The sequence below is a fragment of the Hyphomonas sp. J20-32 genome, assembly GCF_055808555.1.
Genome location: NZ_CM147873.1, coordinates 2355293 through 2412825, shown reverse-complemented (window position 1 = coordinate 2412825; position 57533 = coordinate 2355293). Strand labels below are relative to the sequence as shown.

The window sequence follows — 57533 nt, the reverse complement described above, 5'->3', positions numbered from 1 at the left end:
CCGACATTGATGGAAACATTCGCGTCGTGCTGTCGGAAGATGCAAAAGGCGTCGAGGTCACGATTGAGGATAACGGCCCCGGCTTCCCGGAAGATGTACGAGATCGCCTGCTGGAACCCTATGTCACCACGCGAGAGAAGGGCACGGGCCTTGGTTTGGCGATTGTTCATCGAATCATTGCAGATCACGGTGGGTCGATTTCACTGCAGAACCGCCTGGATGGCCTGAGCGGCGCGCGAGTGCGCGTTTGGCTACCAGCGAGAGGCCCTGATGCGGGTGACGAAGAAACCAAATTGGGCAACAGTCGTTCATCAAATTCCCCCCTAGTAGATCGTGTAGAGGAACCGGCACCATGGCGTTAGACATTCTGGTTGTTGATGACGAACCCGATATCCGCGAACTCGTCTCCGGCGTGCTCAGCGATGAAGGGTACTCTGTTCGAACGGCCGACACGGCAGAACATGCACTCGAAGAAGTGCGTACACGGACGCCTCGTCTTGTCGTGTTGGACGTCTGGCTCCAGGGCAGCCAGATGGACGGTCTCTCGCTGCTCAAGTATTTGAAATCGATTGATCCGTTCCTTCCGGTCATTGTGATCAGCGGCCACGGCAACATCGAAACGGCCGTCGCGGCGATTCGGCGCGGTGCTTATGACTTTATCGAGAAGCCGTTCAAAACTGACAGGCTATTGCACCTCATTGAGCGCGCAATTGAGTCTGCTGCGCTGAAGTATGAAAATGCGGCTTTGAGAAACCGGGCGGGGGAAGACGAACATTGGATCGGCAACAGCCAGGCGGCTGCCAATCTGAGAGCATCGATTGACAAGGTCGCCCCCACTAACTCTCGCGTCATGATCAATGGACCTGCCGGTGTCGGAAAAGAGCTTGCTGCCCGGCTCATTCATCGCAACTCTCTTCGCGAGACGGGCCCGTTTGTTGTTGTGAACGCTGCGAGCATTGCGCCTGACCAAATGGAAAGCGCCCTCTTTGGAGAAGAAGATGAGCAAGGCCGCACCGTACGTGTCGGTTTGTTCGAGAAAGCGCACAATGGGACGCTGCTGCTCGATGAAGTCGCTGACATGCCCCTGGGCACTCAGAACAAGATTTTACGAGTGCTGACCGAACAGCGGTTTCAGCGTGTCGGCGGGCGTTCAGATGTCAGCGTGGACGTGCGCGTGATGTCGGCAACGACCAAAGATCTTCGAATCGAGATCGAGGAAGGAAACTTCAGGGAAGACCTATTTTACCGCCTCAGTGTCGTTCCACTCAGAGTGCCATCATTGGCAGAGCGGCGCGATGATATCGCCGATCTCGTCAGCTATTTCACAGATAGGATTTCAGATTCCTCCGGTCTTACTCCCCGCGCGTTTTCTGCTGAAGCCATGGCGGTCCTGCAATCCATGGATTGGCCCGGTAATATTCGGCAGCTTAGGAATGTCGTGGAACGCATCCTCATACTTTCTCCGTCGGACGCCAGTCGGCCGGTGAGCGTCGACGAATTGCCGCGCGATACCGCCTCCGGTACGATGCAGAACGCTAAAGGAGGTTCAGCCGAGCTCGTCGGGCTTTCCCTGCGTGACGCCCGTGAACAATTCGAACGCGAGTATCTTGCACTTCAGATCACCCGATTTAACGGAAACATCTCCAGGACTGCCGAGTTCATTGGAATGGAGCGCTCTGCTTTGCACAGAAAATTAAAGGCTTTGGGCGTAGCTTCCGGCCTTTCTCGTCAGGACGGCTGAATGACCGTCGAAAGGCATTAAGAGATGCGCGTTCTTATTTGCGGCGCGGGCCGCGTCGGGCACGGGATCGCCCGGCGGCTGGCGCGGGAAAAGCACGATATTACCATCATTGATGAAGACCCCGACCTTGTGGACCAGGTATCGACGGATCTCGACGTCCGGGGCGTAACTGGTCATGCAGCGCATCCGGACGTTCTCAAACGCTCCGGCGCGGCAGACTGCGAAATGATCATCGCCGTCACGCATTTCGATGAAATCAATATGGTGATCTGCCAGATTGCCCACACGCTGTTTTCTGTTCCCTACAAGATCGCGCGGGTCCGGGACCAGTCCTACATAGACCCGGCCTGGAAGAACATCTTTTCGCGCGAAGGGCTGCCGATCGATATGGTCATTTCGCCCGAGGTTGAAGTTGGCGAAGCGATCCTACAACGATTTCGCACCCCAGGGGCCGTGATGAGCGCGACCTTCGGCAAGGGAAAGGTCAAGCTTCTTGGCCTGGAAATTGACGCCAAGAGCCCACTTCTCGATACGCCAGTCGACCAGATTCGGGGGCTTTTTCCGGATCTCTCCGCCCGCATCGTCGGAATTGGGCGCAACGATGTTGTGCGCGCACCCCGGTCTAATGACGTTCTGAAACCCGAAGATCGCGCCTACATTGCCGTACTCGACAGTCACGCCGACCGACTTACGTCGATTTTCAATCGCGATAACGAGCGCCTCGACCATGTCGTCATTGTGGGAGGCGGAAACGTCGGACTGTATGTGGCCCAAGCACTTGAGCGCGAGAGTAACATCCGTATCCGTCTCGTGGAATCAAGCGTCAAACGTGCCGACGCGGCCGTGGCAGAACTCAAAAGGACGATCGTGATCCAGGGGGACGGGCTGAGCCCCGAAATCCTTGCCGAAGCAGGCGCTCCCAAAGCCGACTTTGTCATTGCAATCACCAATGACGACAAAACGAACCTGCTGATTTGCAATCTCGCCAAGCGAGCAGGGGCCAAACGCGCACTTGCGCTGGTGAATGCATCAGAACTGGCAGGCCTCGCTCGCGACATGCGCGTGGACGCCGTTCTCGATCCGCGTGCCCTCACCGTTTCCCAAATTTTGCTACGCATGCGCAGGGGCCGCATCTTGGGGCTTCAATCGATCGAGGATGGACTTGCAGAAGTGGCCGAGGGGATCACGCTCGAGTCGTCATCGCTGATTGGGAAAACGCTCGGCTACGACGATCTGCCCGATGGCGTTACCGCTGCGGCCGTGATCCGGGACGGAACCGTCATTATCGCCGGTCCCGACTTAGTCGTTCAAGCCGAAGACCATCTGATAATCTTCTACGAAGAAAGCATGGTTCGAAAGGTCGAGAAATACTTCCGGGTCAGTCCGGACTTCTTCTGACGCCATGAATTATGCGTCCATCGTTCGGGTTCTTGCGTTGATCATGCTGATTCTGGCAGGAAGCGCGCTTCTGCCAACGCTGGTTGGGGCGGTCGCGGGGGAGACGGACCAGGTTATTGCCTTAGTGGTCATGGCGATAAGCATCACTGTCCTGGCCAGCAGCGTTTTGCTCCTCACCCCCAAGCCGAAGCGAAAGGCCCGCCCGTCAGACGCATTGGCCGTCGTGATAATCTGGTGGTTTGTGGCTCCGGTCGCCGCAGCCCTGCCTTTTGTGTTCGGAGTGGCCGACCGATCTTTGCTGCACGCCATTCACGAGGCCGCTTCGTGTCTCACGACAACCGGCCACACTGTCGTGCTGACGGAAGGGAATTCATGGCCAGCCAGCCTCGTCACCTGGCGCGGAGTTTTACACATCGTTGGCGGACTCGCCTCGATCACGACGGCCGCAACCGTTCTGGCTGCTATCAACCTCGGCGGCCCCGGTATTCACCGGACGGTTTTGTTCACCGTGCCTGAAACCAGCTTTTTTGACGCCGTGCCCCGCGTGGCGCGGTCGGTTTTTGTGATGATGGTGATTTGTATAGTCGTGCTGTTGGGACTTCTCATCATGTCAGGCATTCCGTTTCCCCGCGCCCTGGGAGATTCGGTTAGTGCCATTACGACGGGTCTGGTTGACCCCTATGCGTTGGGCCGGCACGCGCTGCCGCCATTTCCCAATCTGATCCTCGGAGCAGGACTGATCATCGGAGCTCTCGGCCTTGCAGTCTGGCTGCCCCTGAAGGACCGAAAGCCTCGTGCCGCACTCATGGATCCAGAAACCATTATGTTTCTGTTCCTGATCGTCATGTTCGCCGCGCTGGTTCTGCCCATCGGCGTGTCGCTGGGCGACGGCGTTGCGTGGGCCTTGTCCGATCTGTCCACCTCGGGGCTGACATTCACCAACTCGCCGGTCCGGGAGACAATCCCGCTTCCTATCCTTGTTCTTCCGTCCCTAATCGGAGGATCGGCTTTGTCAGCTGCCGGCGGCGTTAAGATTGCGAGGTTGATCGTCTTGGGGCGACGCGCCGGTCAGGAATTTCGTCAGCTTGGCTATCGGCGCTCGGTTCTGGGGTTTCGTTTCAGGGATAGGAATCTCGACGAGCGGAGTGTCATCGGTGTGTGGGTTTACCTGATTGCATACATTCTCGCAGTGTTCGTCATAATGATCGGTTTTAGCTTCCTGAACCTGCCTTTTGAAGACACGATCCGGCTCGCGATTGGAGGCCTCACCAACTCTGGGGCGCTCCTGCTCGGCCATACCGATCAATTAGACGGTGGCGCGACAAGTCTGCTCATTTTTTCGATGTTACTGGGCAGATTGGAGATTTTGGCAGTAATTCCGGCCCTTTCGCCGAGTTTTTGGCGCGGATAAGCAGTGTTCGCACTTGCACAATCGCGCCAATCCATTTAGCTCGCGACACATAACAAGAACAATTGCAGGAATGGCCGTCTCCCATGTCTTCCGAGAAAAAACAAAACTTGCAGGATACATTCCTGAACGCTGTCAGAAAATCACGGACGCCGCTGACGGTTTTTTTGGTGAATGGCGTAAAGCTCCAGGGCGTGGTCACTTGGTTTGATAACTTCTGTGTCCTGCTCCGTGGTGATGGTCGTCCGCCCCAGCTCGTCTACAAGCATGCAATTTCTACCATTGCCCCTAGTGCACCAGTCCAATTGTTCGATGAAGAGTTGGAGGGGCAATAGGTCCCCTTGAACGACAAGCTCATTGATCGCTTGCCAGAACCGGAGATCGCCGGAGCGGTCATTCCTTGGTTTTCACCCGTAAATCGTCCGACGGAAGACCGATTGCAGGAAACGGCTGGCCTGGTTGAGGCGCTCGGGTGCGAGTTAGCGTTCCTTCATGCGGACCACGTTCGAAAGGTGAATTCATCTGTGCTCTTTTCCGGCGGATTGCTGGATCGATTTGCAGACGACCTCAAGGAACACAATTGCACGATTGCGGTCGTTGATGGTGCACTTACACCGGTACAGCAAAGAAACCTGGAGACACGTCTGGGTGTCAAAGTCATTGACCGGACTGGCTTGATTCTGGAAATTTTCGGGCTTCGGGCCCGGACAAAAGAAGGCAGGCTCCAAGTGGAGCTTGCGAGGCTCTTGTATGAGCGCTCGAGACTTGTACGCACATGGACGCACCTCGAAAGACAACGAGGTGGCGGTGGGTTTCTTTCTGGTCCGGGTGAAAGCCAACTCGAATCCGATCGCCGGATGCTGGATGAAAAGATCGTCCGCTTGCGCCGTGATCTTGATGATGTCCGGCGTACGCGCGCCGTGCAGCGTGCCGGAAGGAAGCGGGGCGGCAAGCCGGTAATTGCGCTCGTTGGATATACGAACTCAGGCAAGTCCACCCTGTTCAACAGGCTCTCGGGTGCAAAAGTCTTTGCCAAGGACATGCCGTTCGCAACTCTCGACCCCACCATCCGGCGCATCGACCTGCCTACGTTGGGAGAGGCGGCGCTCATCGACACGGTCGGGTTTATCACGGACCTTCCCACTCACCTTATCGACAGCTTCAAAGCGACTCTAGAAGAAGCGATGCAGGCAGATCTGCTGGTTCATGTAAGGGATCGTTCCAGTGCCGCCGACATGGAACAAACAAAAGACGTGGAAATCGTGCTTGAGCGACTGGAGAAGGAGACAGGTCTCCAGCTCCCGACCATGATTGAGGCCTGGAACAAGTCTGATGCCCTGCCGCCTGAGCGATTGGAGGCCCTCGAAATCGCCGCGAAAGGCGATACCGACACACCCGCGGTGCTCGTTTCGGCCCTGCAAGGGCAGGGGATGGATTCGCTGCTTCATGAGATCGAACATGCCTTGCTTCGCGGGGCGCGTGACGTGGCAATTACCCTGGCCCCTCAAGATGGACGCGCCCGCGCATGGCTTCATCGTCACGGAGACGTCAACGCGGAAACCAATCTTAACGATGGACGCGTCGCCCTGAGTGTTCGTCTTCCGATCGAACGCGTCGGCCAGTTCCGGTCCGAGTTTCCCGATATCATGATTGAAGACTAACTCGTGGCCTTCTCGACGCGTTTGACCCGCTGCCAGTAAGCTTCCTGTTCGTCGAGCGGCAAATCCGAAAATATGACACCGTCAGCCAAGGCTTCTGCTTCCATGGCCCGAAACCGCCTTTCAAATTTTGCGTTTGCCCGGCGTAGAGCCAACTCAGGATCAACATCCAGACGTCGGCTTAGATTGGCCGCGGCGAAAAGAAGGTCGCCGAGTTCGTCCTCTATATCGTCCCTGATTCCCGATTTAATGGCATCGCGGACTTCCTGCGTTTCCTCAGCCAGTTTATCGAAAATTGGTTCGGCTTCTGTCCAGTCAAATCCTACGCGTGCTGCGCGGCTCTGGAGTTTCTCGGCCCGCAGCAAGGCGGGAAGCGATAGTGCGACACCATCAAGTGCGCTCGGATTCACGTCGCTTGCCTTGCTCGCACGTTCCTCGGCCTTGATGCGCTCCCAGGCGCGCGTTTGTTCTGTGGCTGAACGATCATCCGGGGACTCAAAAACATGAGGGTGTCGCCGGACCATTTTGTCGGCGATGCCATTCGTGACATCGGCGATGTCGAAAGCGCCGTCTTCAGCAGCCATCTGGCTGTGGAAGACAACCTGGAAGAGCAAATCGCCCAGCTCTTCCTTCAGATCAGCCATGTCGCCGCGCTCTATTGCATCGGCCACTTCATAGGCCTCTTCGATCGTGTAAGGCGCTATCGTCGAATAATTCTGCTCGATATCCCATGGGCACCCTGTTTCGGGGGTGCGCAGCTTGGACATAATGTCGATCAGCTTGATAAAAGCTCGGGCGGAAGAGGGCGTATCGATGAATTCTGTCATCGTTGTCTCCTAGCGCAGGTGTTCGAAGCCGCAAAGGCGCGAGCGGCCCGCTCATCATGGACAGCGATTCGATCGGAATTTTGCGCGCTGCCCAGTCACTTCATGTATTGTCGGTACCTCGTTGTGCGTCGTATGGCCCTTGATGCATTTGTCGCCGCCGTGGAAGAATGAGCAGCGGACCAAGCCATTCCGGGCGGTCGGTTCGGATTCGCGTTCTTCATAGGATTCCTTAGCCGATGCGTTACCCTAGATTACTGAATGAGCCTCTGCTGGTGCCACCATGTTGATCACACCCGAATGTGTGGCGCCAACAGGATGCGCCTTGGGGGAAGGTCCGCTTTGGAGCCCGTCGGAAGGTTTCTTGTGGTGGGTTGATACCAAGCGGGCCAAGCTGCACCGTTACAATCCAAAGACAGGGAATACACGGCGCTACGACCTGCCGATCCGCGCCAGTGCTATCGCACTGCATGACGGATGTCTTTTGATGGCCGGTGATCAGGAAATCGGTTTGTATGATCCAGCCACAGAGGCTTACGAGCGCTGGTGCAAGCTTGATGCGGAGCCTGAAACAAACCGCACAAACGACGGAGGCATTGCGCCGGACGGCTCGTTCTGGTTCGGCACCATGGATGACCGAGAAAAAGACGCGCAAGGCAGCTATTTCCGGCTGTCGGCCGATCGCCAGATTAGCCGGTTGCGCCTGCCGTCCGTCATGATCACGAACACGATGCAGTTTTCACCGGATGGCCGGACATTCTACACGTGCGACAGCGCCGAACAGGAGATTCTGGCATTCGACCATGACCCGGGCACGAGCAAGCTGACGGGGCGCCGCGTGTTTGCGTCGACATATGAATTCGGCGGCTACCCGGATGGCTCAACGATCGATTCTGAAGGGTGTCTTTGGACTTGCCTTTGGGATGCGTCACGTGTCGTGAGATACCGGCCCGATGGCAGCGTGGACCAGGTGATAACCCTGGCGGCGCCCCGGCCGACATCCTGCACTTTTGGCGGAGATGACTTGAAAACCCTGTTTATCACGACTGCTCGCGTTGGGATGAGTTTCCCGGCGCTCGATTCCCGCCCCCTGTCAGGCAGCCTGTTCGCGATTACAGTTGATGTTCCAGGATTGCCGGCGCGGCGGTTTGGCGTCGCCAGCTAGGCGCTATGGATTGCCGCGGGGCCTCGAAGTGTTTGCGCTGGGATGAAACGCCCTTGCATACGCCGGTTTTCGGCCTCACATGGCTTCACAAATGAGCTTATGCACTTTAACCGTGGACGAGGCGGACCAAAACCGCTAACCCCCCGCCTTTCAAGAAAGTGTCGAAATGGCCGACAAGGACAAGAAAAAACGCGTAGGACCGGTAACTTTCGTGCGTCAGGTGCGCGCAGAGGGAAACAAGGTCACATGGACGACTCGCCCTGAAACGATTCAGGCGTCGATATTCGTGGTGATCATGTCGGTCCTGATTGCATTGTTCCTGTTTGCTGCCGACACCGTCATCAGCATGGCCGTCAAGGCGATCACCGGCCTGTAATGCAGACCGAGCAACACGTATTCAAGGAGCGCGCAGGCCCGATGGCTGAAGCCAAATGGTATATCGTCCACGCTTATTCGAACTTCGAAAAGAAGGTCGCCGCCTCGATTCTCGAGCAGGCGGAGCGCAAGGGGCTGTCCGAACTCATCGAAGACATTCAGGTGCCGACCGAGGAAGTCGTCGAAGTTGCGCGCGGCAAGAAGAAGACTGTCGAGCGGCGCTATTTCCCCGGTTATGTGCTCATGAAAGCGCAAATGACTGACGACGTGTACCACTTGGTAAAAGACACGCCGAAAGTGTCCGGTTTCCTTGGTTCGGACGGCGGCAAGAAGCCGCTCCCGGTTCGCCAGCGCGAAGTAGACCGCATCCTGGGCACGTCGACTGATTCGGCTGAGGAGCGTCCACGGCCCAAGGTATCCTTCGAGATCGGGGAGCAGGTTCAGGTCAATGACGGTCCATTCCAGGGCTTCGAAGGCGCTGTTGAGGAAATCGACGAAGCGAACGGGCGCCTGAAGGTCACCGTATCCATATTCGGTCGGGGAACACCGGTTGACCTTGAATTTGATCAGGTTGCAAAGATCTGATACGAGGGGATAGCAGTTTCCCGTGTCCTTGCGCTTGAATCGTCGGGAATAGGGCTGTATCTCCCAGCAATAGGCCGCCTTAGCTCAGTTGGTTAGAGCGCTGGTTTGTGGAACCAGAGGTCCTCCGTTCAAACCGGAGAGGCGGTACCATTTCCTGCTCCGGGCAGGACACTTCGTGAATTTTCCGACAGGGTTTGACGAAACAAGAACAATCTGTTGCAATTGGGTCGCGCTGGTTGAAAAATACCGCGCAATTAGGTGTTTGAGTGTTTGAAACCACTCGCAGTGCCTAACAAAAAAGTTTAACAGGAAACATGCGCAACAATGCGCGTATGCACCTGCGGTCGAGGACAATCCCGTCCTTCGGCACAAGAAGGGGATCGAGTATGAAAAAAGCTCTTATGTGCGCGACAGCCGCAGCCGCGTTTGCGTCTGCTGGAATGGTCGCTCAAGCTGAGGAAGGCTGGTACGGCCGGGCCGACGCAACTTACGCGTTTGATGGTCGACTCGACCATGATCCAGCTATTCAGGACGTTGTCGGCTCGCTGGGCAGCAGCTCTGACCTTGATGAAGCATGGGGCGGTGACCTTGGCTTGGGCTATGGCCTGGACAATGGCTTCCGCATCGAAGGCGTTCTCGGTTACAGCAGCGGCGACCTGAGCGTTCCTTCGAACGTCAACGGTACGGTGGCGGGTGCAATCTCAAATCCGAACGGTTATCTCCAGTCAGCCGACCTGATGCTGAACGGCATCTATGATTTCAACCGCGAAGGCGCATTCCAGCCCTACGTCGGTCTCGGCATCGGTGCTATTCGCGCCAAGGCCAAAGCCAGCAATATTGCATTGGCAACGGGAACGGACCTGTCTGCGACGAATGGATTTTCCTCTACGGATACGAGCCTGGCTTACCAGGGTCTGCTCGGCTTCGGCTACAAGCTGAGCGAAAAGCTCACCATGGATGTCGGCTACAAGTATTTTGTGGCTGAGGACATGGACCTCGACGGCATTCACAGTGGCGTCGGTTATGACGGCGATCTCACCAAGCATTCCGCTACGGTTGGCCTTCGTTATGCGTTCGGCGTAACACCGCCACCGCCGCCACCACCGCCTCCGCCGCCACCACCACCGCCTCCGCCACCACCACCACCGCCTCCGCCACCACCGCCGCCACCACCGACGACGGAAACGGTTGCTCCGGAAGTCGTGTGTTCGGGTCTGAGCCAGAATTTTGTCGTCTACTTCGAGTGGGACAAAGCTGACCTGACGAGCCAGGCCGCTGCGGTTATCGACCAGGCGGTCGCCAACATCACGGCCGGTGCAGGGTGCGCTCCAAGTGCTGTTTCGATTGCTGGCCACACCGATACGTCGGGTGCCAGCGCATACAATGCGAGACTTTCGCAGCGTCGCGCCGACATCGTGTCCTCAGCGCTCGTGTCACGCGGCGTCGATGCAGCAATCATCACGGGTACGGCCAAGGGCGAAACAGAACTCGCCAAGGCAACGCGTGATGGTGTTCGCGAGCCTCTGAACCGTCGTTCGGAAGTCGTGATCACCGTTCAATAGTTGAACGTCTTTTGACAACAGAACGGCCCGGCTTCTTGCCGGGCCGTTTTTGTTTGTACTGCTACACCATCACCCACTTGCCCCGCATCGTTACCTATGAAACCAAGTAGCCATGACCGAACTTTCGAGACTGACAAAAGATGACGAAGCGGCGCGCGAGCGCATTGATTCGGCTGCAGCTGACATGCTGGCCCGAACCTGCGCCTGGTCCGATATCAATACTGGCAGTTGGAACATTGACGGACTGAAGTCCTTTTCCGGTGTGCTTGCCAATGCCTTTTCCGAATTGGATGCGGATATTCGGCTACAGGATGCACCTGGATTTGAGACTGTCGATTCTTCAGGCAAGGTACAGACAATACATACCGCGCCGATATTGCGGGCGTCCGCGCGCACGAGTGCCCCGGTCCAGGTCGTCCTCACCGGGCACTATGATACCGTATTTCCAAAAGGCACTTTTGAAGGTGTGAAGGATCTTGGTGACGGTTGCTTCAACGGTCCTGGACTTGCCGACATGAAGGGCGGCCTATGCGTCATGCTTGAAGCCCTGAAGGCATTTGAGGCCGGACCATTGCGTGACCGTCTCGGCTATCAAATCGTCCTCACGCCTGACGAGGAAATAGGCAATCACGCCAGCGCGGCAGCCCTGACGGAAGCGGCGCGGTCTGGCGCTCACATCGGCATGACTTATGAGCCAGCAATGGACACCGGCGCGATGGCTGGCGGGCGCAAGGGCTCAGCCGTGTTCGACATAGTACTTCATGGAAAAGCCGCCCACGCGGGCAGGGCCAAGGAAGAGGGGCGAAGCGCGATCGAAGCGGCTGCTGAACTGGTCGTCAGCCTGGAAGGCCTCAACGGCAAAAGAGATGGCGTGACGTTTAATGTCGGCGCCATTGAAGGCGGTAGCGCTGTCAATATCGTTCCAGACTTGGCGGTCGTGCGATTCGGCGCACGCGCACCCGATGCCGAAGCCGCAGCCTGGGCAACCAGCTCGGTCGACCGGCTGTTTGCCCACGCTACTTCGCGACCGGGCATTTCAGGCCACCTGCATGGCGGGTTCTATCGTCCGCCAAAACCGCGGAATGCAGCGCAACAAGCCATTTTCACCGCCGTCCACGCAACCGGTCAGGCAATCGGGCTGGACCTCGAGTTTATAGACACAGGCGGCGTCTGCGAGGGAAACAACATATTTGCTGCCGGAGTGCCCAATGTTGATACGCTCGGCGTGAGAGGCGGCCGGATTCATTCACACGACGAATTTGTCGTGACCGAGAGTTTTGCTGAGCGGGCGACCCTGTCTGCGCTGCTCCTGAACCGTCTGGCCGATGGACGCATGGATGGGCCGCGCATCAAGGCGATGATGGAGAACTGACATGTCCAGCGCCTATGTCATGCGTCCGTCGCGGCTTGACGATTTTGATGCGCTGATGGACCTCGCCCGTCAGTCGGGCCCCGGGTTTACGAGTTTACCCGTCGATGAATCGATCTTGCGCGAGCGACTGGAGAAGTCCGAGCGGGCGTTCAAAGGCCTGCAGAAGCGTATAGAGTACGGCAAATACCTGCTCATGATGGAGGAGGTCTCCACTGGCGAAGTCGTCGGCTGCTCCGCGGTCAAAGCGGGCACCGGAATAGACCAGCCATTTTTCAATTACCGGGTCATTACGCTCGCCCAGGCGAGCCATGCTGCCGGCAACCTGCGCTTCGACATGGACGCCCTGATCCTCACCAACGAATATGTCGGCTACACCGAGGTAGGCACGCTGTTCCTGAAACCCGAGCATCGCGGTGGCGGCGCTGGAAGGCTCGCCGCGCAATCGCGATACTTGCTCATGGCGGCCGCGCCCGAAAGGTTCAGCGAACACGTCCTTGCTGAACTGCGCGGCGTTGTGGACGATGACGGACGATCGCCGTTCTGGGAGTGCCTGGGCCGTCATTTCTTCCGCATGGATTTCACCGAGGCTGACCGTCTTTCGGCAACCACCGACAACCAGTTCATTCTCGACCTCATGCCGAAATATCCGATCTACGTAGACCTCCTGCCACCGGAGGCGCGCGAGGTCATCGGTCGGTGTCATTCCGAAGGGGTCGGAGCCTATAAACTGTTGCACTGGGAAGGATTTCAGTTCGACCGGACCGTCGACATTTTCGACGGCGGGCCATTGGTGGCGGCGCAGCGCAGGCACCTTAGAACCATTCAGGAAAGCAGGATCGTGACGCTCAGGGCAGGAGACGTCACAGGCCAGGCCGATGCCCGGCAGGGACTTGTGTCGAGCAATATGCTCCCCAATTTCCGCGTATCTCTCGCCACAATGGTGGTCGGCGACGATGACGTCGCGACCCTGTCACCCTCTATCATCGAAGCCCTTCAATTGAAGCCGGGCGCCGAAGCGCGCATCTGGCTACGGAGCAAGTAATGGTATCAGGCGTCTACATTGACGGTAATTGGTCCGAGGGCAGCGGGGCCCGTTTCGAAAACACTTGCCCTGCAACCGGCGAGATTACGTGGGAAGGCAACTCTGCTGGCCCCAACGACGTGACCGCCGCTGTCGAGGCGGCCCGAAAAGCCTTCGCTCATTGGTCTAGATTGCCACAGGGCGATCGAACGTCAGTCCTGGAACGGTATGCCGAGGAAATCGCGAAACGCGCGGACGCCATCGCGACCACGATCAGTCGCGACATGGGAAAGGTGCTCTGGGAAACGAAGGCAGAAGCTGCAACAATGAAGGCGAAGGTCGCTGTCTCCATCGCCGCGCAAAATGAGCGGGCAGGTACGAAATTCGAAACTGCGGCATTCGGGTCTTCCCATCTGACACATCGTGCCCATGGGGTGATGGCCGCATTTGGACCATTCAACTTTCCGGGTCACCTGCCAAACGGTCATATCGTGCCGGCCCTTCTTGCGGGCAACACATGCGTTTTCAAACCGTCCGAACTCGCACCGGGCGTTGCTGCGCACATGGCTGAAGCATTTGCGGCCGCGGGTCTGCCCGAAGGTTGCCTGAATATTGTCCACGGCACCCGCGACACCGGCGGCGCTCTGCTCAACGCCGACATCAATGGACTGCTGTTCACTGGATCGGCAAACACTGGCGTCTTCTTCCACAAGCATTTTGCGGGGCGGCCGGATGTAATTCTTGCGCTTGAAATGGGCGGCAACAATCCGCTCATCATTTGGGATCCCGCAAGCGTCGAAGCTGCAGCAGACATTGCCGCTCAATCGAGCTTCCTTACGACCGGACAGCGCTGCTCCTGTGCGCGCAGGATTATCCTGCCAGAAGGCAAATTCGGTGACGACGTCATCGAAGCGATTGTTGCGCGCGCCAAGGCGCTCAAGATCGGGTCATGGCAAGAGGATGGCGTGTTCATGGGACCGCTCGTGTCCGAAGCTGCCGCTCAGGCAGCGACTGATTTCCAGATGATGCTGTCAAAGGCAGGCGGTAAACCGCTTCGGCGCCTGAAGCGCATGGACCGGGGCGGTGGATTCGTAACCGCTGGCGTCATGGACGTAACTGAAGCACACCATATTCCGGACGAAGAGCTGTTTGGCCCGCTTATGCAGGTTGTCAGGGTCAAGACGTTCGACGAGGCGATACAGCGTGCCAACGCGACTCGCTACGGGCTCTCTGGTGGGTTGATAAGCGATAATGACGCCCTTTGGGTCAAGGCGCACCAGGAGATGCGGGCCGGCATCCTCAATCGCAACCGCCCGACGGCCGGCGCCAGCGGCGCAATGCCCTTTGGGGGACCAGGGCTGTCGGGCAACTTCAGGCCAGGTGCTTATTACGCCGCAGACTATTGTGCATGGCCTCAGGCGAGCCAGGTCGCTGACAGGGCTGAGCGCATGGGAGCGCAGGGTTTCCCGAAATGACAGCGTTTGAAGTCAATTTCGATGGCCTGATCGGCCCGTCGCACAATTATGGCGGCCTGTCGGATGGCAACCTTGCGAGCGCCACGCACGCAGGGGCCGTATCCAATCCTCGCGAAGCTGCCCTTCAGGGTCTCGAAAAGATGCGGATGATGTTGCGCTCGGGTCTCGTCCAGGGCGTGTTGCCACCCTTGCCTCGTCCAAATTTCGACTTCCTTGTCTCAGCAGGCTTTCGTGGTACCGACGCACAGATCATTGAGGGAGCTGCTCGTCTCGCACCGCATTTGTTAAAGGCAGCATATTCCGCGAGCAACATGTGGACAGCGAATGCCGCCACGGTGTCCCCGTCTTCAGACACGTCCGATGGGCGCCTGCACTTCACCACGGCCAACCTTTCGACGATGCTTCACCGTAGTATCGAACATCCAGACACGACGGCGACGCTGATCTCTCTTTTCGATAGCGAAGACCACTTTGCTGTACATTCTGCGCTGCCGATGCACCCGGACTTTGCCGATGAGGGGGCTGCGAACCATGTCCGTCTTTGTGCCAAGCACGAGTTTGCCGGTGTTGAACTGTTTGTATTCGGCAGGTTGGCGGGTGAAAGCACGGTCGGGTTTCCGGCACGTCAAAGTCGACTGGCAAGTGAATCTATTGTGCGGGGACACGGGCTCCATTCAAATCGCTCGGTACTTGTGCGCCAATCGCTCAAAGCAATCGAAGCGGGAGCGTTTCACAATGACGTGGTCTGTGTGGGCGCGCTGGATACGTTGTTTTTCCATGAGCTCGCCTTCGACGATACAAAAGCGACACTCGCTGCCATCCGGCAAGCGGCTGACGGCCTGTTCGAATTGAAACCAGTCATGGTGCCTGTTACGGACGTGCCGATTTCAGATGCGATCCGTTCCTATTTGTTCAATTCCCAGCTGGTTCAGATGCCGGGAGAGGATCGCCTCGTTCTGGTTGCGCCAACCGAAACGCAGGAAATGGAGTCGACCCGCGCGTTCTGTGAAAAAATGGTCTCAGGCAATGGTCCGATTGGTCGCGTGGAATATGTAGATGTCCGCCAATCGATGCGGAATGGCGGCGGACCCGCGTGCCTTCGGCTGCGTATCGTGATGACTGAGGAAGAAATCAATGCCTGTCATCAAGGCGTATTGCTGGACGAGGACGCCATCGATGAACTTCAAGATGTCGTCCGTGCCACATATCGGGATCGTCTCGCGCCGTCAGATCTCGCCGATCCGCAGTTTGCTGACGAATGTCGCGCGGCGCGAGAACAGCTCCTGGCCGTGCTCGACCTCGAAGCCCTAGCCTGAACTACAGGAAACGACGCATGTTGAAACTGTATGATTATTGGCGCTCTTCGGCAGCCTACAGGGTGCGCATTGCCCTGAACCTGAAAGGGGCGGCATACGAAAGCGTGCCGGTTAACATTGCGCCCGGGCGCGACGAGCAATTGCAGGACACCTACCGCCTCATCAATCCACAGATGCGGGTACCGTCCATAGAAATCGATGGTCGCATAGCGGGTCAGTCGCTCGCAATCATCGAGTGGATTGAGGAAACCATTCCCGGCCCAGCCTTGCTGCCGGAAGATCCGTGGATGCGTTTGCAAGCGAGGGCATTCGCCGACACGATTGCGTGTGACATTCATCCGCTCAACAACTTGTCGGTCCTTGCCGCATTGCGCCACGAACTGGGCGCTGACGATGCGGCAGTGACGCGCTGGTACCATGACTGGATCAATCGTGGGTTCTCCGCACTCGAGAAGATCGCCCACGACCTTCCGGATGCATCCCTGTTGTTTGGGGATGTTCCGACGATTGCGGAAATCTGCCTGGTGCCTCAAGTCGCCAATGCAAGGCGCTTCGATATGGACCTGTCGGACTATCCTCGTCTTGTCGAAATCGATACCGCTTGCCGGGAAATCGCGGCGTTCGCGCGCGCAGCACCCGAAGCTCAAACCAGGCCAGACGCCTAGTTTTCGTCTTCCGCCCGTTTTGCGTCCGTATCCCCGGGGCGGCGAATGTCGATGAATTCAACTTCTTCCAGCGAGCCGAGCGGTTCTGCCGTTTTGGCAACATGTGTCTCCAGCCAATCGGTGAGGCCCGCAAGGTTCTCTCCGCCAATGGGGGCATCTTGCGACACGATCATCATGCCGTCCTGTCGGCCGATATTGACGACAGGTTGGCAAATATCGGGCATGTTGAACCGCTCGGGACAATAGGCCAGCAGATCAGCAGGGGATGATTCATTGAGTGCCAGCGCCGGAAACGACGTTTTCGCTCCCTTGGCCCGCGAAAGCCGGAGGAACCCGCCAAACCGGGCCCGAAGCGCATCGTCAGTCTTTAATGACGAGAGCGCTCCCGGAGGAAGTGCATGGTCGGTTGCAATGACAAAGGCACGCCCGCGATTGTGCTTGTCTACATAAGTCCGAAACGCTGCTGCTAGATCGGATGTTTCATCCGCTTTGCGGTAAAAGGGGGCGTATACCGGGCCGACCAATGACAACGCTTCCACCAGCCGCCCTGATTGTTCTTCAGCGCGACTGATTTGCTGCAACAGTTCTGCCTCCGATCGAGGAGCCAGCCCGGCGCCGGGCCCGACGAGAATCACATCAACAGCCCACCCGTCTCTCCAGACCGGTGATGGAACCTCTGCAGGCAGGGCGGCCCAGCCATCATTCGTGCGATAGTCAAATTCCGGCATCGCAATCCGGTCGCCGCCTCCGAAAAATGTCCGGAAAGCCCACGGCCCCAATCCAATGCCGAGAATGAGCAAAATCCCGAGAACCAAAAACACGCGTTTCATCTGGGGCCTCGCTCCTGATCTTCTTTCAGGCGGGCGAGGAGAGCGCCGCCTTCAGTCCGGAATAGTTCGGTTGGTCGATAGACAACTGGGCAATAGTGGTCGTTTTGAGGTGGTGGAACAAGCCGGGTGTTGCAGCATCCATTTGCCCGTTCCGAATCCGGTCACACAGGTCCCGGTTCATCGCTTCGACCGTCGCGTCTGGTTCCGCCTCGAGGAGCTCATGCAGTCGCGAGGCTTCATCCGATTCGGCTGCTGGCCGTTGCTCAAGTTCCCGCAGCAAGGTGCCAAGCACGTTCGAAGCGACCCGGGCATGGAACGCCGCGTGGCCCGTCAGCTGCGGCGCGGCGGCGTCGTCAATGAACGACTTTACAGCCGCGATCAGTTCGGAGGGTGAGGGGGCATCATGCATGTCCAGTCGCCTTCTCAAGGAGGTTCAGGAGATCGATCTCTGTTTCTGAAACGCGGCGTCCGATGGCTGCACGCTCGACACTCGGGTCGCCACCCGACCGGAAAGCTTCGTACATGATCATGCACATGATGCCCCATTTGAGGCTGCCCATGATTTCCCACCAATCGATTTCGCGCGGATCGAAGCGCGTGCCGCCAGCTACAGCATAAGCGTCGAGCAGTTCATCCAGCTCGCCAAATCCTCCGACGCGGTGTGCGATCTGTCCGAACCGCCAGGAGTTGACGCAAATCCACGCAATATCTTCGCGCGGATCGCCAATATGGGAGAGTTCCCAATCCAATACAGACGCAAGGCCGTGTTCATCAACAATGAGGTTCCCCAATCGGAAATCACCATGGACCAGCACGGAACGCTGGGGTTCGGGCTCATTCGCTTTCAGCCAGGCAAAAGCCAGTTCGAACACCGGTCGCGGCAAGTCGAAGGCGCGGTAGATGTTTTCGTACTTCTTTATCTGGTCCGCGCCATCGCTTCGCGGCAATTCGGGAAGCGTATCCAGTTCCACGGCGTGAATGCCCGCCAGCGCTTCTCCGCATTGTTTCGAAAGCACGGGAAGGGCGGCCTTGTAGGCTGCGTCGCGCAGAATCTTCCGGCCAAGGGTCTCGCCCTCGATCCGGCGCATGATGAAAGCTTCACCGACATCGCTGCCCGGTTCAAACACGCCCAATACGCCCGGCACAGGCACGCCCGCCATGTCAGCGCAGGCAAGCAGCGCGGCTTCCGTTTTCAGTGTGATCGCCTCGGAAGACCGCGCGACCGATTCGCCGCCCGGTGCGCGCCGGAGAATAAGCCGGTGCCTTTCGCTGCCATCGTCAACTTCGAAAGCCCAAGTCTCCTGGCTGGCGCCGCCAGACAAGCGCTTCAAATCAGCGATTCGCGCCGTATCGGCAAAATCCCGACGCGCCCAGCTTTCCAAAGCTCTTTCAATCTGTTCTGTACTTCCCATCTTGGCCACAATTGCGCGGAACAAGAGACTCGCCAAGGTATTACCCAGAGTAACCTTGCGGATCGATAAGGGGAGGGGCCGGATGGCTCGACCGGAAGACCACCATGGCGGCCCGTTGACGCCCGACAAACCTCACCCCCAAAGCCTGTTCGCGTGGCTCAGGGGGCGGTTTTTTGCTGGCATGGTCATCGCTGCGCCGATCGCGGTTACCTTCCTGATCCTCCAGTTCCTGATCGGTGAAATAGACAAGCGCGTTGTCCCGCTCATTCCGGCGGCCCTGAACCCTGAAACCTACCTTAAATACGCGGTTCCGGGATTCGGATTGATCGTGCTTGTCGTATTCCTGACGATTCTGGGCGGCATCGCAACCAACCTCATCGGTCGCTCGGTCATCGGCATCGGCGATCGCATTCTCAGCCAGGTGCCTGTCGTTCGTTCACTCTATTCTGCGTTCAAGCAGCTCGTCGAAGTGTTCGCCAAGGACAATACCGACCAGTTCAGCGAGGTCGTCCTGATCGAGTATCCGAAACCCGGGACATGGTGCCTTGGATTCGTGTCGTCTCCTGCTAAGGGCGAGATCGGTGTCGCGCTCGGGCCTGATTTCCTCGGTATTTTCGTGCCCACGACTCCCAACCCCACATCGGGATTTCTGATGTATGTCGAGGCGAAAGAGATTATCCGCCTGAAAATGACCGTTGAGGAAGGTGCCAAGATGATCCTGTCGGCAGGTCTCGTCGTTCCCGAATTTCCGCCTGTCGCGAAACCGGATGCGAAATCGTCGAAGACGTCGAAGCCTCAGAAAACCGAATAAATCAGCTTGCACCTCCGGTATTCAATCGTGGGGTCAGTAACTCCCGGACTATTCGCATGGCTTGGCCGCGCGGTCCAACGAGCTCCGGGTCCGCTTCAACGACGGCTGTCGCATCCTTTTTGGCGATGACGAGCAGCTCTGCATGGCGCGACAGGTCGATGATCCGGTAGTCTGTCGCTCCGGCCTGGCGCAGTCCAAGCATGTCTCCGGGGCCGCGCAGTTTGAAATCCGCCTCGGCTATTTCGAATCCGTCTTCCGTCCGGCGCAAGGTCTCCAGCCGCTCTCGCGCCATGTCGCCAAGCGGTGGGCGATACAGCAGAAGGCAGAATGACGGTTTGTCGCCGCGACCGACCCGGCCGCGCAATTGATGCAATTGCGCCAGGCCAAAGCCTTCGGCCCGCTCGATTACCATGATTGTCGCCTCGGGTACGTCCACTCCGACTTCGATCACGGTCGTTGCCACGAGTATCTTCGTCCGGCCCGTTCGGAAGTCTTCCAGCGCGCCATCCTTTTCCGCTGGCTTCATCCGCCCGTGCACGAGGCCGACCGGGACACCCAATTGATCCTTCAGGGCGGCATGGCGTCCCACCGCAGTGGAATCATCGTCATCCACATCCACTTTCGGACACACCCAGAATGCCCGTTCTCCCCGTTTGATGGCGCGGCCAACAGCATCCACGACTTCCTCGATCCGTGTGTCGGGTACGGCTCGCGTTTCGACAGGTTTGCGACCCTCAGGCTTCTCATCAAGTATCGTCACGTCCAGGTCGCCATGAACGGCCTGGGCCAGAGTCCTCGGAATCGGCGTCGCGCTCATCACCAGCATGTGCGGGGACACGGCCTTGCCAACCAGTCGCATGCGGTCCTGCACGCCAAACCGATGTTGCTCGTCGACAATGATCAGGCCGAGATTTCGAAAGACGACCGATTCCTGGAACAGGGCGTGAGTGCCAGCAACTATTTGAATAGACCCATCCGCGAGCCCGAGAAGCGTGCCTTCACGGGCTGCGCCCTTGTCGCGCCCGGTCAACGACGCGACGGTGTAACCAAGCGGTGACAGAAGTGTGTCCAGCGTCTCGTATTGTTGCCGTGCGAGCACTTCCGTCGGCGCCATGAAGGCCGACTGGAAGCCGCCTGCCACTGCCTGTACGGCTGCCATGGCGCCAACGAGCGTCTTGCCGGACCCGACATCGCCTTGCAACATGCGGCGCATGGGGGATTGGCTCGACATGTCGTTACCAATTTCCGCAACTGCGCGAACCTGGGCGCCCGTCTGCCGGTAGGGCAGGCTACGCGCAAGCCGCGATTGGGCCACCTGCGCCTTGGGAATTGGTGGCGCGTTTCGCCGTTTCCGGCTTGCGCGGGCCAGGGCGAAAGCAGATTCCCTTGCCAGCGCTTCGTCATAGGCCAGCCTTTCGCGCGCCGCCTCGAACGCGCCTTCGTCGTAAACCGACGGATTGTGGAGTCCCTCCAGAGCCGACTTGAACCCGACCCAGCCTTTCTGCTTCACCAGGTGGACATCGCCCCATTCGGGCAAATCGTCCGGCACACTGTCCAATGCCTGAATAGCAAGGGCATGCACACGCTTGTTGGTCAGGCCGGCGGTCAGGCCGTAAATGGGTTCGACTTCGGGCGGGCGGTCACCCTTCGCCGGATCCATGATATAGTCAGGGTGGGTCATCTGGCGCTCGCCATTGAAATCTTCCACGCGTCCTGAGACGATCCGGACTGACCCGATCGGGAATTGGCCCTGCAACCAACGCCCGTCCGCACGAAAGAAGGCCAGCGTCAGGAAGCCCGTCCCATCGAACAACTGGATGCGGTGTGGCGCCTTGTCAGAATAAGGCGCCTGGTACGCATGGACTTCTCCCTGCACCGTCGCCACCTCACCGAAAACGACCTGATCGAAGCTCGCGCGGACCCGGCGATCAACCCACCGTTCCGGCAGGTGGAGCAAGAGGTCCCAAAGCGTGTCTCCGTCGACCAGCCGCTCAAGCAGAGGTTTCAGCTTCGGGCCCACGCCTGTCAGCGATTCCAGCCCGGCAAACATTGGAAAAAGTCTTTCATCCCGCATTGCGCGACTCTATGCGCGCGGACTTGAGCGCACAATGCGTGGTTTACGGGCTGCGCCAGCAGACTATATCCTCGGCTGGCAACAAATGTTGGAGCATGCGATGGAAACGCGGCGTCGAAAATTGACCTTCCGGGCCTGGCGACGCGGTTTTCGCGAAATGGACCTCTACATGGGATCTTTTGCGGACAAGTTCCTGGCCGACTTCGATGAAGCACAGCTTGATGAGTTCGAGCGCCTGCTGTCAGTGCCAGACTGGGAAGTCTATGCATGGCTGATTGGCCAGACTGAAGTACCTGACAATCACAAGGGGCCCGTGCTGGACCAGCTAGTCGCTTTCCGCTACGCCGCGCAGGCTGGCTGATCACGCCAGCAGCGCAGCTGCCCCGAAACGAACCTTGCCAAAGATCCAGATGACCCCTGTCGACCTTCTCAAATCCTTGAGCGGCCCGGCCAGCTTTGCCGGAGCGCCCTTCGGCGCAGACCTCATCACGTTCTGTCGCGCGCTTGAGGCGCGGGGCGGGGTAGGATTGTATGTCGCGCGCGATGACAAGAATGCGAACACGGCCCGGCGTCTGGCGCAATTCATCTCGCCCCGCCTCGACTGCGTTGATCTTCCGGGGTGGGACACGCTGCCATATGACCGGGTCAGTCCCACGCCCGGCGTTGCTGCTCGACGGTGCGCCTGCCTGGCACGGCTCGCACGTTATGACGCAACTCAAGGGGCGCTCCTGGTCGTCACGACAGCGACATCGCTTGTCCAGCGCGTGCCGCCAGTCTCGACATTGCGGCGCGCGTCCTTTTCCGTGTCCGTTGGTCAATCGGTAAGTCAGAATGACCTCACAGAATATCTCTCGGTGAACGGCTACGTCCGGGCAGGCACAGTACGTGAACACGGTGAGTTCGCGATTCGCGGCGGCATCATCGATATCTTCCCGCCAACGTCAGGCGAACCATACCGATTGGACTTTTTCGGTGACACGCTGGAAACCTTGCGCACCTTCGACACGGAATCGCAGCGCTCCACAGGCGACGCGCGTTCGGTCGCATTCGCACCGGTCAGCGAAATCCTGTTCGACGACACAATCCTCAGCGGCTTTCGCGAAAAATACCTGGCAATATTTGGCCCACCGTCCGGAGACCAGATGTATGAATCGGCGCGAGCTTCGATTAGGCGGCAGGGCGTCGAAGCATGGCTCCCGCTTTTCCATGATCATCTCGAAACCATTTTTGACTATATCGGCGATACGGCACTCATCGGTTTCGGGCATTTGTCTGCCGAAGCCGCCGCAGAGCGCCTGGCTCAGGCTCAGGACTACTATTCTGCGCGTCTCGAAGCTGCGGGCGGTGACGCACGAGCAGCCCGGGTGCTCGCGCCGTCCGACCTCTTCCTCGAGTTGTCGGACCTCGACCAGTTACTTTCGACGCACGCCGTCGTCCGCTTCACGCCGGCAGAGGCTGCTGGAGGCGCTTATGACATAGGCGCGCGGGTGGGCCGGGACTTCGCGCCGGAACGTCTTCGCCCCGAAGAGAATATCTTCGAAGCAGCTATCGCGCATGCAAAGGCCTTGTACGCGTCAGGCAAGCCTGTTGCCTTCGCGGCCTGGTCGGCTGGTTCTGCCGATCGCCTGATAAACGTCATGGCCGACCATGGCTTGCCCGATTTGGTCCAGGTCCATTCGCTCGAAGCCGTACGCAAGACTGACTTCACTGTGGTCGAGGTCCCGTTGGAGGCGGGGTTTGAGACCGCCGATCTCGCGGTAATTTCCGAGGCGGACATACTGGGTGATCGCCTGGCAGCCCCAAGGCGCCGCCGCAAGTCAGCAAGCTTCATTACAGATGCGTCCGCCCTGTCGCCGGAGGACCTTGTTGTCCACGTCGATCATGGCGTCGGCCGCTATATCGGTTTGAAGACGCTGGATTTGACCGGCGCGCCTCACGACTGTCTCCAGCTCGAATATGCGGGCGGCGACATGATCTTCCTGCCGGTCGAGAACATCGACCTGATCAGCCGGTATGGATCGGAAGAATCCGAGAGCCAGCTTGATCGCCTCGGTGGCGCGGGTTGGCAAACCCGCAAGGCCAAGGCCAAGAAGCGCATCCTCGAGATGGCCGCCGAGCTCATGGCCATTGCCGCAGAGCGCGCCCTGAAGCGCGCCGACGCGCTTTCCGCAGGGCAGGGGATGTATGAGGAGTTCGCGGCGCGTTTCCCCTATGAAGAAACAGACGATCAGTTGAACGCCATCGAAGACGTGCTTGGTGACCTTGCCTCAGGCAAACCCATGGACCGGCTCGTCTGTGGTGACGTGGGCTTTGGCAAGACAGAAGTCGCCTTACGCGCTGCCTTCATGGCGGCAATGAGCGGCAAGCAGGTCGCCGTTATTGCGCCGACGACGCTGCTCGCCCGACAGCACTACAAGACATTTTCTGAGCGCTTTGCAGGGTGGCCGCTCAGGGTGCGCCATTTGTCTCGCCTGGTTAGCCAGCGCGAAGCCGTAGAGACACGCGACGGGCTGGCTGACGGCAGCGTCGATGTCGTCGTCGGCACGCACGCCCTGCTGGCCAAGGGAATGGACTTCAAGCGTCTGGGGCTGCTCATCGTCGACGAAGAGCAACGATTTGGCGTGAAACACAAGGAACGCCTGAAAGAGCTGAAGGCCGACGTGCATGTGCTAACCCTGTCCGCAACGCCCATTCCGCGCACGCTCCAGATGGCGCTCACCGGCATTCGCGACCTGTCCATCATCGCGACACCGCCTGTCGATCGTCTTGCTGTCCGCACATACATCACCGAAGAAGACACGGTCACACTCCGGGAGGCCTTGCTGCGTGAGAAATACCGCGGTGGACAGGCCTTCTTTGTGGCACCCAGGATCCAGGATCTCGACAAGCTTGAGAACTTCCTGTCGGCCCAGGTTCCTGAAGTATCCTTCATCGTCGCACACGGTCAGATGGCTCCCGGAGAGCTGGAAGACATCATGACGGCTTTCTATGAAGGCAAGTACGATGTTCTCCTATCGACGACCATCGTTGAAAGCGGGCTCGACATCCCGCGCGCCAACACGCTGATCATCCACCGCGCCGACATGTTCGGCCTCGCCCAGCTCTACCAGTTGCGCGGCCGCGTGGGCCGTTCAAAGCTGCGTGCCTACGCCTATTTCACGACGCCGCGCGACAAGGTCGTGACCGATATGGCCGAAAAACGGCTGAAAGTCCTTCAGTCGCTCGACAGCTTGGGTGCCGGCTTCCAGCTTGCCAGCCACGACCTCGATATGCGCGGCTCGGGCAATCTGCTCGGCGACCAGCAGTCCGGCCAGGTGCGGGAAGTGGGCGTGGAACTCTACCAATCCATGTTGGAAGATGCCGTCAAGGCGCTGCAGTCTGGTGCCAGGGGCGAGGATGACGTTGTCGATGACTGGTCGCCGCAAATCAATCTCGGCGTCGCGGTCCTTATTCCTGAAGACTACGTCGAAGACCTCACGATCAGACTATCACTCTATCGTCGCCTTGCAGAAATCAGCACGGCCACCGACCGCGAGTCATTTGCCGCAGAACTCATTGACCGGTTTGGCCCGCTTCCGGAGGCGACACGGCAGCTGCTGGAGGTCACGGCGATCAAGGTCCAGTGCAAGGCGCTCGGTATTTCGAGGCTGGATTCTGGCGTCAAAGGGGCTGTCTTTGCATTCCGGCCGGACACCATCATGGATCCTGCGCGCCTCATGGAACTCGTCCGCACCCGTCCGAACGTGTTGAAGCTGCGCCCGGATTCCAAGCTTGTCCATTCCGGACTGGGCGGCGAACCGGAACGCCGGCTGGTCAGCGTCAAGGCCTTCCTCAAGGAACTGGAAGCCGTGTCCGGGCTCGTAAACGCCTAGGCCGCTTCCACACGCATGAATGGTCCGGTTAAGGCGGTCTCGAGCAAGGTGCTGGCTGTCTGGAATGCCCGCTTCTCGACGACGCGCCAGCAAAGCGTTCGGTAGGCCGGATTGGCGTCACCGGAAACCGCTTCGGCAATCCGATTAGCCAATTGAACGCCGCCTCGGTAAGTCGTCAGCGGCATGGACAACGCAATTGTGCCGGTTTCGACGACAGCGGCGCAGTCGGTCTCGCGCAGCAGGGGACCAAGACGACTTGCCAACGCTTCCAGCGCCTCGGCATTGGTCCGGTGTTCTCCCGCCAGCTTCAGCGTCATAATTGACAAAGCGTCAGCCCGTCGTTCTGAAATACCGATTTGCCGTTCAAGGTGAGATTCGAGAAACGCACGCGAAAACAAGCCGGTTGGAGCGTCGCACGCGGCTTGGCTATTTGACCCAGCAGGTCTCACCGGGCTCATCGCCTGATATTTTCGCGCCAGGATTTCAATGCGTTTCGCCACGTCCTCATCTGGATCCTGGCACTCAATGATGTCGTCAGCGAGCGAAAGCAGGTCTTGCATGCCATCCGGCAAGCGCTTGCCGCCGTCGATCAGGGCCACAATGGGCAGGCCATTCAACAATTCCCCCGGCTCCGACGCGTCCTGCATTCCCGCACCATGGCCACCGGCCGCCGTCAGGTCGAACAGCGCAGCTGAAAACCGGCGAGATGAAGCATAGTCTCTCACCGTGCCTCGCGTCAGTCCGGCTGTGAGTGACACACCCCTGGTCTTCAGGGCATTCTGGAGCCACAGGAACAACGGCGAGCTTTGACCAACAAAGATGAGTTGCGGGGCGATATCGGTTGACGCGGCGGGCGCCCGCATCCCGAAAGCCTGAGCCGTTTCAGCCCTGATCTCGGCTTCAAGGCGAAGCGCATCGCGGCGTGCCATGGCCGACAGGCGCCCCTTCAACATACCAAGGTCCAGGTCCCGCCGAACAGTCAGGGCGTCAGACAGAAACAAGCCTGAGTCGGCGGTATCGAGCAGGATCAATCTGCGGGTCAGTCCGCGCTGGCATGCAGCGTGGCAGCTTTCGAGCGTTGCTCTGGATACGCTGGTCAAATCGATCAGGAGCGGGTCCGACGACTCAAAGTCCACCACGTCTCCAGCAGCGTAGGGGCGCAGTCCGCCAGATCGCACGCGAGACACCACAATCCTCAAGCGCACGCCTGTTGCGGCAATTTCGATGGGTGGATCCATGTAGGACAGGTCAGGCATGAATTTCTCGAAACGCTGCAGCGGGCGACGCTGGGACACCCCTTCCTTTTGCGCGTTTCACACTTAAAGTTCCGCTAATCAGGCTGCATGGCCGAGTGAGAATGGGAGAAGATCATGGCGAATGGGCCACTGGACGGTGTCAAAATTGTTGAATTCGCTGGAATTGGTCCCGGACCGTTCTGCGGCATGCTGCTGTCGGACATGGGCGCCGACGTAGTCCGTATCGACCGGGCGGGAGACGGCAAGCCAGGCCGCGCCGCTGATGTGATGAGCCGCGGACGCCGATCGATCAGCCTGAATCTCAAGGATCCGGCAGACGTCGAAGTTGCCTTGAAGCTGATTGAGAAGGCCGACGGCCTGATCGAAGGCTTCCGTCCCGGCGTGATGGAACGCAATGGCCTCGGGCCGGATACTGTCCTAGCGCGAAATCCGAAGCTTGTGTACGGCCGGATGACCGGCTGGGGACAGTTCGGGTCTCTCTCGCAAGCCGCCGGTCACGACCTTAACTACATCGCCCTGACGGGCGCGCTCCATGCCATGGGTCGCAAGGGTGAACGCCCGAGCCCGCCGCTCAACCTCGTCGGCGACTATGGCGGCGGTGCGCTCTATCTTGCGATGGGTCTTCTGGCCGGCATTGTGAACGTCAAGAATGGCGGCAAGGGCCAGGTGATCGATGTTGCGATGACAGACGGTGCCGCCTCGCTTTCAACCATGTTCTTCGGAATGAAGGCCATGGGCGTGTGGACAGATGAGCGCGAGTCGAACCTGCTCGACGGCGGCGCTCACTTCTACGACACGTACGAATGCAGCGATGGCAAATGGGTGTCCATCGGCTCGATCGAGCCGCAATTCTACGCTTTGCTGCTCGAGAAAGCCGGAATCACCGATCCCGAATTCAAGGCGCAGATGGACCGGTCGAAATGGGGCCCGCTCAAGGCCAAGCTGACCGCGCTCTTCAAGACCAAGACGCGCGACGAGTGGTGCGCCATCATGGAGGGCACGGACATTTGCTTCGCGCCGGTGCTGTCCATGGCAGAAGCACCGAGCCATCCCCACAATTCGGAACGCAAGACGTTTGTCGAAGTGGAGGGTGTGGTCCAGCCAGCGCCGGCACCAAGGTTCTCCGGCACGCCGGCAGAAATCCAGAGGCGTCCGGCTGGCGTCGGCGAGCATACCGATGAAATCCTGCGCGACTGGCAAGTCAGCCGCTGATGAGCGCCCTTCCGGGAACCACGGGCCGGCGGCGCATTTACCTGATGCGCCACGGCTTCGTGGATTACACGTCAGAAGCCGTCCGCAAGGCGCGCGATCCCTCTATCGCCGTGCTGACGCCAGAGGGCGAGTTCGAAGCGAAGGCCGCAGGCGTGGCATTGTCGGAGGTGCACTTCGATCTCGCAATCTGTTCCGGGCTCAAGCGCACACGGCAAACGGCCGAGATCGTCCTCGCGGAACACCCCAAGGATCTGGTCCTCGAAGAAGAGCCGCGTTTTGGAGAAGTCCGGTCCGGTCATTATATCGATTTCCATTCGGCCGAACACCTGGCCGCCACCATGACGTTCACGTTTGAACAGGCGGGGGAACCAGGTGCGCGGTTTCTTGAGGGAGGGGAGAAGTTTTCCGATGCCCTTGAGCGCATCCTCGAGGGCCTGAGCGACCTGCTGACCCGTCCCGGCTGGGCCAGCGCACTTGTTGTCGCTCATGAAGTCGTCAACCGGATGGTGCTTGCGTCTGTCGTGGGCGCTCCTCTCGGTGCGAGCGCGGGCTTTGAGCAGGACACTGGCTGCATCAACATCATCGATTTCGACATGGTGCCGACAGAAGATGGCAAGGGCACCAAGATCGAACGGGGCATGGTCAAAGCCGTCAACCTGACACCCGCCAACTACCTCAAGAACGGCATGAACCTGCGCAGCCTGGAAGCCATTTTTACGCGACCAGACCCGGAAACATAGCAGGCCGACCCAACTCGCCTGTTAGGTGAACAGAACACAACGTTGGACCACCAGTCCGTTCAGGTTGGATTCGCTATTAACCATTTTGTCAGGCCGTGGCTTTTCGGCTTCTTGCCAGGGCAACGATCTGACGTCCTTCTTGCTTACCTTGGCCGCTCTTCGGAGCGGCCATTTTCTTGCGCTGCAGCATTTTGCCGATAAGGTCCTTTCATCCAATCGAATGACGAGGGCTGACACTTGAAACCTGCAATGACGAGCATACTGGTTCTGGCAGCCTTGGCGGCCTGTTCTCCCAAGGCGCAGGCGCCTGTGGACCCGGTGGCTGAGCCTGAAACGGCGGCTCAAATGCATGAACGGCTGCTCGTGCTAGATTCCCACCTCGATACGCCCGCGAATCTTTCAAAGCCCGGTTTCGATATCATGGCCGACAATCCGAGCGTGCTTGGCAGCGTCCAGGTCGACCTGCCGAAAATGACTCGCGGTGGTCTCGACGGGGGCTTCTGGGTGATTTTCACACCGCAAGGCCCCGTCGACGAAGCGTCCTTTGAAGCCGCGAGAGCGGCCGCCCTTGTCCGTAGCGACGAAATTCACACGATGGTCGCCGACCACCCCGACGTGTTTGAGCTGGCGTTTACGTCCGAAGATGCCGCCCGCATCACGGCATCCGGCAAGCGCGTCGTCTACCAGTCCATCGAAAACAGCTATCCGATCGGGACTGACCTGTCCCTGGTCCAGACTTTCTATGACCGCGGAGTCCGCTTCATTGGTCCCGTGCATTTCCGCGATAACCAGTTTGCGGACAGCGCAACCGACATTTCGGCCGGAGACTTTGGCGGTCTCAGCCCACTCGGCGAGGAATTGGTCCGGGAAGCCAATCGCCTCGGCATGGTCCTGGATGGCTCGCACGCAGCCGATTCGACGGTTGATGACATGATCGCGCTCTCCACCACGCCGCTGATTCTCACCCATACAGGCGTGAAGGCCGTGTACGATCACCCACGCAACATCAGTGACGACCTCCTGCGCAAGATCGCTGACGATGGCGGTGTTATCCAGATCAACGCATATGGCGGTTACCTCGAAGCGCTTGAGCCGACGCCCGAACGCCAGGCCGCCCTCGATGCATTAGCCCAGGAATTCGAAGGTATCTCGCCGATCACAGCCGACGATGAAACGCGTGACCGCTACATGGCCCGCATGGAAGAGGTCGATGCATCATTCCCGCCCCCTCGCTCCACGTTCGAAAAATTCATGGAACATATGAACCACGCCCTCGAAGTGGTCGGGCCCGAGCATATCGGCATGGGCGCTGACTGGGATGGCGGCGGCGGGGTGGAAGGCATGGAAGACGTATCCTTCTTGCCAAAAGTCACCGAACGCCTTCTGGCCGAGGGCTATTCCGAACAGGACGTCCAGAACATCTGGAGCGGCAACATGTTGCGCCTGCTGAAGCAGGCCGAGGCAGCGAAGGAAGTCCCGGCAGCCCAATAGGGCAGGGGAAAGCACAATTCGCGGGTTTGGTGATGTTCAGACCTTGCAAAGCCCGTTTGGCGTCTGTAAGAGGCCCGTTCCAATTCACACGCTGAAAATGCGCATCAATCCGGATACCTGTCATGGCAGTTCCAAAGAGCAAAATCTCCAAGTCCCGTCGCGGCATGCGCCGTTCGCACGACCGGCTTGACATGAACACCTACATTGAAGACGCCCAGTCGGGCGAGCTTCGTCGCCCCCATCACATTGACCTGAAGACCGGCATGTACCGCGGTCGCCAGGTGCTTGAGCCAAAGGGCGATATCTAGTCCGGTTGCGCTTCCACGCGCACAAGACTAAGGGTTCCAGCGCCTCCCGCCGTCCGGCAGGGGGCGCTTTTTACATCTGACGCCGAAACAAACGAGGGGCACTGGACCGCCATGAGCGAGATCATCGACATTCACGCACGCGAAATTCTCGACAGCCGGGGCAACCCGACCGTGGAAGTCGACGTTACCCTTGCCGATGGTTCGACCGGCCGGGCGGCCGTGCCCTCGGGCGCCTCGACTGGCGCATATGAGGCCCACGAGCAACGCGACGGCGACAAGTCGCGCTACGGCGGCAAGGGCGTCCTCAAGGCCGTCGATGCCGTGAATGGTGAAATCTACAATGAACTCGACGGCATGGACGCCACCGACCAGCGCCTGATCGACATGATGATGATCGATCTGGACGGTACGGAGAACAAGTCCCGCCTCGGTGCAAACGCCATTCTCGGCGTATCGCTGGCGGTGGCCAAGGCAGGCGCAGAAAGCAGCGCCATGCCGCTTTATCGTTATATCGGCGGCGCCAATGCCCGCGTCCTGCCGACGCCGATGATGAACATCATCAATGGCGGCGAACATGCCGACAACCCGATCGACATCCAGGAATTCATGATCATGCCGGTCAGCGCCGAGAGCCTGGCTGATTCGGTCCGCATGGGCGCTGAAGTCTTCCACGCCCTCAAGAAAACGCTCAGCGACGCCGGTCACAACACCAATGTCGGCGACGAAGGCGGTTTTGCGCCGAACATCGGCTCGACCGAAGAGGCGATCGGCTTCATCATGAAAGCCATCGGAAAGGCAGGTTACAAGCCGGGCGAAGACATCGCGCTCGCGCTCGATGCAGCGTCGACCGAGTTCTACAAGGACGGCAAGTACAACCTCGCGGGCGAGAACAAGATTCTCGGTTCAGAGGAGTTCGCCAAGTATCTCGCTGATCTGTGCGGCCGCTATCCGATCATCTCTATCGAAGACGGCATGGCTGAAGACGACTGGGATGGCTGGGTTGCGTTGACCGAAATGATCGGCGACCGCGTCCAGCTCGTGGGCGACGATCTCTTCGTGACCAATCCCGAACGCCTGTCGACCGGGCTCCAGAAAGGCGCTGCCAACTCGATCCTGATCAAGGTCAACCAGATCGGCACACTGTCGGAGACGCTGGACGCTGTCGAGCTGGCGCACCTCCATGCCTATACAGCCGTGATGTCCCACCGTTCAGGTGAAACAGAAGACACGACGATTGCAGATCTCGCCGTGGCTACCAATTGCGGGCAGATCAAGACGGGCTCACTTTCTCGCTCTGACCGGATTGCGAAATACAACCAGTTGATTCGCATCGAGGAAGAGCTGGGGCCCATCGGCATCTATGCGGGTCGCTCGCGCATCAACGCGGAATAGTGCAAACGCGCGGTTAACCAATCGCGGCTACAAATTCGCACCATGGTATCCCGCCTTGAGGCCCTCGGGCTCAGCTTGCTTGTGCTCTACTTCGCCTACCACGCGTTTGCGGGGGAGAAGGGCCTTGGCCGTTGGTCGGATGCCCAGTTGGAACTCGAAGACCGCAAGGCCGATCTGGCAAGGCTCGAAGCCGACCTGTCGCGCCTGCGCACCGATATTCGCAGGCTCACGCCGGGGTCGGTCGATCCTGACTTTGTCGAGGCACTGGCGCGCGATAAACTGGCTTTTGTCTACCCAAACGAGATCGTCCTGATGGCGTCAGACCATAGCGTTGCAAATTGACATAGATGTTCTGACTTGTCGCAGCGGAAACGCGCATACATAAGACGGGTAAGGGATGGAGTTATCTGATGGCGACAAAACCTAAGAGTGCCAAAAAAGCACCCACTAAGGCAAACAAGGCCGACATGCTCGAATATTATCGGGCGATGCTGTTGATCCGGCGCTTCGAAGAGAAGGCCGGCCAGCTCTACGGCATGGGCAAGATTGCCGGCTTCTGCCACCTCTATATTGGTCAGGAAGCGGTCGTCACCGGCATGCAGGCCTGCCTGAAGGATGGCGACCAGGTCATTACCGGTTACCGCGATCACGGTCACATGCTCGCATGCGGCCTCGACCCGAAAGGCGTCATGGCCGAGCTCACCGGGCGCAGCGGCGGCCTCTCCCGAGGCAAGGGTGGCTCAATGCACATGTTCAGCCGCGAGAAGAACTTCTTCGGCGGCCATGGCATTGTCGGGGCGCAGGTGCCGATCGGCACGGGTCTCGCCTTCGCCAACAAGTACAAGGGCAACGGTAATGTCAGTCTCGCCTATTTCGGCGACGGCGCGACCAACCAGGGCCAGGTCTACGAGGCCTTCAACATGGCCTCCCTCTGGGACCTGCCAGTTGTCTACGTCATCGAGAACAACCAGTATGCCATGGGCACAAGCGTGGCCCGCGCATCGGCCGAGGTCGAACTCTTCAAGCGCGGCATCAGTTTCGAGATCGAGGGCGAAGCCGTTGACGGCATGGACGTGCTCGCGGTCAAGGAAGCCGGTGAACGGGCCGTCAAATATGCCCGGTCGGGCAAGGGCCCCTACATCCTCGAAATGAAGACCTATCGCTATCGCGGCCACTCCATGTCCGACCCGGCCAAGTACCGCAAGCGCGAAGAAGTTGACGACATACGCACCCATCACGACCCGATCGAAGGGCTCAAGGGCCAGCTGCTTGATGCCGGGCACGCTACGGAAGACGATCTCAAGTCGATCGACAAGGAGATCAAGGGCATCGTCAAGGACGCCGCCGACTTCTCGCTCGAAAGCCCGGAGCCCGATCCCTCAGAACTCTGGACAGATGTCCTGCGCGAAGTGGAGTCCGCCTAGATGTCCGTTGATATTCTCATGCCGGCCCTGTCGCCCACCATGGAAGAGGGGACCCTTTCCAAATGGCTGAAGAAGGAAGGCGATAGCATTTCGTCCGGCGATGTGATTGCCGAGATCGAAACCGACAAGGCAACGATGGAAGTCGAAGCTGTCGATGACGGGATTCTCGCCCGGATTCTCGTGGCTGAAGGGACCGAAGGCGTCAAAGTGAACGCCGTCATTGCTGTGCTCGCTGAAGATGGCGAAGACGCAGGCAGCGTCAAGCCGTCTGCGAACATTGCCGCGGCGCCCGCCGCCATCCCGGAAGCAAAACACGCTGAAGCCGGTGACCCCGCACCTGCTCTCAAGTCCGAGCCCGAAGACGCGCCCGTCGCCGCCGTGCTTTCCGATCCTTCCATTCCAGAAGGCACGACCTTCACCGAAACCACGGTCCGCGACGCCCTGCGCGACGCCATGGCCGAGGAAATGCGCCGCGACGATACGGTCTTTGTCATGGGCGAGGAAGTCGCCGAATATCAGGGCGCCTACAAGGTCACCCGCGAGCTGCTGCAGGAATTCGGCGCCCAGAGAGTCGTCGATACGCCGATCACGGAGCATGGCTTTGCCGGTCTCGGCGTCGGCGCGGCCTTTGGCGGCCTGAAACCCATCGTCGAGTTCATGACCTTCAACTTCGCCATGCAGGCCATCGACCACATCATCAACTCCGCCGCCAAGACGCTCTACATGTCCGGCGGTCAGATGGGCTGTCCCATTGTGTTCCGCGGGCCCAATGGCGCGGCCTCTCGCGTCGGTGCCCAGCACAGCCAGGACTATGCCTCATGGTACGGCCACATCCCCGGTCTCAAGGTCGTTGCGCCCTATGACTCCGCCGATGCCAAAGCCCTGCTCAAGGCTGCGATCCGCGACCCCAACCCGGTCGTCTTCCTCGAGCACGAACTGGTCTATGGCAACAGCTTCCCGGTGCCGGACCTTGACGACTATGTCCTGCCCATCGGCAAGGCTGCCGTGAAGCGCGCCGGCACGGATGTCACGCTGGTCGCCTATTCCCGCATGGTCGGCTTCGCCCTCCAGGCCGCCGACGAACTGGCAGAGCAGGGGATCAGCGCCGAAGTCGTCGACCTGCGCTCCATCCGCCCGCTCGACACCGCCACCGTGGTCGAAAGCGTGAAGAAGACCAACCGCCTCGTCACCTGCGAGGAAGGCTGGCGCTACATGGGCGTCGGTGCAGAAATCTGTGCCACCGTCGTCGCCGAGGCTTTCGACTATCTCGACGCCCCCCCGGCCCGCGTCTGCCAGAAGGACGTGCCGCTGCCTTATGCCGCCAATCTCGAAGCCATGAGCCTCCCCGGCGTCGCAGACATCGTCGCAGCGGCCCGCAAGGTCTGCTACGTGGATCAGGAGTAGCGCCATGAGCATCAACATCACCATGCCCGCCCTCTCGCCCACGATGGAAGACGGCACGCTCGCCAAATGGCTCGTCAAGGAAGGCGATACCGTCTCATCCGGTGACGTGATTGCCGAAATCGAAACCGACAAGGCGACGATGGAAGTCGAAGCCGTCGATGAAGGCATAGTCGCGAAAATCCTTGTTGCCGAAGGCACTGAAGGCGTGAAGGTCAACGCCGTCATCGCGGTCCTCGCCGAAGAGGGCGAAGATGCATCCTCCGTGAAGGCACCCGCACCATCCGCGCCCCCGGCAAAAGCCGGGGCCTCAGGCAATGATGACAAGAAGCCCGAACCCGCGCCCACGCCAGCGAAACCGAGTCCCGCGTCCCCTGCGCAGGCAGGGGCGGCGCCGCGAAGTCAGCCTTTGGCCTCCACGCCGGTCTCGGGCAACCGCATCAAAGCCAGCCCCCTCGCCAAGCGAATCGCGTCCCTCAAGGGCATCGACCTGTCCGCGCTCAAAGGCACCGGCCCCCGCGGCCGCATCATCAAGCGCGATGTCGAAAATGCCCAACCAGGAATGGCTGCCGCATCGCCTGCGCAGGCAGGTGCGCGAGCCGGATCGCCTGACGGCCTTATCCTGCCGCAAATCCTCGACGACCGCGTCTATGCCCCGGACAGCTACGAACTGAAACCGCTCGATGGCGTCCGCAAGGTCGTCGCCAAGCGCCTCACCACCAGCTTCATGCAGGTCCCGCACTTCCCGCTGACCATCGACCTGGAGATCGATCACCTCCTGTCCAGCCGTGCGGCCATCAATGCCGCTGCGCCGAACGGGATCAAGGTTTCCGTCAATGACCTTCTCATCAAGGCCTGCGCCATGGCCCTGATGGACGAACCGGACTGCAACGCATCGTACACGGACAAGGGCATTGCCTATCACAAGCACGCTCATGTCTCGGTCGCTGTCGCGATTGATGGCGGCCTGATCACGCCAGTCATTTTCAATGCCGAAGGCAAGGGCCTCGCCGACATTTCCGAAGAGATGAAAGACCTTGCCGCACGCGCCCGAGAGCGCAAGCTGAAACCGCAGGAATATTCCGGCGGCACGTTCAGCATCTCCAATCTCGGCATGTTCGGCATCCGCAACTTCGCCTCGATCATCAACCCGCCGGAAGGCATGATCCTGTCCGTCGGGGCAGGGGAGAAGCGCCCGGTGGTCAACGCCAAGGGCGACCTCGCGGTTGCCACGGTCATGAGCGTCACCCTCACCTGCGACCACCGCGTCATCGGCGGCGCCGAAGGCGCCAAATGGTTGCAAGCATTCAAACGTTATGTAGAAACTCCGGAGGCGATGCTGCTTTAAGACATTTGGGGGAGATATGAGTGATCTTTGGAAGCGCGGTGGCGAATTAGCCATATTATTTTTAGTTTCGAGCGTGCCACTTCTTCAATATTTAGCTGAACATGGCACTGATCCAATAGGAACCGTGGGCCTCGAAATTTCTGACGAATTCTTGTTCATGAGCGTGACTCTTTGCGCAGCGTCCTGCTTCGATGGCATCGAGGTGATAAGATCGAGATCCCAAAAGTACAAGTTCAATGGGTTCGTAAATATGTTCTTCTCCCTGTGTATATTTGGAATTGTTGTGTCAGTATTTGCACTATTCATAGCAAATGGGAGCATTAAGTCTGGTAATGATTGGGGGGCGGTGTTCTATTTATTCGGAATATTGAATGCCGGCAATGCTGCGGCGTTAGCTATTGCTACATCTGTACACCGGAGCCAAAGATGAACTACGCGTCCATTGCATTCTTGGTGCTTTTTATTCCATATTCTCTATTGACCATTTTTGTCTCGCTCAAAGCGATCGTCCGCTTTAGAAAGACCGCTTCTCTGCGTGAAGCAGTAAATCAAGCAAACTTAAATCCTGAAAGACCCAAGGGGGATCTGGGAGAAGATCCGTCGGCCGATGAGTTGTGGCTGAACGAAGTTTTCGTTTCGTATCTGATGCAAGAGAGAAAAATCGAACACGCTATTAACGGCCTACGAATTAGAAGCTGCAGTGAGGAACAGCTAGAAGAGATCCTTGATTTTGTTCACAAGTGGGAAGTGAATTCCGACATCGCTTCCGCTAGAGAGTCCATGATAACGGTCTGTTTGGAGAAGGTCGGAAAAGCTGGCTTCAGAAAATACAAACTTCTAATTCGAGAAAACACGAGGCGTTTCGTAGCGCAAATCAAAGAGTCGCGAAAAGTACTTTGAAGGGAATGTCGACGATGTCCACCCAATACGACCTCATCGTCATTGGCTCCGGCCCCGGCGGTTATGTCTCCGCGATCCGCGCCAGCCAGCTTGGCCTGAAGACGGCCATCATCGAGCGCGATGCCCTCGGCGGCATCTGCCTCAACTGGGGATGTATCCCGACCAAGGCGCTGCTGCGCTCAGCCGAGGTCATGCACCTTGCGAAAAACGCCAAGGATTTTGGCCTCAAGATCGACAAGGTCGACTTTGACCTTGATGCCGTGGTGAAACGCTCGCGCGGCGTCGCCAGCCAGCTTTCGGGCGGCGTCAAGTTCCTGATGAAGAAGAACAAGATCGACGTCATCGAAGGCACCGCCCGTCTCGAGAAGGGCGCCCCTGCACCCAAGGTCATCGTCAAGGGCAAGGACGGCAAGGACACCACCCTCCAGGCCAAGCATGTCATGCTCGCCACCGGCGCCCGCGCCCGCGATATCCCGCAGGCCGGCCTCGTCGCCGACGGCAAGCTGATCTGGACCTATCGCGAAGCCATGACGCCCGACGTCATGCCCAAACGACTCCTCGTCATCGGCTCCGGCGCCATCGGCATCGAATTTGCCAGCTTCTACAATGAGCTGGGCGCGGACGTGACCGTCGCCGAAGTCCTGCCGCGCATCCTGCCCGTGGAAGACGCCGAAATCTCCGCGCTGGCCGAGAAGGATTTCAGGAAACAGGGCCTCAACATCATCACCGGCGCCAAGGTCGAAAACCTGAAAGCTGGCAAGAACACGGTAACCGCCGATATCACCAACAAGGACGGCAAGAAGGAGACGCAGGAATTCGACCGCGCGATCCTCGCCGTCGGCATTGTCGGCAATGTCGAGAACCTTGGCCTCGAAGCCCTCGGCGTGAAGGTCGAGAAGACCCACGTCAATGTCGATGGTTTCGGCAAGACGGGCGTCCCCGGCCTTTACGCCATCGGCGACCTTACCGGCCCGCCTTGGCTCGCCCACAAGGCCAGCCATGAAGGCGTCATCTGCGTCGAGGCCATCGCCGGCACCGGCAAGGCCCATGTCGAGCCCTTCGATGCGTCCAACGTCCCCGGCTGCACCTATTCCCACCCGCAGGTCGCCAGTGTCGGCCTCACCGAGGCGGCTGCAAAGGAAAAAGGCTACGACGTGAAGGTCGGACGCTTCCCCTTCATCGGCAATGGCAAGGCCATCGCCATGGGCGAAACCAATGGCATGGTCAAAACCGTGTTCGACAAGAAGACAGGCGAACTCCTCGGCGCGCATATGATCGGCGCGGAAGTCACCGAACTGATCCAGGGCTATGTCATCGCCCGTCAGGGTGAACTCACGGACGTGGATCTCGCCCACACCATCTTCGCGCACCCCACCATCTCGGAAACCATGCACGAAGCCGTGCTCGACGCCGACGGCAGGGCGCTTCACATCTAGGGCAGGGGCCTTGCCCGCGGGCATCACCCCTTATACGCAAGAACCTGCCCAAACCGCCGGAGGACCCTGCGTGACCCGTCACCTGCTCATAGGCCTGACTGCCCTCATGCTCGTCGCCTGCGCGCCGTCGACGCCGCCCGAAACGGAGGCCCCTGTGCCCGCGCCTGAAATCGCTCTGCCAGAATCGCGCGACAGCATCGTCACCGACCGCTTTGCCCGCATGGCGCTCCAGTGCGTCCACAAGGAATACCCGAACAAGATCAGTCACGTCATGAACAGCGATGCCGACGCGGCCACGCCGCGCCAGCTGCATCCGGCTTTCTATGGCTGCTTCGACTGGCATTCCTCGGTCCACGGGCACTGGTTGCTCGCCCGCATCTTGAATACCGATCCCGACACGCCCTATCGCGACGCAATTGTCGCTGCGCTCGGTCACAGCTTCACCCCGGGAAACATCGCGGGCGAGATCGCCTATTTCCAGGGGGCCGACCGTGCGAGCTTCGAGCGGCCCTATGGCACAGCCTGGTTCCTGCAGCTGATGACCGAGCTGCGCGAATCCAACCTGCCGGAAGCGGCCACCTGGGTCACCACGCTCGAACCGCTCGAAACCTTCATCATCGGCGAAACATCAACCTGGCTCACCAAGCTCGCCTATCCGATCCGCCTTGGCACCCACAACCAAACCGCCTTCGCCTTCGGCCTGATGCTGGACTGGGCCAGGGCCAACAATTCCGGCGCGTTCAACGCGCAGCTGACCCAGAAAGTCCTCGAATTCCATTCCAGCGACGTCAATTGCCCACTCGCCTATGAACCGTCTGGCGAAGACTTTCTCTCGCCCTGCCTGATGGAAGCCGACCTGATGCGCCGCGTGATGCCATCAGACCAGTATGCCGAATGGCTGAAAGCCTTCCTGCCGCAAATCCCGACCAATGACAGGTCAGACTGGCTGCTGCCCGGCGTCGTGCTGGACCCGACAGATGGCAAGCTCGTCCACCTTGACGGTGTGAACCTGTCGCGCGCCTGGGCACTGGAAGGCATCGCCAGTGCGCTGCCCGCTGGCGACCCCCGCATCCCGTCGCTTCTCGCCGCTGCGGACGTGCACAAGCAAACCGGGATCGCCGCCGTCAGCGACGAACACTATTCCGGCAGTCACTGGCTCGCCAGCTTTGCGACCTATCTCGAAACCCGTCGCGGGATCAGCCCGGAATGAAACTTCCTATCGGTCCCGGCGCACTCGTCGCAGCCGCCTTCATCGGCCCCGGTACCGTCACGGCCTGCACGCTTGCGGGCGCGAATTTCGGTTTCGCTCTTATCTGGGCGCTTGTGTTCGCCACGGTCGCGACCATCATCCTGCAGGACATGGCGGCCCGGCTCGGCGTCATGGGCCGTATCGGCCTTGGCGAAGCCTTGGTCAGCGGCACAGGCAACCCGTTCCTGAAATGGGGGGCGGCTGGTCTGGTCCTCGCCGCGCTCGCCCTCGGCAATGCCGCCTATGAAGCCGGAAACCTGTCCGGCGGGGCGCTCGGCCTCGAAGCGATCATCGGGGAGGGCATCGAAACCCGCCGGATCATCGTGCTCGTCCTCGCGTCGGTCGCAGGCGCCGTGCTCGTGTTTGGGCGCTACCAGCTTATCCAGCGCCTGCTTGTTGCCCTGGTCATTGTCATGAGCCTCGCTTTCGCTGGCAGTGCCATACTCGTCCGGCCCGACATCGGCGCCATGTTGGGCGGGCTCGTCCCGCGGGTGCCTGAGGGCGGCCTCCTGACATCCATCGCGCTCATCGGCACCACGATCGTGCCCTACAACCTGTTCCTCCACGCCGCCTCGGCGCGCGAACACTGGCCGGGCGCCACGCCGCAGGCTTTGGGCGAAGCGCAGGCTGACACGCGCGTCTCCGTAGGCCTCGGCGGTCTCATCTCGATCCTGATCCTCACAACGGCTGCCTCCAGCCTGTTTGCCAGCGGCCAGCAGGTATCGAGCGCTGCAGACATGGCTGGGGCCATTGCACCAACCTATGGCGAAGCAGCTCGCTACCTTGTCGGCATCGGCCTCTTCGCGGCAGGTCTCACCTCGTCCATCACGGCGCCGCTCGCCACCGCCTATGCGCTCAGCGAGATCGCCGGCAAGCCACGCGGCGGGCCGCTTTTCAAGGGCGTCGCCCTCGCCATCCTCGTCATCGGCACACTCGTCGCGCTCGTCGGCTACAAGCCCATCAGCATCATCCTCATTGCACAGGTCGCCAACGGAATCCTCCTCCCGGTGGTCGCCATCGTCCTGCTCGTTGCCATGAACCGTCGCACGCTCCTTGGCGACAAGGTCAACGGGCCGGTTGCCAACCTACTCGGCGGCGGCGTCATTCTCATTACACTTGGCCTCGGCCTGCGCCTCGTCTTGCGCGCGCTTGGAGTGTGGCCATGACGAAAGCGATCTGCCTCAATGCCGATATCGGTGAATTGCCCGGCGCCAATGGCCGCGCCCTCGACCGTGCAATTTTGGATGTCGTCACCCGCTGCAGCATAGCCTGTGGCGGCCATGCAGGCGATCAGGAAAGCATGGCCGCAACGGTCAAGGCCGCAGACGCCCGAAACGTCCGGATCGGCGCGCACCCATCCTATCCCGACCGCGAAGGCTTTGGCCGTCAGGAAATGAAATTGTCCCGGGTCGAGCTCAGCGCAACCTTGCTGAATCAGGTCCGCGCCCTTGCTGCCATCGCCCGCGAACGTGGCGTGACGATTTCCCACCTCAAACCCCATGGCGCCCTCTACAATACGGCGGCACGGGATGACGACATCTCGCGTACGATTGTCGACGTGACGATCCAGTCGCGCATTCCGCTCCTTGTCGGCCCGCCGAATTCCCGGCTGCAGGCGGCAGCTGACTCTGCCGGTCTCGCCTACCTCCCGGAAGGCTTTGCCGATCGCACCTATGAGTCATCCGGCAGCCTCACCCCGCGCGCCATGGACGGCGCGGTCATCGAGGCCGACGCGGACCGGATCCGGCAGGCCGTCCAGATCGCCCGGACCGGCACCGTCACCACCCGCACCGGCGAGACCATCGCCCTCCCTGTCCGGACAATCTGCGTTCATGGCGACACACCCGGCGCCCTCGCCAGCGCGCGCAACATTCGAGACGCGCTCCAGCATGCCGGTATCACGGTCTCTGCCGTCGAACCATGACAGCGCCCGGCATCACCTTCTGCGGCGACGATGCATTGCGTCTCGCGGCACCTGACAGGGACACGCGCTTCGCGCGAACACGGCAACTTCAATCCACGGGAGACTGGCTCGAGGTCGTTCCGGGTCGCCGGGATGTGATCGTTCAGTTCGATCCGCTCAAGCGTACCCCGGCCGAGGCCCTGGCGCACCTCTCCCACACCCTTGCCACCCCCGCGCCACCGACGTCCCACACCCTCGAATCGGTCGAGCTGCCGGTCTGTTTCGGAGGCGAAAACGGCCCGGATCTCGCCGGCATTTCCAACCGGACAGGCCTGTCTGAAGCCGAGGTAGTTTCCCGTCTCCTTGCAAAGCCGCTGCAGGTCGACATGCTCGGTTTCACACCCGGTTTTGCTTACATGTCGGGTCTGGACGACACGATTGAAATTCCACGCCTCCTGCAGCCGCGCCAACAGGTTCCGGCAGGATCCATCGGCCTCATTACGGGCCAGTGCGGCCTCTATGCGCTGGCAGGCCCTGGCGGCTGGCCAATCATCGGCCGGACCACGCTTTCCCTGTTTGACGCCACTTCCGAGAATCCCTTCCATCTGCAACCAGGCATGCAGGTCCAACTGGTCGACGCCGCCGCGTCATGACCCTGGCCATCCTCCAACCCGGCATCCAGACGACGCTCCAGGGCGCGCCGCGAACAGGCAGCCGCCATCTCGGTGTGCCCGCCAGCGGTCCGGCCGATCCATTGTCCATGGCCCTTGCCAATCGCCTTGTCGGCAGTGCCAGCGATGCGACGGCCATCGAGATCACCTTTGGCGGCGCCTTGATCCGGTTTGACGCACCTGCCAGCTTTGCCGTCACAGGTGCGCAATCTGCACTGACGCTGGCAGGACGGGTGATTGCCCCTCACATCACTCATACGGCTCAGGCGGGCGACGAACTTCAGGTCGCGCCGGCGCGGCAGGGTTGCCGCGTCTACGTCGCCATCGCCGCAGCGATCGAAGCCAATGTCTTCCTCGGGTCGACATCGACCTATCTCCCGGCGGCGCTCGGCGGGCATGAGGGCAGGGCACTCAAGGCCGGCGACACGGTCGGGTTCGCCTCGGTCCGCGCCGCCACACCCCTGGAGACGCCGGCAGGCCTGCAACCCGTCTTCAGCAACAGCTACGCATTACGTGCCGTGGAAGGGCCGGACTTTCCAGCCTCAGCCAGTCGCATATGGGATGAAACTTTCACAGCTACGCAGCGCGCCAGCCGCATGGGTGTCGAACTCGCGGGCGCCTTTCCCCGCCTTCCAGAGGACGCGAGCCATCCAAGTGCCGCCATCTTCCCCGGCGCTCTGCAACTCCCCCCCGGAGGTCGTGGTTTCCTGCTTCTCGCGGACGCCCAGACAACCGGCGGGTATGCCCACCTCCTGCAGGTCGTCCGCGCCGACCGGCACCTGCTCGGTCAGGTCCGCCCGGGCGACCGCATCCGCTTCCTGCACAGGACACACCAGCAGGCGGCGGATGACCTGCGCGCCAAGCAGGCCTTGTTGTCCGCCTGGCTGCCGGATTTTCACCTCTGAATCCACGCCTCAGCTTGACTCTGAAGCTAAAGAACAAAATAAGAACATATGGACCTCGCAACCCTCAAGGCGAAAGGCATCGTACGTGCCCAGACGGCGCGCCCGCCCGTGCGCGCCGTCTTTCCTTTCGGCCTGGCCCAGACCGGCGTGCATGAACTGGCAGAGGCCCGTTTCGGGGACATGCCAGCGCTGACCGGCTTTGCCCTCGCGGCCCGCGCCGAGGGATGCAACGCCAACAGGGCAGGGGCCATTCTCTGGGTCACGCAGGCGGGACTCGGCCTGGAACACGGCCATGTGCCTGACAGCGCCCTGCGGGCTTTCTCTGCCCGTCATACGCCCCGGCTGGTCGTGCGGCCCGGCAAGCTGGCTGACGCGCTATGGACCATCGAGGAAGCCATTGCCTCCAGCGCCGTCTCCCTTGTCGTCGCCGAGATATCCGGCGCTGATTTTACCGCCACGCGCCGCCTCGCGCTTGCCTCTGGCCGGCACGGCGTGCCCGTGATCCTCCTGATGCCCTATGGAAGGGAGGGGGCAACCGCCGCCGAGGCACGCTGGCGCGTCGCTCCCAGATCTTCCGCCTCCAACCACTACGACTCCCGCGCGCCCGGCGCCCCCCGCTGGCACGCCGTTCTCGAGCGCTCCCGTACCGCCCCGCATCTTGCCGGGCGCAGCTTTGACCTTGAGTGGAACGATGAAACGCTATCTCTCACTATGGTTTCCGGACTGGCCGCTGGACAGGTTGCGCCGCCAGCGCCTCCACGCCGTGGGCCGTCCGATGCGTCCGGCATCCTCCGGGCCAGCTGAGCCACCCCCCTTCGTCCTGACCGAAAGCGGGCAGGCGGGCCTTGTCGTTGCGGCGGCCAATCGCACCGCCCTGAACCTAGGTATTACACCCGGCTTGCGCTTCACCGATGCCCGCGCCCGTGCGCCACAGCTCCTGTCCGGAGAGATTGACCGGGAGGCTGACGCACGTGGCCTGCGGGCGCTCGCCGCCTGGATGGTCCGCTGGACACCGCTGACAGCGCTTGATGGCCTGGATGGCCTGATGCTCGAAACAACCGGCTGCGACCACTTGCATGGCGGCGAGACAGCCATGGCAACGGCTCTCTCGCAGCGCCTGACACGCGCTGGCTATACACACAGGATCGGCCTCGCCGGCACGCCCGGCGCTGCCTCGGCCCTCGCGCGTGCAGCGGCAAGGGAAGGCGTCCCGGCATTGCTGCCGGAAGAGACAGAGCGTGACGGGCTGGCTGAACTGCCGGTCGCCGCACTTCGCCTTTCAAACGAGGCTGTAACCCTGCTACGCCGCTTCGGCCTCACCCGGATCGGACAGCTCTACGGCATTGATCGCAAGGCACTCGCCCGGCGCTTCCAGTCCCGCGAGATGGCCGATGCCGCCTGCCTCCGGCTCGACCAGGCGCTTGGGTTGCGCATCGAACCGCTCCGCCCCCTGCAGCCGCCGCCCGCCCATGCGGCGCGCCTGCCGTGTCCTGAACCCATCGCCAGCAGTGAAGGAATAGAAGAAGGACTCCGGCAGCTTACGGAAACCCTTTGCGCGGACCTTACCCACCTTGGCCAGGGCGCGCGCACCTTTGCCTTCCACGCCTTCAAGTCTGACGGTGCTGTCTCCAGTCTATCCGTCACCGCCGCCCGGTCGGTGCGGGCACCCGCACACATCCTGCGCCTGTTCCGCGAAACACTGGACAGTATCGACCCCGGCTTCGGGATCGATCTTCTCCTTCTTGAAGCCCGCCGCACCGGACCGATGAGCGTCAGCGCCGTGGCCCTCTCGGGCGACCTCGCGGCCAGCGACACGGATGAGGCCGCGCTGGCAGCCCTCGCCGACAGGATCGTTGCGAAGCTTGGCGCGGGCAGCGTTCAGGTGAACACGCCGCAGGAGAGCCACGCGCCCGAGCGGGCCGAGCACTGGCACCCCTATGACGGCGCCCTGCCACCCCCGTCCCACACCCCTGCCACCACCGGCCCGCGCCCCGTCCGCATGCTTTCCCATCCCGAACGAGTCGACGTCATTGCCGAGGTGCCGGACGGCCCGCCACTGCGCTTTGTCTGGCGCCGTGTCGTGCGGACTGTCTCGCGCGCCGACGGCCCGGAACGCATCAATCCCGAATGGTGGCGCAGCCTTCCGCCTGTAGCTGGTACTGGGAAAATGCCACGCGCCCGAGACTATTACCGGGTCGAGGACAGCAAGGGAGGGCGTTACTGGCTGTTCCGTGATGGCCTCTATGATGACGACCGTGGCGCTTCGCCCGAATGGTACGTGCAGGGCCTTTTCGCATGAGCCGGTATGCCGAACTTGCCGTGACCACGAATTTCTCCTTTCTCCACGGCGCATCCCACGCCGAGGAACTGGTCAACAGGGCACGGGACCTCGGCCTTGCCGCGATCGGCGTGGCTGACCGCAATACGCTTGCAGGTGTCGTCAGGGCCCACCTTGCAGCCAAGGCGGCGGGTATGCGCCTGCTGGTGGGCGCGCGCCTTGTCCCGCAGGACGGCCCCGAACTCATCTGCTACCCGACGGACCGCGCCGCCTATGGCCGTCTCTCGCGCCTGCTGTCAGACGGCAAGCTGCGGACGGAGAAGGGCGACTGTCACATCACCCTCGCGGATATTGCCGCCGCCAGCGAAGGCCAGGTGTTCATCGTATTGCCGCCAGAGCGCCCGGCTGCGGCTTTCGAGACAACGCTGCAGCATCTGGCCGGGCTTTGGCCAGGGTCTCTCTACATCGCTGCCCGCTACGCTTTTCAGGGCCGCAACCGCGAACACCTGGCCCGTCTCGCGAACCTTGGAGCGCGCTGCGGCGTCCCGATGATCGCTATCAATGATATTCTCTACCACACAGCCGCCCGTCGCCCCCTGCAGGACGTCATTACCTGCATCCGCGAGCATTGCACCATCGATACCGCGGGGTTCCGTCTCGAGGCGAACGCCGAGCGCCACCTCAAGGCGCCGGAAGAAATGGCCCGACTTTTCAAGGGGTTCGAGCCTGCCTTGACACGCACGCTGGAGATCGTCGCGCGGTGCAAATTCAGTCTCGACGAACTTGCCTACGAATATCCCGACGAACCCGTCCCGCCCGGGTCGACGCCGCAGCACCATCTCGAATACCTGACATGGCAAGGCGCCGACTGGCGTTACCCGACCGGAATTCCAGCGCGTATCCGGGCCCAACTGGCCAAGGAACTCGACCTGATCGATGAGCTTTCCTATGCGCCTTATTTCCTGACCGTGAACGACATCGTCGCCTGGTCCCGTTCGCAGGACATTCTCTGTCAGGGGCGCGGCTCTGCCGCCAATTCTGCCGTCTGCTTCTGCCTTGGCATCACCAGTGTGGATCCTGCGGAAACCAGCCTCCTGTTCGAGCGCTTCCTCTCGCGAGAGCGGAAGGAGCCCCCCGACATCGATGTCGACTTCGAGCACGAGCGGCGCGAGGAAGTGATTCAGTATGTCTATCAGCGCTACGGGCGCCACCGCGCTGCCCTGACCGCAACAGTCATCTCCTACCGTCCCCGCTCAGCCGTTCGCGAGGTCTGCAAGGCACTCGGCCTGACAGAGGATATTTCCACGGCGCTCGCCAGCTGCGTCTGGGGCAGCTGGGGCAACGACATTCCGGCGTCCCAGATCGCGCAGGCCGGCCTTGATCCCGCCAGCCCGATGATCCGGCGGGCCATTGCCCTGACACGGCAGCTGATCGGATTCCCGCGGCATTTGTCCCAGCATGTCGGCGGTTTCGTGCTGACGCGCGGACCGCTCGTGGAAACGGTACCGATCGGCAATGCGGCCATGCCGGACCGGACCTTCATCGAGTGGGACAAGGACGACATCAACGCTCTCGGCATCCTGAAGGTCGATGTGCTCGCCCTCGGCATGCTGACCTGCATCCGCAAGGCTTTCGACTTCATCGAGGCCCACAAGGGCCAGAGATTCAATCTGGCAACCATTCCGGCGAGCGATACGGCGACCTATGACATGCTGTGCGAAGGCGACAGCCTCGGTGTGTTCCAGGTCGAAAGCAGGGCCCAGATGAACATGTTGCCGCGCCTCAGGCCACGTACATTCTACGACCTTGTCATTGAGGTCGCCATTGTCCGGCCCGGACCCATCCAGGGGGACATGGTGCATCCCTACCTGCGACGCCGGAAGGGACTGGAAACCGTTCGCTACCCGCGCCCCGCACCCGAGCAGGGCCCGCCGGATGAACTAGCAAAGATCCTGCAGCGCACGCTGGGCGTGCCGCTGTTCCAGGAACAGGCCATGCAAATATCCATCGACGCGGCCAAATTCACACCCGACGAAGCCAATGGCCTGCGCCGCGCCATGGCGACGTTTCGCAAGGTCGGCACGATCCAGAATTATGAGGACATGATGGTGTCGCGCATGACCGCGCGCGGGTACCAGCCGGAGTTTGCACAGCGTTGTTTCGACCAGGTGAAGGGCTTCGGCGAATATGGTTTCCCTGAAAGCCATGCGGCCTCATTCGCCTTGCTCGTCTATGTCTCGTCCTGGCTGAAATGCCATCACCCGGACGTGTTCTGCGCCGCATTGCTGAACAGCCAGCCGATGGGCTTCTATGCGCCGGCCCAGATCGTACGGGATGCACGCGAACATGGCGTGGACGTGCGGCCTGTTGATGTGAACTACTCTGACTGGGACAATACGCTGGAGCCTCTGGGCGCCAGTGATGGCCTGACCGCCGTACGACTCGGATTCCGGCAGGTCGACGGCGTGCGCGAAGATGAGATGGAAGCGCTGATGCGCGCGCGGGGGCAGGGGTTCGATACGCTGGAAGAAGTACGCCTGCGATCAGGCCTGTCGCGACGCACGATGGAATTGCTCGCCGCCGCAGATGCGTTCGGGTCGTTGGGCCTGTCACGACGCGAGGCGCTATGGGCAGTCAGGGGCGACACTGCCGGAAAGGCGCTGCCCCTCTTCGCGGCGGCAGACGCCGCCGAGCAGGGTGCAGATATTGTGACGCATCTGCCCCGGATGCCCGATTCCGAACAAGTCATTCAGGATTACCAGACAACCCGGCTTTCGCTTAAGGACCACCCGTTGCAATTCCTGCGTCCGCTTTACAGTTCCCGGCGTATCCTGACGACGGCCGAGGCCGTTGGCATGCCGGATGGCTGGCGCGTGGAGACATGCGGCCTGGTGCTCGTGCGCCAGCGTCCGGGTTCGGCCAGCGGGGTCGTCTTCATTACGATCGAGGACGAGACGGGCATCGCCAACCTGGTTGTCTGGAAACGCGTCATGGAACGCTATCGGCCAATCGTCATGGGCGCGCGTATCCTGTCCGTGCGCGGGCGCGTGCAGTCGGCTGACAATGTCACCCACATCGTCGCAGAGCAGTTGATCGACCGCACCGCTGACCTCACATTATTGTCGGAAGAACACATGTCCGACCCATTGAAAGGCGTGCTGGCCAATGCGGATGAAGTGAAGCGGGCGGTACAGGAAGGGCGCGGACCGGGCGAGCATGGCGACATGCACCGACACCCGCGAAATGTGAGGATCATTCCCCGGAGCCGCGACTTTCACTAGGTGGAAGCGGGCGATCTTCGTCCACGAGGATGCGGCTGGCCGCGCCGTCCGGGTCGTCAAACTGGCCAGACTTCGCGGCCCACAGGAAGGCGACCAGGCCAATCAGGCCCATGCCGAGCGCGATGGGAATGAGGAACAACAGCCCGGCCATTACAGGCGCTCCGCCATTGCGTTCAGGCGCAGTGCATTCAACGATACCAGGATGGACGACGCCGACATCGCAATCGCTGCGACAAGGGGTGTCGCATGGCCACTGATGGCGACGGGAACCGCAACAATATTGTAAGCGGCGGCGAATGCGAAATTCTGCAGCATCACAGAGCGCGCCTGCTTTGCGACCGAGATAAGCCGGGGCAGGGACGCGAGACCGCCGGAATAGACAGCGTCACTGGCAGACCGGCTAATGTCCATGGCCCCGCCCGGCGTGACAGACGCATTGGCGAGCGCGAGCGCCCCGGCATCGTTCAAGCCATCCCCGATCATCAGAACGCGGCGGCCCTCCGCCTGTAAGGCCTCCAGACGCCGGACCTTGTCGCGCGGGGACGCCTTGGCGGACCAGTTATTGATACCCAGCATTCCGGCAACATCGGCGACTGTTTCTGCGCGGTCGCCCGAAAGGATTTCCATTCCGTATCCGGCCTGTTGCAATGCCCGGATCGTTTCGGCTGCATCGTCGAGAATATGGTCGTGGAAATGGAACCGAACAGGTGTGTCGTTGCCCTTGGCAAACCAGAGGGAGCTGCTGGAGGCGACATCAATGTCTGCGTCGACCCATTCAGCCGAACCGAGCCTGCAGGTGACGCCTTCAATAGTGCCCTCAAGGCCAAGACCGGGGAATTCCCGGACATCAGATGCAATAGGTCCAGGACCTGCAGCCTCGACGAGCGCGCGAGACAATGGATGCCGGCTGGCCCGCGCCAGTTGTGCGGCATCGCTGAGCACGTCCGGTGAGACGTCGTCGGCAAGACGCGGCGTGCCCAATGTCAGTGTGCCGGTCTTGTCGAAAATGATGTAGTCGCATTGCGCCAATCGCTCCAGCGCGTCTCCGGACTTCAGGAATGTGCCTGCGCGAAACAGCCGTCCCGACGCGACCACCTGGGTCACGGGCGCGGCGAGAGCCAGCGCACACGGGCAGGTGATAATCAGTGTCGAAACGCCTATCAGCAATGCCTCGTTCGCACTCATACCCACCATCAGCCAGCCAATGAACGCCAGCAGCGCAGATGTATGGACGAAAGGAACGTACAGCGAGACAGCGCGGTCAGCGATCTTCCGGTAGGTCGACCGGCGCTGTTCACCGGCATCCAGCATGCGGGCAATGTCTGATAAAAGGGAGTCGCTCGCCGCCGCGATGGCACGACCTGTCAGAGGTTGAGAGAGGTTCACTGTGCCAGCCAACAAGTTCATGCCCTGGCTCGCAGTACGTGGAACACTCTCACCTGTCACCATGCTCTCATCGACTTCGGACAGGCCCTTATCCACCTGCATGTCGACGACAGCTTGTTCGCCAGGTGCGAGGAGAATCCGGTCGCCCGGACGGATCTCGCTTGCGCGAACGGACCGTGCTTCGCCATCTTCTCCCAAACGTGTGACGCTACGATGCGCCATTGCCGCCAGGTCGCGCGCAGACATGTGAGCTTTCCGGCGGACGCGCGCGTCGAGGAAACGTCCGATCAAGAGAAAGAACAGCAGCATTACCGATGCATCGAAATAAGCGTGCTCCCCACCCCTCAATGTTTCAGACACGCTCACGCAAAACGCGATGATCAGGGCGAGCGATATCGGCACATCCATATTCGCGTGGCCATGCTTGAGAACATTCCAGGCGGACCGGAAGAACACGCGCCCGGAAAACAGGATGGTGGGGAACGCGATCAGCCCGGAAAAGCCGTGCAGCATCATCCGGGTAGAGGTTCCCATTTCCCCGCTTCCCGCCCACACAGACACAGAGAGAAGCATGATGTTGGCCGTTGCGAACCCAGCAACACCCAGCGCAATAAGCAGGCTTCGTTCTTCGCGCTGCTCATCCGTGATGCTGTTGCCCTGGTCCTGTGGCGCAACGCCATAACCCAACGAACTGATGGCCTGCACGATGGGAAGAGCGGTCAGTCCGCCTCGCCACGCGACCTCAAGTCCACCTGTCGACAGGTTCAGACGGGCTGACTCGACACCTGGCAACGCCGTCACGGCCGATTCAATCCGATTGATGCATGCGCCGCATTTGGCACCACGGATCGACAGGCTCAGGCGGTTTTGACCTTTGACACGCCGGACAAAGGCTGACGGATCAGTCGCAATCGCCGCTTCGGGCGGCGCAAGGCCCGCTGGACATCCGGCACCCAGATTATTGTCCACCTGGGTCATTTGACCATGATGACCTTTGACGCTTCGAAGCCAGCATCGGTATCGCCATCAGCGATGTCAGCCCTCAAGGCCACATGCCACGCACCTGTCACCATGATTGGCAGCGCAGCACGATATTCGCCAGACCCGACTGGCAGCAGTTCCAGAATGATATCGCTGTCCTGAGTTGCTGCACGTCTCAACTCCGCTGTGACATTTCGGGAGGGCAGGGCCAGTCCGTCCGCGTCGAGAATACGCGCCACAAGGACATTGCCACCGGGTTCGGCGACCAGGCCGAGTTCCGCTTTCCAGGCCTTGTTCTCCTGATGCTGGCGTGAGCTTATTGTCTTGTTGAACTGGAGGCCTTGCAGATAGGAATGACGTACATCCTCACCCGGAAACGAAGTTAGGGCCGCCCACAAGAACACGCCGTTCACCACGAACATCAGGCCGAAAAAACCCAACAGCCAAAACAGGACATGATGACCTTTGAGGGTCTTGGGTTCGGGATTGGTAGGTGGCGAAAGTGTGCGCATCATCTGGATCCAGCGGTTACGAAGGCGGCAGAACTCGTATGGCTCTCTCCTGTCTCAGGATCCACGACCGTGATGTCCAGCGACGATCTGTGCGGCAAGGACGCGCCGGGCGCAGTGACCAACAACCGGAACCGGTCAACACCGTATTGTTCGAGCGGAAGTTCGAGTTCCTGTGTGCCCTCAGGTTTCTTCAGGCCAATGATCTGGAAGTCAGCGCCGGGCAGCCCGGAAATGGAGACTGTCGTGTTGCGGGCTGTCGTCGCCTTGTTGACGAGTTTGAGCGTGTAGCCGTTGCGAACGTCGCCGTCGGCCAATTGGACGAAAGGTGGCGAGCGGTCCTTGAGGACATTGATTTCGAAAGTTGGCTCGTTTGCCAGCCCAAAGAGTATCAATCCGCTGATGGCCAACATGAGGATCGAGTATAGCAGCGTTCGCGCTCGAAGCAGTTTGTAAACAGGCTTGCCCCCGGCGGCCCGTGTGGCCACGGCCAGATCAGTATCATAGGCAATCAGCCCGGTCGGGCGATCAACCCGCTTCATGATGTCGTCGCACGCATCAATACACAGCGCGCAATGAATGCATTCGAGCTGGGCGCCGTCGCGGATGTCGATACCCATCGGGCAGACCTGAACGCATTGCTTGCAATCGATACAGTCGCCGCGGCCCTCAAACCCCTGGTCCTTGCGCAGCGGGCCACGCGGCTCACCACGATCATAGCGATAGGTGACATTGAGCGCATATTCGTCTGTCAGGGCCCCCTGGATGCGGGGCCATGGGCACATATAGGTGCAAACCTGCTCGCGCATCCAGCCTGCAAGGAAGTAGGTGGTCAAGGTCAGCATGCCGGCAAAAAAGTAAGCCGTTAGCGGCGCTTGGCCGGTAAAGAACGTGCGTGCGATGGTTGGAGCGTCATGCCAATACAGGATGAGGGCGCCGCCCGTCAGGAACGCGATAATCAGCCACACGGCGTGCTTGCCAATCTTGCGAGCGGCCTTGTTCAATGACCACGGCGCCTTGTCCAGCCGCATGCGCGCGGCACGGTCGCCCTCAAATGCCCGTTCGACCCAAATGTAGAGATCCGTCCATACCGTTTGTGGACACGTATAGCCGCACCAAACCCGCCCGAGCAGTGACGTCACAAGGAACAGGCCGAACGTCGCAACAATCAGCAATCCGGCGAGATAGAATATCTCCTGCGGCCAGATCGTGATGAAGAAAAAGTAGAATTTTTCTCCCGCAAAATCGGCCAGCACAGCCTGGTCCGGTATACCTTCCCCACGCGGCCAACGGATCCACGGCACGATATAGTAGGCGCCGAGTGTCAGTGCCATGACCACCCATTTCACCATCCTGAAATTGCCATGCGCCAGCTTTGGATAAATCTGCTTGCGGCGCTCATAAAGCGACGGCGCAGCCGGGGGTGGTTTCGGCGCCTTAGGAGGGTTTTCGACGTGGTTCATGGTCGTGACTATTCGCCACCTCCGAGGGAATGAACGTAGAGCGCCAGTGCCTTGATCGTCGGATCGTCCAGACGGCCCTGCCAGGCAGGCATGTGGGCATTGCGGGCATTGGCGATGGTTGCAGCGATATCAGCAGGTTCACCACCAAATATCCAGTCAGCGTCAGTCAGGTCCGGCGCACCGATCGTGCGGTCTCCTTTGGCGCCCGCTCCGTGACAGCTGGCACACTGCGCCGCAAAAATAACCGAACCCTTTTCGGCTGCATGAGCATCAGCCTCGCGTCCCGAAACACTGAGCACGTGCTGGACGAGATCATCGATCTCCGCAGACGTCAAAAGCTTGTCGCGCCCAAAGGCAGGCATGGCCGAAAAGCGCGTGGCATCGTTTCCTTCGTGGCGGATACCATGGCGAATTGTCTGTTCAATCCCTTCAAGCGTTCCTGTCCAGAGCCACACGTCGTCTGCCAACATGGGGTAGCCTTTTGCACCACGTCCGCCGGCACCGTGGCACGTCGCGCAATTGTCGCCGAAAGCACTTTCACCCATAGCCATGGCGAATTGCTGGAGGTTGAGATCGCTCTCGATCTCTGTCAGCGAGGCAGTCATCAGGCGCTGCGAAGCGACACCGCGTTCAGTATTCATGGCGACGACCTTTTCAGCCACAAGTGCGCGGTCGGATTGGCCAAGGAGGCCGGGTGTGTTCGTGCCACCAAGGCCGGGAAGCGCCGGAATGGCCGGCATGAGCACCATGTAGACGAAAGCCCATGCGATGGTGATGTACCAGACGATCAGCCACCAGCGCGGAAGCGGATTGTTGAGTTCCTTGATTCCGTCCCAAGTGTGCCCTGTCGTCTCCACACCGGAGTGCGCATCAATTTCCGTATGTTTGTCACTCATCACCGGGCTCCTTGTCTTCTAGCGGGAGATAGGCTGCTTCCCGGAATTTCGTTTTATTCGACGGCCACAGAGCATAGAGGAGTGCGACGGCGAACATCGCCACGAACCAGGCCAGACCCCAGGTTTGCGCAAATTGAGAAAGCGTTTCGTACATGTTCGGCTCCTAGCGTCGGTTGCTGAGATCATCAGCTTCGTAGGTCGAGAAATCGACGAGCGTCCCGGTCATCTGAAGGTAGGCAACAAGAGCATCCATCTCCGTGATGCGCGACGGATCACCATCATAGTCCCTTACGATTACGGTACCTTTGCGCTCTGCAGCCGCTTCATACCGTGCGACCAATGCGTCCTGATCGTCAAAGTCGGCATTTGGATCTGCCTGGGCGACCAGGTCGGCCTTGGCATTTTCGATCATGTGATCGGAGTAGGGCACACCTTCGAATCGAAGGGCTTTCAAGTGGTCGGCAATGTCGTCGAAATGGACCAAATTGTCAGACAGGAACGCATACGGAGGCATGACGGATTCGGGTACGACAGAGCGTGGGTCCTTCAGGTGATCGACATGCCATTCGTCGGAATACTTTCCGCCAAGACGCGCAAGATCGGGCCCAGTGCGTTTTGAGCCCCACTGGAACGGGTGGTCATACATGCTCTCCGCGGCGAGCGAATAGTGGCCGTAACGCTCGACTTCATCGCGCAGCGGTCGCACCATCTGCGAGTGGCACGTGTAGCAACCCTCACGGATGTAAATGTTTCGGCCGGTCAGCTCGAGCGGCGTATAGGGCCGCATACCCTTAACTTTCTCGATCGTGTTCTCGAGATAGAAAAGTGGCGCGATTTCGACGATGCCGCCGACGGCGACAACAAGCAGGATGCCCACTGTAAGAAGCAGGGAGTGGCGTTCGAGTGCCTGGTGTTTTTGGAACAATCCCATTGTTCAGCCCCTATTCAGCAGGTTGGAGTTTGGCGGCGTTCGTTGGCGCCTGTTCGACATCGCCTGCTGCTGCACCATGCCCAAGCGCTGTGCGGACGAGGTTGTATGCCATGACGATCGCACCCAAGAGATACATGCCGCCGCCGAGCGAACGGATCATGTAGTTGATGTGCTTGGCTTCCACGGTTTCGATGAAGCTGTATTCAAGGAACCCGTACTCGTTGTAGGCACGCCACATCAGGCCCTCAATGATCCCGGCAAAATACAGCGCCACGATGTAGAAGACGATGCCGATTGTCGCGAGCCAGAAGTGCCACTCGACGAGATTCTTCGAGTAGAGCGCTGGCCGTTTCCACAGCCACTGCGTGAGGCAGTAAAGCGCGCCGAACGAGATGAACCCGACCCATCCGAGCGATCCGGAATGGACGTGCGCGATTCCCCATTCGGTATAGTGTGACAGTGCATTGACGGCGCGGACACTCATCAACGGTCCTTCAAAGGTCGACATGCCATAAAAGGCCAGTGACACGACCATCATGCGCACCACAGGGTCGGTCCGCAGCTTGTCCCAGGCGCCCGACAGCGTCATAACGCCGTTGATCATCCCGCCCCAGCTTGGCATCCACAGCATGATCGAGAATGTCATGCCAAGGGTCTGGGCCCATTGCGGCAGCGCCGTGTAGTGCAGGTGGTGCGGACCCGCCCAGATATAGATGAAGATCAGCGACCAGAAGTGAACGATCGACAGGCGGTATGAATAGACCGGGCGCTGTGCGCGCTTCGGAATGAAATAGTACATGATGGCGAGGAAACCGGTCGTCAGGAAGAAGCCGACGGCATTGTGCCCGTACCACCATTGCGTCAGCGCATCCTGCACGCCACCGAACAATTGGTAACTCTTCGAGCCAGCCAGGTTCACTGGCACCGACAGGTTGTTGACGATGTGAAGCATCGCAATAGTGACGATGAATGAGAGGTAAAACCAGTTCGCCACATAGATGTGCGGTTCCTTGCGCTTCCAGAGTGTTCCCAAGAAGACGAGCAGGTAGGCGACCCAGACAATCGTGAGCCAAAGGTCGGCATACCATTCAGGCTCGGCATATTCCTTCGACTGGGTCACGCCCATCAGGTAGCCGGTTCCGGCGATAACGATGAAGAGGTTGTAGCCCCAGAATACAAACCAGGGCCAAAGGCCGCCACCGATTCGCGTGCGGCTAGTGCGCTGGACCACATAGAAGCTCGTTGCGATCAGCACGTTGCCACCGAAAGCGAAGATCACGGCCGACGTGTGCAGAGGACGCAAACGCCCGAAATTCGTCCAGCCCAGGTCAGGGAAGTAGAACAAGCCCGGCCAGGTCAGTTGCAGTGCGATGATCAGGCCGACCAGGAAACCTGCGATGCCCCAGAACATGGCCGCCGCGACGCCGAATTTGACGATCGTGTCCTCATAGTAGGCTTCGTCGAACGGGTCGCGCCCCTGCAATCCACCGGCCCAGATGCCAATGGCCACCAGCGCAAACGCGGTCAGGAAGAAAAACACCCATGCGTGCGCTTCCATCAGGGGATCGGCCGCATTCGCGGCGATCAGCAACGACCCCAAGCATGCAATGGCAACGAGTGTCGCGACGCTGGCAATACTGCCGGAAATCGCCGAACGTGGCTTTGTGACTGTGCTCACTGATTCTGCCCCTTTTAAAACCTATCGCGGATTAAGGGCTAAATGCCGGTAGCTGTCGAGGCGGTGTATACGGGTAACTACATATGGGCTGCACTGTCGCACGTCCCCTAGGATTACACTTCAATTGTGGAGGATGAGATGCGCAGATATACAGGCTTCGTGCCCGGGATTGCTTTGTTGCTATTGGGTTCGGCGAAAGTCTGGACGCACACGCAGTCCCTTGAGGCGTTGCTGTCTGTTCGGTGCGGACCGGAAGGTTTCTCGGCTGCGAATCACGCACCGGGTTTCTGGTTGAACATGCTCAATGGCCATTGCTGGGGATGCCCGGTCGCATTCTCGGGTGCCGTCATGATTCTTGCGGCGATGGCATTTTGGTTCGTTCCGTCGAAAGCGATTAGATCAGGCGTGCGTTGATCCAGCGCAGCTTTGCTCATGCGCCACGTTCTTCGCTCGCAAATTCTATGTCACATGTGCATATGAGCCGGCAGCGAGTTCGAAAGGGACCAGATGATGACTGCTTCGACTGACGGTTCTCCCGGCACACCCTTGTCAACGCCAGATCTCGCGACGCTTCAATCACACCTCGCGTCCATCCTCGAATCGGTTCCGGATGGCATGATTGTCATTGACGAAACCGGGCAAATTCTAGCGTTCAGCAAGGCGGCCGAAGTTCTTTTCGGTTATACAGCACAGGACATTATCGGACGAAATGTCCGCGAATTGATGTCCGGACGCGATGAGACAAATCACGACCAGTATCTCCGGAACTACCTTGAAACTGGCGAACGACAGATCATTGGCATTGGCCGTGTTGTAACGGCACGCCGTGCGGATGGAAGCCTGTTCACGATCGACCTGAAAATCGGTGAGGCCAAAGTGGGCGATCATTGGCTGTTCACGGCATTCGTGCGCGACCTTACCGACCAACGG

At 60.0% G+C, this 57533-nt stretch carries 53 protein-coding genes and 1 tRNA gene (2 of these 54 running past the window's edge); 39 read left to right on the top strand and 15 right to left on the bottom strand.

Translation table 11 applies throughout. From position 1 onward, the window contains the following. The 6 genes from AC0L7I_RS11725 to hflX form a co-directional block, all read left to right on the top strand. A protein-coding gene (locus tag AC0L7I_RS11725) for a sensor histidine kinase (RefSeq protein ID WP_473396607.1) crosses the window boundary here: on the top strand, window positions 1–362 show its 3' end. 1936 nt of this gene lie to the left of the window's left edge; 362 of the gene's 2298 nt are visible here — the last part of the coding sequence; its start codon lies beyond the left edge, outside the window; its stop codon occupies window positions 360–362. Beyond that, window positions 353–1741: a nitrogen assimilation response regulator NtrX gene (gene ntrX / locus AC0L7I_RS11720; RefSeq protein ID WP_473396606.1), complete on the top strand. Its 1389-nt coding sequence runs from the start codon at window positions 353–355 to the stop codon at window positions 1739–1741. Before AC0L7I_RS11725 ends, ntrX begins: the two co-directional genes overlap by 10 nt. Before the next feature lie 24 nt (window positions 1742–1765). Further along, window positions 1766–3139 (top strand): Trk system potassium transporter TrkA, encoded by a 1374-nt coding sequence (trkA, locus tag AC0L7I_RS11715; protein ID WP_473396605.1) that lies wholly within the window; start codon window positions 1766–1768, stop codon window positions 3137–3139. Between the two features lie 4 nt (window positions 3140–3143). Beyond that, window positions 3144–4550, top strand: coding sequence for a hypothetical protein (locus AC0L7I_RS11710; protein ID WP_473396604.1), 1407 nt, complete (start codon window positions 3144–3146; stop codon window positions 4548–4550). 83 nt (window positions 4551–4633) lie between these two features. Beyond that, window positions 4634–4882: an RNA chaperone Hfq gene (gene hfq / locus AC0L7I_RS11705; protein ID WP_034743071.1), complete on the top strand. Its 249-nt coding sequence runs from the start codon at window positions 4634–4636 to the stop codon at window positions 4880–4882. A 6-nt stretch (window positions 4883–4888) separates the two neighbouring features. Beyond that, entirely contained in the window at window positions 4889–6208 is a 1320-nt protein-coding gene (gene hflX, locus AC0L7I_RS11700) for a GTPase HflX (protein WP_473396603.1), read from the top strand. Here the strand turns inward: hflX and mazG are convergent. Beyond that, window positions 6205–7032 carry a nucleoside triphosphate pyrophosphohydrolase gene (gene mazG, locus AC0L7I_RS11695; protein WP_473396602.1) on the bottom strand — a complete coding sequence of 276 codons (828 nt, stop codon included), beginning with the start codon at window positions 7030–7032 and terminating at the stop codon, window positions 6205–6207. The genes hflX and mazG overlap by 4 nt on opposite strands. Before the next feature lie 280 nt (window positions 7033–7312). Here mazG and AC0L7I_RS11690 point away from each other — a divergent pair, with 280 nt between their 5' ends. From AC0L7I_RS11690 to maiA, 10 genes are all read left to right on the top strand, one after another. Further along, window positions 7313–8194 carry an SMP-30/gluconolactonase/LRE family protein gene (locus AC0L7I_RS11690; RefSeq protein ID WP_473396601.1) on the top strand — a complete coding sequence of 294 codons (882 nt, stop codon included), beginning with the start codon at window positions 7313–7315 and terminating at the stop codon, window positions 8192–8194. A gap of 166 nt (window positions 8195–8360) precedes the next feature. After that, a complete protein-coding gene (gene secE, locus AC0L7I_RS11685) occupies window positions 8361–8570 on the top strand; it encodes a preprotein translocase subunit SecE (protein WP_473396600.1) in 210 nt (69 codons plus the stop codon). 41 nt (window positions 8571–8611) lie between these two features. Further along, window positions 8612–9154 carry a transcription termination/antitermination protein NusG gene (gene nusG / locus AC0L7I_RS11680; protein ID WP_473396599.1) on the top strand — a complete coding sequence of 181 codons (543 nt, stop codon included), beginning with the start codon at window positions 8612–8614 and terminating at the stop codon, window positions 9152–9154. A 73-nt stretch (window positions 9155–9227) separates the two neighbouring features. Beyond that, window positions 9228–9304 (top strand) — tRNA-His (locus tag AC0L7I_RS11675). 236 nt (window positions 9305–9540) lie between these two features. Continuing rightward, entirely contained in the window at window positions 9541–10716 is a 1176-nt protein-coding gene (locus AC0L7I_RS11670) for an OmpA family protein (RefSeq protein WP_473396598.1), read from the top strand. A gap of 112 nt (window positions 10717–10828) precedes the next feature. Continuing rightward, window positions 10829–12088: a hydrolase gene (locus AC0L7I_RS11665; protein WP_473396597.1), complete on the top strand. Its 1260-nt coding sequence runs from the start codon at window positions 10829–10831 to the stop codon at window positions 12086–12088. A gap of 1 nt (window position 12089) precedes the next feature. After that, window positions 12090–13130 carry an arginine N-succinyltransferase gene (locus AC0L7I_RS11660; RefSeq protein WP_473396596.1) on the top strand — a complete coding sequence of 347 codons (1041 nt, stop codon included), beginning with the start codon at window positions 12090–12092 and terminating at the stop codon, window positions 13128–13130. Beyond that, on the top strand, window positions 13130–14584 hold the full coding sequence (gene astD, locus AC0L7I_RS11655; RefSeq protein WP_473396595.1) for a succinylglutamate-semialdehyde dehydrogenase: 1455 nt from the start codon (window positions 13130–13132) through the stop codon (window positions 14582–14584). Before AC0L7I_RS11660 ends, astD begins: the two co-directional genes overlap by 1 nt. Next, the gene (locus tag AC0L7I_RS11650) at window positions 14581–15900 is read left to right on the top strand and encodes an N-succinylarginine dihydrolase (RefSeq protein ID WP_473396594.1); all 1320 of its coding nucleotides are present in this window, start codon (window positions 14581–14583) and stop codon (window positions 15898–15900) included. The genes astD and AC0L7I_RS11650 overlap by 4 nt, the downstream gene beginning before the upstream one ends. 17 nt (window positions 15901–15917) lie before the next feature. Next, complete coding sequence (gene maiA, locus AC0L7I_RS11645; protein WP_473396593.1) at window positions 15918–16565, top strand: maleylacetoacetate isomerase; 648 nt, start codon at window positions 15918–15920, stop codon at window positions 16563–16565. On the opposite strand, the gene AC0L7I_RS11640 is transcribed toward maiA, so the two are convergent. From AC0L7I_RS11640 to AC0L7I_RS11630, 3 genes are read right to left on the bottom strand one after another with little or no spacing between them, the layout of a single operon-like run. Next, window positions 16562–17395 (bottom strand): hypothetical protein, encoded by an 834-nt coding sequence (locus AC0L7I_RS11640; RefSeq protein ID WP_473396592.1) that lies wholly within the window; start codon window positions 17393–17395, stop codon window positions 16562–16564. The genes maiA and AC0L7I_RS11640 overlap by 4 nt on opposite strands. Before the next feature lie 25 nt (window positions 17396–17420). Continuing rightward, window positions 17421–17804: a DUF6285 domain-containing protein gene (locus tag AC0L7I_RS11635; protein ID WP_473396591.1), complete on the bottom strand. Its 384-nt coding sequence runs from the start codon at window positions 17802–17804 to the stop codon at window positions 17421–17423. Next, window positions 17797–18807, bottom strand: a complete 1011-nt coding sequence (locus AC0L7I_RS11630) for a phosphotransferase family protein (RefSeq protein WP_473396590.1) — start codon at window positions 18805–18807, stop codon at window positions 17797–17799. Before AC0L7I_RS11630 ends, AC0L7I_RS11635 begins: the two co-directional genes overlap by 8 nt. Window positions 18808–18889: 82 nt before the next feature. Between AC0L7I_RS11630 and AC0L7I_RS11625 the strand changes: the two genes are divergently transcribed. Next, window positions 18890–19618 (top strand): DUF502 domain-containing protein, encoded by a 729-nt coding sequence (locus AC0L7I_RS11625; RefSeq protein WP_473396589.1) that lies wholly within the window; start codon window positions 18890–18892, stop codon window positions 19616–19618. A 1-nt stretch (window position 19619) separates the two neighbouring features. Here the strand turns inward: AC0L7I_RS11625 and recG are convergent, their stop codons facing one another. Continuing rightward, the gene (recG, locus tag AC0L7I_RS11620; protein WP_473396588.1) at window positions 19620–21692 is read right to left on the bottom strand and encodes an ATP-dependent DNA helicase RecG; all 2073 of its coding nucleotides are present in this window, start codon (window positions 21690–21692) and stop codon (window positions 19620–19622) included. A gap of 34 nt (window positions 21693–21726) precedes the next feature. Here recG and AC0L7I_RS11615 point away from each other — a divergent pair, with 34 nt between their 5' ends. Next, window positions 21727–22053, top strand: coding sequence for an FAD assembly factor SdhE (locus AC0L7I_RS11615; RefSeq protein ID WP_473396587.1), 327 nt, complete (start codon window positions 21727–21729; stop codon window positions 22051–22053). Window positions 22054–22102: 49 nt separating this feature from the next. Then, complete coding sequence (gene mfd / locus AC0L7I_RS11610; RefSeq protein ID WP_473396586.1) at window positions 22103–25564, top strand: transcription-repair coupling factor; 3462 nt, start codon at window positions 22103–22105, stop codon at window positions 25562–25564. Here mfd and AC0L7I_RS11605 read toward each other — a convergent pair. Then, on the bottom strand, window positions 25561–26859 hold the full coding sequence (locus AC0L7I_RS11605) for a hypothetical protein (RefSeq protein ID WP_473396585.1): 1299 nt from the start codon (window positions 26857–26859) through the stop codon (window positions 25561–25563). The two genes, mfd and AC0L7I_RS11605, sit on opposite strands and share 4 nt — an antisense overlap. A 75-nt stretch (window positions 26860–26934) precedes the next feature. Between AC0L7I_RS11605 and AC0L7I_RS11600 the strand changes: the two genes are divergently transcribed. The 19 genes from AC0L7I_RS11600 to AC0L7I_RS11510 all read left to right on the top strand — a co-directional run bounded on the left by AC0L7I_RS11600 (window position 26935) and on the right by AC0L7I_RS11510 (window position 48759). Beyond that, complete coding sequence (locus AC0L7I_RS11600) at window positions 26935–28032, top strand: CaiB/BaiF CoA transferase family protein (protein WP_473396584.1); 1098 nt, start codon at window positions 26935–26937, stop codon at window positions 28030–28032. After that, the gene (locus tag AC0L7I_RS11595) at window positions 28032–28772 is read left to right on the top strand and encodes a histidine phosphatase family protein (RefSeq protein ID WP_473396583.1); all 741 of its coding nucleotides are present in this window, start codon (window positions 28032–28034) and stop codon (window positions 28770–28772) included. The genes AC0L7I_RS11600 and AC0L7I_RS11595 overlap by 1 nt, the downstream gene beginning before the upstream one ends. Before the next feature lie 249 nt (window positions 28773–29021). Next, window positions 29022–30263, top strand: coding sequence for a dipeptidase (locus tag AC0L7I_RS11590; RefSeq protein WP_473396582.1), 1242 nt, complete (start codon window positions 29022–29024; stop codon window positions 30261–30263). Between the two features lie 122 nt (window positions 30264–30385). Continuing rightward, window positions 30386–30571: a 50S ribosomal protein L32 gene (gene rpmF / locus AC0L7I_RS11585; protein WP_473396581.1), complete on the top strand. Its 186-nt coding sequence runs from the start codon at window positions 30386–30388 to the stop codon at window positions 30569–30571. Window positions 30572–30682: 111 nt separating this feature from the next. After that, window positions 30683–31963: a phosphopyruvate hydratase gene (eno, locus tag AC0L7I_RS11580; protein ID WP_473396580.1), complete on the top strand. Its 1281-nt coding sequence runs from the start codon at window positions 30683–30685 to the stop codon at window positions 31961–31963. 42 nt (window positions 31964–32005) lie between these two features. Beyond that, window positions 32006–32305, top strand: a complete 300-nt coding sequence (locus AC0L7I_RS11575) for an FtsB family cell division protein (RefSeq protein WP_473396579.1) — start codon at window positions 32006–32008, stop codon at window positions 32303–32305. A gap of 68 nt (window positions 32306–32373) precedes the next feature. Next, complete coding sequence (gene pdhA, locus AC0L7I_RS11570) at window positions 32374–33387, top strand: pyruvate dehydrogenase (acetyl-transferring) E1 component subunit alpha (RefSeq protein ID WP_473396578.1); 1014 nt, start codon at window positions 32374–32376, stop codon at window positions 33385–33387. After that, window positions 33388–34791: a pyruvate dehydrogenase complex E1 component subunit beta gene (locus AC0L7I_RS11565; RefSeq protein ID WP_473396577.1), complete on the top strand. Its 1404-nt coding sequence runs from the start codon at window positions 33388–33390 to the stop codon at window positions 34789–34791. A gap of 4 nt (window positions 34792–34795) precedes the next feature. Beyond that, window positions 34796–36136, top strand: a complete 1341-nt coding sequence (locus tag AC0L7I_RS11560) for a pyruvate dehydrogenase complex dihydrolipoamide acetyltransferase (RefSeq protein ID WP_473396576.1) — start codon at window positions 34796–34798, stop codon at window positions 36134–36136. Window positions 36137–36562: 426 nt separating this feature from the next. After that, window positions 36563–37036: a hypothetical protein gene (locus tag AC0L7I_RS11555; protein WP_473396575.1), complete on the top strand. Its 474-nt coding sequence runs from the start codon at window positions 36563–36565 to the stop codon at window positions 37034–37036. A 14-nt stretch (window positions 37037–37050) separates the two neighbouring features. Beyond that, window positions 37051–38472, top strand: coding sequence for a dihydrolipoyl dehydrogenase (gene lpdA, locus AC0L7I_RS11550; protein ID WP_473399151.1), 1422 nt, complete (start codon window positions 37051–37053; stop codon window positions 38470–38472). A 70-nt stretch (window positions 38473–38542) separates the two neighbouring features. Beyond that, a complete protein-coding gene (locus AC0L7I_RS11545) occupies window positions 38543–39682 on the top strand; it encodes a DUF2891 domain-containing protein (RefSeq protein WP_473396574.1) in 1140 nt (379 codons plus the stop codon). After that, window positions 39679–40887, top strand: coding sequence for an Nramp family divalent metal transporter (locus AC0L7I_RS11540; protein WP_473396573.1), 1209 nt, complete (start codon window positions 39679–39681; stop codon window positions 40885–40887). The genes AC0L7I_RS11545 and AC0L7I_RS11540 overlap by 4 nt, the downstream gene beginning before the upstream one ends. Further along, complete coding sequence (gene pxpA, locus AC0L7I_RS11535; protein WP_473396572.1) at window positions 40884–41645, top strand: 5-oxoprolinase subunit PxpA; 762 nt, start codon at window positions 40884–40886, stop codon at window positions 41643–41645. The genes AC0L7I_RS11540 and pxpA overlap by 4 nt, the downstream gene beginning before the upstream one ends. Continuing rightward, entirely contained in the window at window positions 41642–42277 is a 636-nt protein-coding gene (locus AC0L7I_RS11530; RefSeq protein WP_473396571.1) for a 5-oxoprolinase subunit B family protein, read from the top strand. The genes pxpA and AC0L7I_RS11530 overlap by 4 nt, the downstream gene beginning before the upstream one ends. Continuing rightward, on the top strand, window positions 42274–43200 hold the full coding sequence (locus AC0L7I_RS11525) for a 5-oxoprolinase subunit C family protein (protein WP_473396570.1): 927 nt from the start codon (window positions 42274–42276) through the stop codon (window positions 43198–43200). Before AC0L7I_RS11530 ends, AC0L7I_RS11525 begins: the two co-directional genes overlap by 4 nt. 48 nt (window positions 43201–43248) lie before the next feature. Continuing rightward, complete coding sequence (locus AC0L7I_RS11520) at window positions 43249–44004, top strand: ImuA family protein (RefSeq protein ID WP_473396569.1); 756 nt, start codon at window positions 43249–43251, stop codon at window positions 44002–44004. Next, a complete protein-coding gene (locus AC0L7I_RS11515) occupies window positions 43892–45499 on the top strand; it encodes a Y-family DNA polymerase (RefSeq protein ID WP_473396568.1) in 1608 nt (535 codons plus the stop codon). Before AC0L7I_RS11520 ends, AC0L7I_RS11515 begins: the two co-directional genes overlap by 113 nt. Beyond that, window positions 45496–48759, top strand: coding sequence for an error-prone DNA polymerase (locus AC0L7I_RS11510; RefSeq protein WP_473396567.1), 3264 nt, complete (start codon window positions 45496–45498; stop codon window positions 48757–48759). The genes AC0L7I_RS11515 and AC0L7I_RS11510 overlap by 4 nt, the downstream gene beginning before the upstream one ends. Here AC0L7I_RS11510 and ccoS read toward each other — a convergent pair. The 9 genes from ccoS to AC0L7I_RS11465 all read right to left on the bottom strand — a co-directional run bounded on the left by ccoS (window position 48731) and on the right by AC0L7I_RS11465 (window position 57037). Beyond that, window positions 48731–48910, bottom strand: coding sequence for a cbb3-type cytochrome oxidase assembly protein CcoS (ccoS, locus tag AC0L7I_RS11505; RefSeq protein WP_473396566.1), 180 nt, complete (start codon window positions 48908–48910; stop codon window positions 48731–48733). The two genes, AC0L7I_RS11510 and ccoS, sit on opposite strands and share 29 nt — an antisense overlap. Then, a complete protein-coding gene (locus tag AC0L7I_RS11500) occupies window positions 48910–51123 on the bottom strand; it encodes a heavy metal translocating P-type ATPase (RefSeq protein ID WP_473396565.1) in 2214 nt (737 codons plus the stop codon). The genes ccoS and AC0L7I_RS11500 overlap by 1 nt, the downstream gene beginning before the upstream one ends. Next, a complete protein-coding gene (locus AC0L7I_RS11495; RefSeq protein ID WP_473396564.1) occupies window positions 51120–51641 on the bottom strand; it encodes a FixH family protein in 522 nt (173 codons plus the stop codon). The genes AC0L7I_RS11500 and AC0L7I_RS11495 overlap by 4 nt, the downstream gene beginning before the upstream one ends. Continuing rightward, the gene (ccoG, locus tag AC0L7I_RS11490; protein ID WP_473396563.1) at window positions 51638–53098 is read right to left on the bottom strand and encodes a cytochrome c oxidase accessory protein CcoG; all 1461 of its coding nucleotides are present in this window, start codon (window positions 53096–53098) and stop codon (window positions 51638–51640) included. Before ccoG ends, AC0L7I_RS11495 begins: the two co-directional genes overlap by 4 nt. An 8-nt stretch (window positions 53099–53106) precedes the next feature. Then, window positions 53107–53994, bottom strand: a complete 888-nt coding sequence (ccoP, locus tag AC0L7I_RS11485) for a cytochrome-c oxidase, cbb3-type subunit III (RefSeq protein ID WP_473396562.1) — start codon at window positions 53992–53994, stop codon at window positions 53107–53109. After that, window positions 53987–54148 carry a cbb3-type cytochrome c oxidase subunit 3 gene (locus tag AC0L7I_RS11480; RefSeq protein WP_473396561.1) on the bottom strand — a complete coding sequence of 54 codons (162 nt, stop codon included), beginning with the start codon at window positions 54146–54148 and terminating at the stop codon, window positions 53987–53989. Before AC0L7I_RS11480 ends, ccoP begins: the two co-directional genes overlap by 8 nt. 9 nt (window positions 54149–54157) lie before the next feature. Further along, window positions 54158–54925 (bottom strand): cytochrome-c oxidase, cbb3-type subunit II, encoded by a 768-nt coding sequence (gene ccoO / locus AC0L7I_RS11475; protein ID WP_473396560.1) that lies wholly within the window; start codon window positions 54923–54925, stop codon window positions 54158–54160. A gap of 10 nt (window positions 54926–54935) precedes the next feature. Then, window positions 54936–56483: a cytochrome-c oxidase, cbb3-type subunit I gene (gene ccoN, locus AC0L7I_RS11470; RefSeq protein WP_473399150.1), complete on the bottom strand. Its 1548-nt coding sequence runs from the start codon at window positions 56481–56483 to the stop codon at window positions 54936–54938. Window positions 56484–56875: 392 nt separating this feature from the next. Next, a complete protein-coding gene (locus AC0L7I_RS11465) occupies window positions 56876–57037 on the bottom strand; it encodes a hypothetical protein (protein WP_473396559.1) in 162 nt (53 codons plus the stop codon). A gap of 73 nt (window positions 57038–57110) precedes the next feature. Here AC0L7I_RS11465 and AC0L7I_RS11460 point away from each other — a divergent pair, with 73 nt between their 5' ends. Beyond that, on the top strand, window positions 57111–57533 hold the 5' end (the start) of the coding sequence (locus AC0L7I_RS11460; protein ID WP_473396558.1) for a sensor histidine kinase. 747 nt of this gene lie beyond the right edge of the window; the window shows 423 of its 1170 coding nt (coding positions 1–423); its start codon is at window positions 57111–57113; its stop codon lies off the right edge, out of view.

Bases quoted from the DNA above. Each gene is read 5' to 3' on its own strand.
- AC0L7I_RS11530 (WP_473396571.1), top strand. From the start codon at position 41,642: ATGACAGCGCCCGGCATCACCTTCTGCGGCGACGATGCATTGCGTCTC.
- AC0L7I_RS11660 (WP_473396596.1), top strand. From the start codon at position 12,090: ATGTCCAGCGCCTATGTCATGCGTCCGTCGCGGCTTGACGATTTTGAT.
- mazG (WP_473396602.1), bottom strand. From the start codon at position 7,032: ATGACAGAATTCATCGATACGCCCTCTTCCGCCCGAGCTTTTATCAAG.
- ccoS (WP_473396566.1), bottom strand. From the start codon at position 48,910: ATGGCCGGGCTGTTGTTCCTCATTCCCATCGCGCTCGGCATGGGCCTG.
- AC0L7I_RS11465 (WP_473396559.1), bottom strand. From the start codon at position 57,037: ATGAGCAAAGCTGCGCTGGATCAACGCACGCCTGATCTAATCGCTTTC.
- AC0L7I_RS11670 (WP_473396598.1), top strand. From the start codon at position 9,541: ATGAAAAAAGCTCTTATGTGCGCGACAGCCGCAGCCGCGTTTGCGTCT.
- AC0L7I_RS11595 (WP_473396583.1), top strand. From the start codon at position 28,032: ATGAGCGCCCTTCCGGGAACCACGGGCCGGCGGCGCATTTACCTGATG.
- AC0L7I_RS11495 (WP_473396564.1), bottom strand. From the start codon at position 51,641: ATGATGCGCACACTTTCGCCACCTACCAATCCCGAACCCAAGACCCTC.
- AC0L7I_RS11635 (WP_473396591.1), bottom strand. From the start codon at position 17,804: ATGCATGATGCCCCCTCACCCTCCGAACTGATCGCGGCTGTAAAGTCG.
- AC0L7I_RS11540 (WP_473396573.1), top strand. From the start codon at position 39,679: ATGAAACTTCCTATCGGTCCCGGCGCACTCGTCGCAGCCGCCTTCATC.
- AC0L7I_RS11625 (WP_473396589.1), top strand. From the start codon at position 18,890: ATGGCTCGACCGGAAGACCACCATGGCGGCCCGTTGACGCCCGACAAA.
- AC0L7I_RS11520 (WP_473396569.1), top strand. From the start codon at position 43,249: ATGGACCTCGCAACCCTCAAGGCGAAAGGCATCGTACGTGCCCAGACG.
- maiA (WP_473396593.1), top strand. From the start codon at position 15,918: ATGTTGAAACTGTATGATTATTGGCGCTCTTCGGCAGCCTACAGGGTG.
- AC0L7I_RS11665 (WP_473396597.1), top strand. From the start codon at position 10,829: ATGACCGAACTTTCGAGACTGACAAAAGATGACGAAGCGGCGCGCGAG.
- AC0L7I_RS11690 (WP_473396601.1), top strand. From the start codon at position 7,313: ATGTTGATCACACCCGAATGTGTGGCGCCAACAGGATGCGCCTTGGGG.
- rpmF (WP_473396581.1), top strand. From the start codon at position 30,386: ATGGCAGTTCCAAAGAGCAAAATCTCCAAGTCCCGTCGCGGCATGCGC.
- mfd (WP_473396586.1), top strand. From the start codon at position 22,103: ATGACCCCTGTCGACCTTCTCAAATCCTTGAGCGGCCCGGCCAGCTTT.
- ccoO (WP_473396560.1), bottom strand. From the start codon at position 54,925: ATGGGATTGTTCCAAAAACACCAGGCACTCGAACGCCACTCCCTGCTT.
- AC0L7I_RS11500 (WP_473396565.1), bottom strand. From the start codon at position 51,123: ATGACCCAGGTGGACAATAATCTGGGTGCCGGATGTCCAGCGGGCCTT.
- lpdA (WP_473399151.1), top strand. From the start codon at position 37,051: ATGTCCACCCAATACGACCTCATCGTCATTGGCTCCGGCCCCGGCGGT.
- ccoP (WP_473396562.1), bottom strand. From the start codon at position 53,994: ATGAGTGACAAACATACGGAAATTGATGCGCACTCCGGTGTGGAGACG.
- AC0L7I_RS11565 (WP_473396577.1), top strand. From the start codon at position 33,388: ATGTCCGTTGATATTCTCATGCCGGCCCTGTCGCCCACCATGGAAGAG.
- AC0L7I_RS11615 (WP_473396587.1), top strand. From the start codon at position 21,727: ATGCGTGGTTTACGGGCTGCGCCAGCAGACTATATCCTCGGCTGGCAA.
- AC0L7I_RS11600 (WP_473396584.1), top strand. From the start codon at position 26,935: ATGGCGAATGGGCCACTGGACGGTGTCAAAATTGTTGAATTCGCTGGA.
- AC0L7I_RS11560 (WP_473396576.1), top strand. From the start codon at position 34,796: ATGAGCATCAACATCACCATGCCCGCCCTCTCGCCCACGATGGAAGAC.
- trkA (WP_473396605.1), top strand. From the start codon at position 1,766: ATGCGCGTTCTTATTTGCGGCGCGGGCCGCGTCGGGCACGGGATCGCC.
- ccoN (WP_473399150.1), bottom strand. From the start codon at position 56,483: ATGGAAGCGCACGCATGGGTGTTTTTCTTCCTGACCGCGTTTGCGCTG.
- AC0L7I_RS11590 (WP_473396582.1), top strand. From the start codon at position 29,022: ATGACGAGCATACTGGTTCTGGCAGCCTTGGCGGCCTGTTCTCCCAAG.
- pdhA (WP_473396578.1), top strand. From the start codon at position 32,374: ATGGCGACAAAACCTAAGAGTGCCAAAAAAGCACCCACTAAGGCAAAC.
- hfq (WP_034743071.1), top strand. From the start codon at position 4,634: ATGTCTTCCGAGAAAAAACAAAACTTGCAGGATACATTCCTGAACGCT.
- ccoG (WP_473396563.1), bottom strand. From the start codon at position 53,098: ATGAACCACGTCGAAAACCCTCCTAAGGCGCCGAAACCACCCCCGGCT.
- AC0L7I_RS11555 (WP_473396575.1), top strand. From the start codon at position 36,563: ATGAACTACGCGTCCATTGCATTCTTGGTGCTTTTTATTCCATATTCT.
- AC0L7I_RS11575 (WP_473396579.1), top strand. From the start codon at position 32,006: ATGGTATCCCGCCTTGAGGCCCTCGGGCTCAGCTTGCTTGTGCTCTAC.
- pxpA (WP_473396572.1), top strand. From the start codon at position 40,884: ATGACGAAAGCGATCTGCCTCAATGCCGATATCGGTGAATTGCCCGGC.
- eno (WP_473396580.1), top strand. From the start codon at position 30,683: ATGAGCGAGATCATCGACATTCACGCACGCGAAATTCTCGACAGCCGG.
- recG (WP_473396588.1), bottom strand. From the start codon at position 21,692: ATGCGGGATGAAAGACTTTTTCCAATGTTTGCCGGGCTGGAATCGCTG.
- AC0L7I_RS11630 (WP_473396590.1), bottom strand. From the start codon at position 18,807: ATGGGAAGTACAGAACAGATTGAAAGAGCTTTGGAAAGCTGGGCGCGT.
- secE (WP_473396600.1), top strand. From the start codon at position 8,361: ATGGCCGACAAGGACAAGAAAAAACGCGTAGGACCGGTAACTTTCGTG.
- AC0L7I_RS11525 (WP_473396570.1), top strand. From the start codon at position 42,274: ATGACCCTGGCCATCCTCCAACCCGGCATCCAGACGACGCTCCAGGGC.
- nusG (WP_473396599.1), top strand. From the start codon at position 8,612: ATGGCTGAAGCCAAATGGTATATCGTCCACGCTTATTCGAACTTCGAA.
- ntrX (WP_473396606.1), top strand. From the start codon at position 353: ATGGCGTTAGACATTCTGGTTGTTGATGACGAACCCGATATCCGCGAA.
- AC0L7I_RS11710 (WP_473396604.1), top strand. From the start codon at position 3,144: ATGAATTATGCGTCCATCGTTCGGGTTCTTGCGTTGATCATGCTGATT.
- astD (WP_473396595.1), top strand. From the start codon at position 13,130: ATGGTATCAGGCGTCTACATTGACGGTAATTGGTCCGAGGGCAGCGGG.
- AC0L7I_RS11650 (WP_473396594.1), top strand. From the start codon at position 14,581: ATGACAGCGTTTGAAGTCAATTTCGATGGCCTGATCGGCCCGTCGCAC.
- AC0L7I_RS11640 (WP_473396592.1), bottom strand. From the start codon at position 17,395: ATGAAACGCGTGTTTTTGGTTCTCGGGATTTTGCTCATTCTCGGCATT.
- AC0L7I_RS11480 (WP_473396561.1), bottom strand. From the start codon at position 54,148: ATGTACGAAACGCTTTCTCAATTTGCGCAAACCTGGGGTCTGGCCTGG.
- AC0L7I_RS11515 (WP_473396568.1), top strand. From the start codon at position 43,892: ATGAAACGCTATCTCTCACTATGGTTTCCGGACTGGCCGCTGGACAGG.
- AC0L7I_RS11510 (WP_473396567.1), top strand. From the start codon at position 45,496: ATGAGCCGGTATGCCGAACTTGCCGTGACCACGAATTTCTCCTTTCTC.